Genomic DNA, 53,526 nt, shown 5'->3' on the forward strand with positions numbered 1-53,526 from the left:
CCTCAGTGGGGGGATTTTCACCCATTGAGGTGTCCGGGGTCATTAGACCAGCGCACCGCTTTGTTTTTCCGGCGATTTATCGCGGGGATGCCGTTGGGCTCGACTCGATATCGCGTCGTACAAACAAGGCGAACAACCATGGCCTCACAGGCATAGGTACGTTGCAACAAATGTGGGAGCGGCTGTTAGCCGCGATGCGCCGCGCGTGCGGCGCTCGATTTCAAGAACGCTGAAAGTCTGTCGGCAAGCACCTGCCAGCCCTGATGCAATTTCCAGCCAGCCCCATGCTCAAAAGACATGTAGCTACTCCTGCTCATCGCTGACAAAACCGCTACTGGACGGTGTAGGTAGCGTTGATCGATTTACTCGATTCACAAACCGGGTCCTTGACCGTAAGGGGTACTGAACCGCTGCCGGGCTTGTCACCGCCTTCAGACGAGATATGGCTGTCGGTACTCACGGGTTTGAACGGGTCTCCCCAGGCGAACTGGATCTTGCCGCTGGGTGTTTTCGATTCGCTGGCATCAAGGGTGATCATCTTGTTCGCCACGCTGCTCTTGACGTTGATGATGATTTCCTTGCGCCTGGCCGGACCGTGGAACCAGAGTGGATGGTTGGCCCTTACAGATTCTTCACCATAGAGATCAATGAAGTGTTGAATCTGTTTCTCCGTGGGTATGGTTGGAGCCTTGTCGCCATTTTTTTCATAGATCAAGTAATCGAACTCCGATTGGAAGCACGATTCTGGTGCTTTGGCATAAACGCTCGTGGCGCAGTAAGTCGACAGTATGATGCAGGCAGTCAGTGTCGAGAACTTGTTGATGTTCATGCTCAGTCCTTCCTATTCCGGGAGCCGATCGATGGTGGGCGGATCAGTATTGGTTGACCATCTGCACGCGGGTACTTTCAGTGATTCCGCACACCGGGTCACCTACATTTAGCGTTACATTGCTATAGGCACCTTTTGATACCCCGGGGTTGGTTGAGTACTCAGCGCTTGAGGAATACGTGGAAGAACCGCTGTTACTTGTCCAGGAAAAGGTCTTGCTACCGCTGGGTGTTGAGCTGCCGCTGGCATTCGCATGGATCATCTGGCCGGGGCCTGCCTGGGTCTGTTTGACACTGATGGAAATGGACTTTCTCTTGGCCGGTCCATGGTGGAAATAGCTTTCTGCCAATTCGTACTCTTCGTCTGACATCGGATTCCTTTCGTCACTGATTGGGTACGGAGGATATTCATCCCCGTATTTCAAATAGACTTCATGATCGATTTTCGATTTGAAACAGACTTCTGGCAGTGCCGCGTTGGCGATTGCAGGGAAGTTTGCCAGCATATACATGCACGCCACCCATGCTGAAATACCTGAGATTTTCATTTTTTGCGCTCCATTCATCCTTGGGGCCTGAACGAAAACGAAGCTGTTCTTTATTTACGCTAATGGCGATCCGGTGTTTGCACAACTGATAGAAATATCAGTGGCGAATATCGGGGATCTGGACTACCCAGAGAGATAAATCTCGAATCGTTATTTCGACCATTGAACTCATTCCTGCCCGGACTTTCATGGCGTGCGCTTCCTGGCAGGAACGAGTCTACCGACGCGAGATCAGAGGATCGGCGTACTTATCGTCGAAGTCCCCAAGGCTATTTGCAGGTAGGCCCTGCAGATCTTCAGTTCCAGAAGGGCGTCATCGAGCAGCTCCTGGTGTTTGAGGATGGGCTGCTGGGGCAGCCGCGAGGCGTTGCCGAGGGCTTTCTTGAGGTAGTCCGCAGCGTTGCGCACGGCCTGGTCATGGGTGACGCCGGGGTTGATGCAGAGAACGGGTGGTGGATCGGGGACGAGTTTCTTCATGGCTGACTCCAGGGGTAGAGAACGGGAGCTGCCATCGCCGCTGTCAAACGGGAGGGTGGCAGCTGTGCATGGGTTGACAGACCAAGGACCCCTGGAGCCCCGGCGCACCCGAAGGTGCCCACACGCACAGCTGCCATAAGCAACTGCGGCACAGGGGGATTCAGGGCGGTCTGTCAAAACCGGTCGTTGATTTGGCAACGACCGGCGAAGACTAGGCAGCGTTTCCCATGTACGCAACAGCTGGAAGGCCGGCGGAGTATGCTTGGGAAATTGCCTACAAGAAAGTCGGATATCGGTGAATTTTCGTTGCCTGTTGCGTCATTTTTCAGCACGCGAGAACTTCGCGATTTCGCCTAGTTGTCCTTGACCATGATGTGTTGGGGCTGGCTATTGCCGCAGACCTCATCGACCACCGTCAGGGAGATTTCCCGCGTGCTGCCAGCCGGAACGATCAGGGTCGCTTTGCGGGTCGCGAACCCCCTCCACAGGTAGGTGGCATGGCCGCTGGTCACTGTCGAAGCACTGGCATCGAGGGTAATCGGCTCGCCGGGAGCCGGTTGGCTTTGCTTGATATCCACGCTCACCGGCTTGAGCTTTTCCGCCCTCAGCGCTTCGAAGTAATGGTCGTTGTTCGGCGCAGCGTCGAATGTTTTCTTGGCGGCCACATAGGTTTTATGGGCTTCGTTGCTGATGAAGCAAAGTTCCGGAATTTCTCTTATCTGGGCTGCGTCGACCTGAGCACTCAGGCCAAACCATGCAGCCATGCAGAACACGCCGTGAACTGCTTTGTTGATGTTCATTTTGGGTTGTTCCCTGAAGCTACAACTGATGATGTCTACTTGACCTCCTGGAATCCCTCGCTTGCCGAGAATTCGCATACGGGATCCGTGACTCTTACCTCAACGAAAATGATGTTATCTGGGTAATAGGGGACCTCGACTTTGCCGCCCTGGTCCTTGATGGGTGTGTTGTGATCGGTCCATGAAAACTGGATTTTTCCACTAGGAGTGGTTGACTGATTGGCGTCAACCACCACCCGCGTGCCATTCCAATTCCGGGTGACTGTGGCAACAATGTTGATTGGTGCTCTCTTGGCGGGCCCGCTCTTCCAGGCTTTAAGCATTTTATCTACATTGGGTTTCACACCGTTACCTTTGTCATCTATCCAAGCATCAGGTACCTTGACGGGTTTTTCAAAACCATAAAGGAGATAAGTTTCATAATCCTGTTCTGTCTGAAAGCAGAATTTTGGTAGTGATTTCGGTGTTTCGGCATTTACACTTGCACCGTGATTTAAAACAGCGATAAAGCAAGCTGCTGCAACTGAAGTTCTCGTGATATTCATTTTCCAACACTCCAGGAATATGGCATGCGGAAGAAAACGAGCTGCCTGTTGCATTACGCTAATAGCGAATAGACATGCGCACAACTGACAGAACTATCAGTTGCAAACTCTCAAAACCTGAACTACCAAGCCTTCATTCCTCAAACTGTATGGGACACCCCTCCACCCCTTCCAGCTTTTGTAACTCCTCCACCACCTGCGGCCGTGCCCGGCGCAGGGTCAGCCCGCCCCCTGCCGCCGCAACCGCCGCGCCTCCTGATGCAGCATCTCCACCCCGGAGTAGTCGATGAAGTTGATCTGCCGCGCATCGATCACCACCTCCGCCGTCTGGCAGCGTTGCAGGCGCACCTGGAGGTAGTGGCTGGCGCCGAAGAAGATCGAGCCGCCGACCCGCAGCACGTCCGCGTCCCCTTCGCGCACCTGCTGCACCCTGCCGTTTGCTCCGGCGAGGGGGTAAAGGCAGAGATCGTTATTTAACGGTGTAAGTGGCGTTGGTCGATTTGCTGGTTTCGCAGACCGGATCCTTCACCATGATAGGCACCGATACTTTTGTGGGTTTGTTGTTGCCTTCGGATGAAATATGGCTATCAGTGCTCACGGGATCTGCCGGGTTACCCCAGGCGTACTCGATCTTTCCGCTGGGGGTCTTCGATTCGCTGGCATCGAGCGTAATCATGTTGTTGACCACGCTGCCGTTGACGGTGATGGTAATGTCTTTTCTTTGAGCAGGGCCGTGTTCACCAGCTTTTTTCATCTTTTCAAATTCATGTGGGCCATACCACGTTGAAAATGTACTATGCCCTTCTATACCAAACTTTTCTGGTGTGCCGTTACCATAGGTCAAGAAAATTTGATAATCATAATCTGTTTTAAAGCATTCTTTCGTCGGCGCGGCATAGGTATTATCGGAATTCTGAAAGATAGCGAAGCAGATAATAGCCATTAATAGTGGTTTTCTGATGTCCATTCTTCGACGCTCCAAAAAGAGTATATAGACCGAACGAAATCAGCCTGTGAAAACCACCCTAGAGGCAAATGTACGAGCACACAACTGACAGAAGTATCAGTTGCGAACAAGCAGAAATTGAACTACCAACGTGTCATTCCTCAAACCGAATCGGACACCGCTCCCCCCTTCCAGCGTCTGCAACTCCTCGACCACCTGCGGCCGTGCCCGACGCAGGGTCAGCCCTCCCCCCTGTCGGCGCAACCGCCGCGCCTCCTGATGCAGCATCTCCACCCCGGAGTAGTCGATGAAGTTGATCTGCCGCGCATCGATCACCACCTCCGCCGTCTGGCAGCGTTGCAGGCGTACCTGGAGGTAGTGGCTGGCGCCGAAGAGAAGATCGACCCGCCCACGCGTAGCACGTCGGCCTCGCCTTCCCGGCGTTCCCTCGCCGCTTGCTCCGGCGAGGGAACAACGGGGGCGCGTTATTTCACGGTGAAGGAGGCGAGGATCGATTTGGATATTCCGCAGACCGGGTCCGTGACCTTGAGGAATGCTGTTGATACTCCGATCTTCTTGTTGCTGACAGTGGTCGAAATACGACTTTCGGTACCCAAAGGGTTGTCCGGGTCACCCCAGGCAAACTGGATCTTTCCGCTGGGGGTCTTCGATTCACTGGCATCGATCGTAATATAGTCAACGGACTGGCTGTCCTTGACATTTATAACAATTTCACTTCGTTGGGCAGGACCATGCTCTTTCGCTTCCAGCAGCTTTTTATACTTGTTTATGTCATACAAGCTTACCAGTGCTTGATACATGATTTTACTATCTGGTCCTGGTGGCGCTTTGTCGCCATATTGCATGTAAATTTCATGGTCCAAGGCTGTTTTAAAACACGCTGCCGGCAGTGCTGCGTATGTGTACCCGGAATATTGGAAAAAGGTGAAGCAGCAAACTGCTATCAATCGTGATTTTCTGATATCCATTCTTCGAATCTCCAAAAATAGTATGGAGGCCGAACAACATTAGCCTGTGATAATTACCCTAGAGGCAAACTTCGGGGCCTACAACTGACAGAAATATCAGTTGCAAACTTTAAAAACCTGAACTACCAAACCCTCATTCCTCAAACCGAATCGGACACCGGTCCCCCCCTTCCAGCTTCTGCAACTCCTCGACCACCTGCGGCCGTGCCCGGCGCAGGGTCAACCCGCCCCCCTGCCGCCGCAACCGCCGCGCCTCCTGATGCAGCATCTCCACCCCGGAGTAGTCGATGAAGTTGATCTGCCGCGCATCGATCACCACCTCCGCCGCCTGGCAGCGTTGCAGGCGCACCTGGAGGTAGTGGCTGGCGCCGAAGAAGATCGAGCCGCCCACCCGCAGTACGTCCGCCTGCCCTTCCCGCACCTGCTGCACCCGCGGCTGCGAGGTGCGCTTGAGGTAGAAGAACAGCGAGGCCAGCACCCCGGCGTAGATGGCGGTTTGCAGTTCCAGCAGGAGGGTGGCGCAGAAGGTCAGGGTCATGACCACGAACTCCGGCCGGCTGACCCGGTACAGCGCGCGGATCGCCCGGTGGTCCACCAGGCCCCAGCAGATCAGCAGGATGCTGCCGGCCATGGCCGGGATCGGGATATGCGCGATCAGGTGTGCACCGGCGACGGCGAACAGCGCCACCCACAAGGCGGAGAACACCCCGGCGAGTGGCGATTGCGCCCCGGCGTCGTAGCTCAGTCCGGAGCGGGTGAACGAGCCCGACGAGAGATAGCCGGAGAACCAGGCGCCGACCATGTTCGACAGGCCCTGGGCGCGGATTTCCTGGTTGGCGTCGATCAACTGCTCGGAGCGGATCGACAGCGAGCGGGCAATCGACAGGCTGGTGACCAGGCCGAGCATGCCCACCGCCACGGCGCCGGGGAGCAGGCGCAGGATCAGTTCCAGGTCCCACAGTGGCAGCGGGCTTAGCGGTGGCAGCTTGCCGACGAAGGCGGGCACCAGGGCGACATGGCCGAACATCGAGGGCCAGAACAGTGTCAGCAAGGTGGCCCCCAGCAGACTTATCAACAGGGCGGGCCAGCGCGGACGCAGCAGCTTGATGGCGATGCCCGTGACCAGGGTGCCGAGGCCCAGCAGCAGCGACGCACCGTCCAGCTCGCCAGCGTGGGTCAGCAGGCTTTCCAGCGTTCTCAGGGCGGTGGCCTGGCTCTCCAGGTCCAGGCCCATCAGGCTCGGCAACTGGCCGAGGGCGATGACCACGGCGGCGCCACAGGTGAAGCCGATCACCACCGAGTGCGAGACGAAGTTGACCAGCGCGCCGAAGCGCAGCATGCCCAGCAGCCACTGGAATACGCCGCCGAGGAAAGTCAGCAGCAGGATCAGGGTGATGTAGTCGCCGCCGCCGGGTACCGCCATGGGGCTGACGGCGGCGTAGAGGACGATGGAGATGGCCGCGGTGGGCCCGCAGATCAGGTGCCAGGACGAGCCCCACAGGCAGGCGATCAGCACCGGCACGATGGCCGCGTACAGCCCGTACTCGGCCGGCAGGCCGGCGATCAGGGCGTAGGCGATGGATTGCGGCAGGGCCAGGATCGCGCCGCTGAGGCCCACCAGCAGGTCGCGGCGCAGGCTGCCGCGAGTCTGTTGGGGGAGCCAGCGCAGAAAGGGCAGGAGTCGGTCACGGTCGGGCCAGGCCATGGGGTCGCTCTATCTCCGGGGGTAGGCTGTCAGGGTGGCGGCTCCGGCTCGCGGCTGCAAGCCGGGGTGATTCAGAGTCTGGCCTTGACCGCCGCCAATGCATCGCCACCATCACGGGTCTTCACCCCTTGCAGCCAGCCGTCCAGAACGCCGGGGTTGGCGCGGATCCAGGCCTTGGCCGCGTCGTCGTAGCTGACCTTGTTATCCACAACGTCGGCCATGATGGTGTTTTCCATGTCCAGGGTGAAATTCAGGTTGGCCAGCAACTTCGCCGGGTTCGGGCAGGCCTGTGCATAACCCTTGCGGGTCAGGGTGTGGACGCTGCCGCTGCTGCCGAACCACTGCTCGCCGCCGGTGAGGTAGCGCATCTTCAACTGCACGTTCATCGGGTGCGGGGTCCAGCCGAGGAACACGATCGGCTTGTCGCGCTTCACCGCCCGCTGCACCTGGGCCAGCATCGCCTGCTCGCTGGATTCCACCAGCTTCCAGCCGCCGAGGTTGAAGTCGTTCTTGTCGATGATCGACTGCAACGACAGGTTGGCCGGGGCGCCCGAGCCGATGCCGTAGATCTTCTTGTCGAACTCGCCGGCGCGCTTTTGCAGGTCGGCGAAGTCCTTGATTCCCGACTCCCACACGTACTCCGGTACGGCCAGGGTGAACTCGGTGCCCTGAAGATTGCGCGCCAGGCTGTCGACTTCGCCGCTGGCGACGAACTTGTCGTGGAAGCCCTGCTGCGCCGGCATCCAGTTGCCGAGGAAGGCGTCCACCAGGCCGTCCTTGAGGCCGCCGTAGATGATCGGTACGGCCAGCGCGTCGACCTTGGTCTGGTAGCCCGCGCCTTCCAGCAGGAAGCGCGCGACGGCATTGGTGGCGGCGATATCGCTCCAGCCGGGGTCGGCCATTTTCACCGTGTCGCACTTGCTGTCGTCGGCCTGCACGGCGCCGACAACGAGGGTAAATACAACAGCGGCAACGCTTGTGGATAACCCTTTCATGCTCCGTCCTCGGATGGTTAACGGCCTGGTTGTGGATAACGTGCCTTGCGTTCGAGATCGTCGAGATCGATGTGGTTGCGCATGTATTGCTGGCTGGCATCGACCAGGGGCTGGTGGTCCCAGCTCTTCAGCTTGCCGGTCGCCAATGCCCCGGCGACGAAGCGGCGGCGGCGCTGGCTGGCCAGGACCTGCTCGCGCAACTGCGGGATGTTCCAGCGCTGGCGGGCTTCCCTGAGCAAGGCTGCCACGCGGTCGGCATGGGCTGGCTGGCCTGCCAGGTTGTCCAGCTCGCGCGGGTCGTCCGCGACGTTGTAGAGCAGGCAGGGATCGTCCTCGCTGTAGATGAATTTCCACGGGCCGCGGCGAATCATCATCAATGGGCTGATGGTGCCTTCGGCCATGTATTCGCCGATCACTTCGTCGTGGCCGCCCTCGCCTTTCAGGTGGCCGAGCAGCGAGCGACCGTCCAGTGGCAGGCCGTCTTCCAGGGTGCCGCCGGCCAGTTCCACCAGGGTCGGCAGCAGGTCGCAGGTGGATACCGACGCGGCGACCCGGCCCGGCGCGAATTGCCCCGGCGCATGCACCAGCAGCGGCACCCGGGCGGCCATCTCGAACCAGTGCATCTTGTACCAGAGGCCGCGCTCGCCAAGCATGTCGCCGTGGTCACCGGAGAACACGATCAGGGTGTCCTTGGCCAGGTCGGTTTCTTCGAGGGTCTGCAGCAGCTTGCCAATGTTGGCGTCGATGTAGCTGCACGCGCCGAAGTAGGCACGGCGGGCATCGCGGACCTTATCCACAGGCAGCGGCTTGCCCCACAGGTCGTAGACCTTGAGCAGGCGCTGGGAGTGCGGGTCCAGCTCGTCCTGGGCGAACGGCACATGGGGCATGGGGATGGCGTCGTCGCTGTACAGGTCCCAGAACGCCTTGGGGATGGTGTACGGGTCGTGGGGGTGGGTCATCGACACGGTCAGGCAGAACGGCCGCCCGTCATCCTCGCGGACATGGTCGTAGAGGTACTGCCGGGCCTTGAACACCACTTCCTCGTCGAAATCCAGCTGGTTGGTACGCACGCAAGGCCCGGCCTGCAGCACCGAGGACATGTTGTGGTACCAGCTCGGGCGCTCGTCGGGGGCGTCCCAGTTCACCGCCCAGCCGTAGTCGGCCGGGTAGATATCGCTGGTCAGGCGCTCTTCGTAGCCGTGCAACTGGTCCGGGCCGCAGAAGTGCATCTTGCCCGACAGCGCCGTGCGGTAGCCGAGGCGGCGCAGGTAGTGGGCGTAGGTGGGGATGTCGGCAGGAAAGTCGGCGGCATTGTCGTAGGCGCCGATCTTGCTCGGCAACTGGCCGCTGACCAGGGTAAAGCGCGACGGCGCACACAGCGGGCTGTTGCAGTAGGCCGAATCGAACACCACGCCCTCGGCGGCCAGGCGGCTCAGATGGGGCATCTTGATCGGCGAAGGGCTGTGGATCGGCAGCAAGGGCGCGGCCATCTGGTCGGCCATGATGAACAGGATGTTCTGGGGTTTCATAAGGTCACGGCATTCCATCGTCAGGCGTTATGGGAAGCAGCTGGGAATCAGCTTGCGACTGTGCATAACTTGGGTAAAGCCCATGCCGGGCAATGACTAGGATTAGCTGAGCTTATGTTTGATGCCTTGGGCGGGATGTCGCTGGACGTGTTGCGGGTATTCGAGGTGGCCGCGCGCTTGCGCAGCTTTACCGCGGCGGCGGTGGAACTGGGCACCACCCAGCCGGCGGTGAGCCAGCAGGTCAAGCGCCTGGAGGAGCAGCTCGGCGCGCGCCTGTTCGACCGGATTTATCGCGGAATAGAGCTGACCGAGGCCGGTGTACTGCTGTACGAGCAAGTACACATGGCCATGCTCGATCTGGACGAGGGCGTGGCCCGGGTCGCCGGTCGCGACCAGCATGAAGTGTTGCGGGTGGCCACCGACTTTGCCTTCGCCGCGTACTGGCTGATGCCGCGCTTGCAGCGTTTTCACCAGGCCAATCCGCGGGTCGATGTGAGCCTGGTCACCAGCGAGCGCAGCCACGCGATGCTGCGCCCGGACATCGATGTGGCGGTGCTGTTCGGAGATGGGCGCTTCCGCCAGGGCGAGAGTATGTGGCTGTTCGACGAGGAGGTTTTTCCGGTATGCAGCCCGCGTTTGCTGGACGCCAAGGACCTGCCGCTGGCGCCGGAGGCCTTGCTCAAACTGCCGTTGCTGCACCTGCGCGGCGAGTCGGCGAGTCGCTGGTTCGACTGGAATGGCGTGTTCCGCGCGCTGGAATTGCCTGGCCCGCCCAGCCCCGGGCCGCTGCGCTTCGACAACTACACCCTGCTGATCCAGGCCGCGATCGCCGGCCAGGGTGTGGCGATCGGTTGGCGCTACCTGGTCGACGCCCTGCTCGATCAAGGCCTGCTGGCACGCCCGCTTGAGGCATCGATTCGTTCTGAAAAGGGATACTACGTAGTACGTCCCCCACGTAAAAGGCGTAGTACGCTGGTCGAGCGATTCGTTGAATGGCTGGGTGAAGAGCAATCCCGGCAACCGGTATAGTCCGGTGCCATCGGTTCGCCGCAATCAGGAGACAGTGTGGAAAGGATCAAGGGCTATCACGCCCACATTTACTACGACGCCAGCACCTTCGAGCAGGCGCGGGAGCTGTGCGAGGAGACGGTCAAGCTGTTTCCGGTAACCATGGGGCGCATGCATCGGCAGCCGGTGGGGCCGCATCCGGACTGGAGCTGCCAGCTGGCTTTTGCGCCGGAACTGGTGGGGGTGGTGTTGCCGTGGCTGGCGCTGTATCGGCGGGGGTTGGTGGTGTTCCTGCATCCGCTGACCGGGGATGAGCTGGCGGACCACCGCGATCATGCGATCTGGATGGGGGCTGTCAGGCCGTTGGACCTGTCGATATTCGAGTGAATTTTCCGGGCTGTGAATAACCCTGTGGGAGCTGGCTTGCCAGCGATTGCAATGGTGAATTCACCAAAGTCATCGCTGGCAAGCCAGCTCCCACAGGGTCGGTGGCGCTCTTAAGATTTGCGCGCAGCCCGCACGCCCTCGGCCAGTGCCGAGCACAGCGCCAGAACGTTATCCACAGCCTGCTCCGGGTTGGCCGCAGTGGCGATCTTGTCCACAAGCGCCGAACCCACCACCACGCCATCCGCCAGCCGTGCGATCGCCGCAGCCTGCTCCGGCGTACGGATGCCGAAGCCGACGCTGATCGGCAAATCGGTATGCCGACGCAGACGGGCCACCGCTTCGGTGACATGCTCGGTAGTCGCCGAACCGGCACCGGTCACGCCGGCCACCGACACGTAGTAGACGAACCCGGAACTGCGCTCCAAAACCCGCGGCAGGCGCGCGTCGTCGGTGGTCGGGGTGGTCAGGCGGATGAAGTCGATGCCCGCGGCCTGGGCCGGGGTCGCCAGCTCGGCGTCGTGCTCCGGTGGCAGGTCGACGATGATCAGGCCATCGACACCGGCTTCCTTGGCCTCGGCCACGAACTGCTCGACGCCAAAGCGGTGGATCGGGTTGTAGTAGCCCATCAGCACGATCGGCGTGGTCTGGTTATCCACACGGAACTCGCGAACCATCTGCAGGGTTTTCGCCAGGGTCTGGCCGGCATGCAGGGCACGCAGGGTGGCCAGCTGGATGGCCACGCCATCAGCCATCGGATCGGTGAACGGCATGCCCAGCTCGATCACGTCGGCACCGGCCGCCGGCAGGCCCTTGAGGATCTTCAGCGAAGCGTCGTAACCCGGGTCGCCGGCGGTGACGAAGGTCACCAGGGCCGCGCGGCCTTCCTGCTTCAGCTCGGAAAAACGTTGTTCGAGACGGCTCATGCCTGCTTCTCCTGCGCGGCCATATGGCTCATTACGGTTTGCATGTCTTTGTCGCCGCGGCCGGACAGGCAGATCACCATCAGGTGGTCCTTGGGCAGCTTCGGCGCGCGCTTGATGGCTTCGGCCAGGGCGTGCGAACTCTCCAGCGCCGGGATGATGCCTTCAAGGCGGCAGCAGGCGTGGAAGGCGTCGAGGGCTTCGTCGTCGGTGATGCTGACGTACTCGACGCGCTTGATCTCGTGCAGCCAGGCGTGCTCGGGGCCGATGCCGGGGTAGTCGAGGCCGGCGGAAATCGAGTGGGCGTCGGTGATCTGGCCGTCGTCGTCCTGCAGCAGGTAGGTGCGGTTGCCGTGCAGTACGCCCGGGACCCCGCCGTTGAGGCTGGCGGCGTGCTTGTCGGTGTCGACGCCATGGCCACCGGCCTCGACGCCGATGATCTGCACGCTGGCGTCATCGAGGAAGTCGTGGAACAGGCCCATGGCGTTGGAACCGCCGCCGACGCAGGCGACCAGGCTGTCCGGCAGGCGGCCTTCCTTCTCGTGCAGCTGGGCGCGGGTTTCCTTGCCGATGATCGACTGGAAGTCGCGGACCATCGCCGGGTACGGGTGCGGGCCGGCCACGGTGCCGATCAGGTAGAAGGTGTCGTCGACGTTGGTCACCCAGTCGCGCAGCGCTTCGTTCATCGCGTCCTTGAGGGTGCCGGTGCCGGCGGTGACCGGGACGATCTCGGCGCCCAGCAGCTTCATGCGGAACACGTTGGCCTGCTGGCGCTCGATGTCGGTGGCGCCCATGTAGATCACGCAGGGCAGGCCGAAGCGCGCAGCGACGGTGGCGGTGGCCACGCCGTGCATGCCGGCGCCGGTTTCGGCGATCAGGCGTTTCTTGCCCATGCGCTTGGCCAGCAGGACCTGGCCGATGCAGTTGTTCACCTTGTGCGCGCCGGTGTGGTTGAGCTCTTCACGCTTGAAGAAGATCTTCGCGCCGCCAAGGTGCTCGGTCAGGCGTTCGGCGAAGTACAGCGGGTTCGGGCGGCCGATGTAGTCGCGCTGGAAGTAGGCCAGTTGTTCGAGGAATTCCGGGTCGGCCTTGGCCGCCTCGTATTCGCGGGCCAGGTCGAGCACCAGCGGCATCAGGGTTTCCGCCACGTAGCGGCCGCCGAAGGCGCCGAACAGGCCGTTGGCGTCGGGGCCGCTGCGAAGGTTGTTCTGGGTCATGGGTCGCTCCGTAGGGAAGGATTGGGCTGACAATGGTCCTACTCTAACCACGACAGGCCCGACTGAAAACCGATAAGATCGCCGCAACCTGTCAGGAAAACTCACACGTCATGAGCCGTGAACTGCCACCGTTGAATGCCCTTCGTGCCTTCGAGGCCACCGCCCGTCTGGGCAGCGTCAGCCAGGCCGCCGAGCAACTGCACGTGACCCACGGTGCGGTCAGCCGGCAGTTGAAGGTGCTGGAGGAACATCTCGGGGTGAGCCTGTTCGTCAAGGACGGGCGCGGACTCAAACTCACAGATGCCGGCCAGCGCCTGCGTGAGGTCAGTGGCGAGGCCTTCGAGCGCCTGCGGGTGGTCTGCGCCGAGTTGAGCCAGAGCGGTGCCGATGCGCCGTTCGTCCTCGGTTGCTCGGGCAGCTTGCTGGCGCGCTGGTTCATTCCCCGGCTGGGGCGCTTGAAGGCCGACTTGCCGGACCTGAACCTGCACCTGTCCGCCGGAGAGGGCGATCTCGACCCGCGTCGACCGGGGCTGGATGCGTTGCTGGTGTTCGCCGAGCCGCCGTGGCCGGCCGACATGCAGGTACATGAGCTGGCACGGGAATGCGTGGGGCCGGTTCTGAGCCCGCACTTCGCCGGCTTCGAGCGTCTGCGCCAGGCCCCGGCCAATGCCTTGCTCGGCGAACCGGTGCTGCACACCACCTCGCGGCCCCAGGCCTGGCCGGACTGGGCGCGGCAACAGGGTCTCGACCCCGGCGCATTACGCTACGGCCAGGCGTTCGAGCATCTGTATTACCTGCTGGAGGCGGCGATGGCCGGGCTGGGCGTGGCGATCGCGCCGCAGCCGCTGGTGGCCGATGACCTGCGCGCCGGGCGCCTGGCCGCGCCCTGGGGCTTCAGCCAGACACAGGCGTCATTGGTACTGTGGGTGCCGCGACGCGCCGCCGACGGGCGCGCCGAGCGATTGGCGGGGTGGTTGCGCGCGGAGCTGGCGCAACAGGGCGATCAGTCGCCGCGCTTGCACATCAGGTAGGCGGCCAGCAGGCCCAGCGCGCCGATGGCGACGCCGGCGGTGGTCCAGGGGTGTTGCTGGGCATAGTCGCGGGTGGCCAGGCCGGTTTCCCGGGTGCGGGTTTTCACTTCTTCGTAGGCGTCACCGATCAGGTCGCGGGAATGGCGCAGGGCATTCTCGGCGTTGCTGCGCAGGCTCTTCAGGGTCTTGCGCGACTCGTCGGAGGCGTCGTCCTTCAAGCTTTCCAGGGATTTCAGCAGGCTTTCGATTTCCGCTTCCATGCTTTGCAGCGAGGCTTTGCGCAGCGAGCTATTGGCCATGGTGATTCTCCTTCAGGGTTGAGTGAGGTCTGTAGGTTCCGACTGCGGCGTGTCTGGAAAGTGCGATCGAACGTTTCGCTGCGGTTGCCCCTCAGAGGTAAAACCGCCCGGCGCTGCTAGGCTCTACCCGCACCCTCTCAAGGAGAACAGCGAATGTCCGATCATCACACCTACAAGAAGATCGAGCTTGTCGGCTCGTCCCCCACCAGCATCGAGGACGCCATCAACAATGCCCTGGCCGAAGCCGGCAAGAGCATCAAGCACCTGGAATGGTTCGAAGTGGTGGATACCCGCGGGCATATCCGCGACAACAAGGCGGCGCATTTCCAGGTGACCCTGAAGGTCGGGTTCCGCATCGCCAACAGTTGAAACGAATAAACGGTTTCATGGGCAAGGCTCCGGGGGGACCGGGGCCTTTCTCGTTTTTGATCCAACAAGGAGAGCGATCGATGAAACACATGATTCTGGCAGCCGCCCTGATGAGCCTGGCCGGCACCGCACTGGCGGCGGGCCTGCCCTGTGAAACGCTGAAGAGCGAGATTGCGGCGAAGCTGGATGCCAAGGGGGTGAAGAATTACTCGCTGGAGATCGTCAGTAAGGGGGCGGGCGGGAACGTGGTGGGCACCTGTGAGGGCGGGACCAAGGAAATCGTCTACAAGCGCGGGTGATCTTGCAGGCCTCATCGCTGCGGTGCGGCGGTCCGACAAGCCAGCTCCCACAGGTATGGCATGCACCGGACCTTGTGGGAGCTGGCTTGCTAGCGATTAGGGACTAACTGCCCAGCACCGTCTGCGCCATCAACTCATACGACCGCACCCGGTCGGCATGCTCATACAGGTCCGAGGTGAAGATCAGCTCATCCGCCCCGGTCTGCTCCAGCAACACCTCCAGCTTGGCCTTCACTTTCTGCGGGCTGCCGATCATCGCCAGACCAAGGAAATCCCCCACCGCTTCGCGTTCATGCGGCAGCCACAGGCCGTTCATGCTTTCCACTGGCGGCTTTTGCATCAGGCTCTGCCCGCGCATCAGGGCAAGGATGCGCTGGTACACCGAGGTCGCCAGGTACTCGGCCTGCTCATCGGTATCGGCCACCACCATCGGCACCCCGAGCATCACGTAGGGTTGGTCGAGCACCGCCGACGGCTTGAAGTGATTGCGATAGACGCGGATCGCCTCATGCATGAAGCGCGGCGCGAAGTGCGAGGCGAAGGCATAGGGCAGGCCCAGTTGGCCAGCCAGTTGCGCGCTGAACAGGCTGGAGCCGAGCAGCCAGATCGGCACCTGGGTGCCGTGACCAGGTACAGCGATCACTTTTTGCTCAGGCGTGCGCGGGCCGAGGTAGCGCATCAGTTCCAGCACGTCGTCGGGGAAGTCGTCGGAACTGCCGGAGCGCTCGCGGCGCAGGGCGCGGGCGGTCATCTGGTCGGAACCGGGCGCGCGGCCGAGGCCCAGTTCGATACGGCCCGGGTACAGGCTGGCCAGGGTGCCGAATTGCTCGGCGATGACCAGCGGCGCATGGTTGGGCAGCATCACCCCGCCGGAGCCGAGAAGGATGCTGGAAGTGCCGCCGGCCAGGTAGGCGAGCAGCACCGAAGTGGCGGAACTGGCGATACCGTCCATGTTGTGGTGCTCGGCCACCCAGAAACGGTGATAGCCGAAGCGTTCGACGTTCTGTGCCAGGTCCAGGGAATTGCGCAGGGCTTGTGCCGGGCCGCCGTCCTGGCGCACCGGCACCAGGTCGAGGGTGGAAATCTTGATGTCAGCGAGTCGCTTCATGGGTTCTCCAGGGCAAAAGAAAACCGCCGGAATGGGCAGCCTTTGCTACGTTGGTGGGGGCAGTTGTCAGGGAATCAATACCCGAGGTGGCAAACGGGCTGAACTTGCCCGCACGCTGGACCTCTGAACTCAGTAACGGCGCCGTCCGCGCCGACAACCCGAGGAGGCATCATGAAGAAGACTGCATCGGCTCACTGGCAAGGTGGTTTGAAGGACGGCAAGGGCACCATCAGCACTGAAAGTGGTGCGCTCAAGCAGATCCCCTATGGCTTCAACACCCGCTTCGAGGGCACCCCGGGCAGCAACCCGGAAGAACTGATCGGCGCGGCCCATGCCGGCTGCTTCTCCATGGCCCTGTCGATGATCCTGGGTGAGGCCGGCTTCAAGGCGGACAGCATCGACACCACCGCCGAAGTCACCCTCGACAAGCAGCCCGACGGCTTCGCCATCACCGCCGTGCACCTGATCCTCAAGGCCAAGGTGCCGGGCGCCAGCGAAGCGCAGTTCCTGGAATTGGCGAACAAGGCCAAGGCCGGTTGTCCGGTATCGAAAGTGCTGAACGCGAAGATCAGCCTGGACGCCACCTTGCAGGCGTGATCGGTTGGTAGCAGAACCATGGCATGCTGGCGCCGGTCCAACATGAGGTTGGCACCCGCATTCTTGCCACGAGGAACTGCCCATGATCCGTATCGCAATCGCCGTCCTGGCCTCGCTGCTGGCCTTCAATGCTTCCGCCGCGATCAAGTCGTGCGATGAGCTGAAGGCCGAGATCGAGGCCAAGATCCAGGCCCGCGGGGTGACGTCCTACACCCTGGAAATCGTGCCCAACAGCGAAGTCCACGACCAGAACATGGTCGTGGGCAGCTGTGAGGGCGGCACCAAGAAGATCATCTACCAGCGCAACGACCGCTGATTCACGGTATGCAGAAGATCGCCTTTTCTTCCGCAAGCACCTGGCGCTGCGCGTTGTAGAGCGTGGCGTTGGGCTGCGCCGCGATGGCCCGGGCTTCCAGGCGATAGCGCTGGCCAGCCTGGAAGCCGTCGTACTCGACGGTCAGGTAGCAGGTGCGATCCACGGGGTCGGTGCCGAAGGTGCCGGTGTTCACTTCGTAGTCGAAGCGCACCACCAGTTCGTGCTTGCCCGGGGTGACCTGGAAGAAGCGACCGTCCTTCAGGCGCTGGCCATCAAGGCGTTCCGCCATGACCAGTCTGCCGGGTGTGATGGTGTAGAAGTCGACCCACGCCTGTTTCTGGTCGACGGGGGGCATGGGGCTGGCGCAGGCCCCCAGGGTACTGAAAGCGAGCAACATCGCTGGCTGTCGCATGATGGTCTCCGCGGGCAGGCGATATAAAGAACAAGCATAGCGCCATTAGTGGCCATCAGGTGCGCTGACAGCCCGCCGGTAAGCCGCGTCCGACCACCTTGCTTTGCTCGTCATAGAGCTTGGCCCAGGGGCGGAAGCCGATGCTGCCGGTCTCCAGGCGATAGCGCTGGCCGGCGCTGAAGTCGTTGAATTTCAGATTGAGCTGGCAATCGCGCCACAGCGGTTCGCTGACCGGGCCGATATTGCTCGGGTCCACGGCAAACAGGTAGCGCACGGTGAGCTGGTGATTGCCGGGGCTGACCTGGAAGTAGCGCTTGTCGGCCCAGGCGCGATCGTCCACTTCCACCGCGTGCAGGGTCTGGTCATGGCCGGGGGCGAGGTCGACCCAGGCCTGGGCCGGATCCGGGTCGGGCAGGCCGGCACAGCCGGCGAGCGCCAGCAGGGTGCTGGCAGCGAGCATCGTTCGCATGGCAAAACTCCGGGCGGGCAGGATAGTCTTGAGGCGATCCGGGCTTGAGCGAGACCACCCCACGCATGATTCGAATTCTTCTTCTGCTGCGCTCAAGCTCCGGGCAACTCGACCGCGTTTTGCGCCGGTTGGTTCCCCTGCTGGCGCTCGGGCTGCTGAACGGTTGCAGCAGCGTCGGCTACTACGGGCAACTCGCCAGCGGGCAATTGCAGCTATTGCGGGCGCGGGAGCCGGTGGCCGAGGTGATCGCCAATCCCGCCACCGCTCCCGCGCTGCGCCAGCATTTGCAGCAGTCGCAGCGGGCGCGGGTGTTCGCCAGCGAGCAGCTGAAACTGCCGGACAACCGCAGCTACCGGGTATATGCCGATGTCGGCCGGCCCTACGTGGTGTGGAACGTGTTCGCCACGCCGGAGTTTTCCCTCGATCCCAAGACCCACTGCTTCCCCATCGCCGGCTGCGTCGCCTATCGCGGTTACTACAGCCAAAGCGCCGCGCGCGGGGCGGCGGCGCTGCAGAAGCTGGCGGGCGAGGATGTGTATATCGGCGGGGTCGAGGCGTATTCGACCCTGGGCTGGTTCGATGACCCGATCCTCAATTCCATGGTCGGCTGGGGCGACGAGCGCCTGGCCACGGTGATCTTCCACGAGCTGGCGCACCAGCGCTTCTATGTGCAGGACGACACCGCGTTCAACGAATCCTTCGCCACCTTCGTCGAGCAGGAAGGCACCCGGCAATGGCGCGCCGCCCGGGGTTTGCCGGCGCAGATGGCGGATAGCGGCAAGCGGCGCGACCAGTTCGTGGCGCTGGTGCTGGCCTGCCGGGAGCGGCTCAAGGCGCTGTACGCCCAGCCGTTGGCGGCGGATGCGATGCGCGCGGCCAAGCAGGCCGAGTTCGAGCGCCTGCGCCGGGAGTACCGGCAACTGCGCGACAGTGAATGGGGCGGTGTGGGGCGTTTCGATGCCTGGATCAACGCGCCGATGAACAACGCCAAGCTGCTGCCGTTCGGGCTGTATGACCAGTGGGTGCCGGCGTTTGCGGCGTTGTTTGCCGAGGTGGGTGGGGATTGGGAGAGGTTTTATCGGCGGGTCGAGGAGGTGGGGTCGCTGCCGATCCAGGAGCGGCAGCGAGTCTTGAAAAGCATCGCCGGCAACGCCGGCTCCCACAGGTATCCCGTGCACCGCTGAACCCTTGTGGGAGCCGGCATTGCCGGCGATGAGGCCCTCAAGAGCGCTGGAAGGCTCGATGCATTTCCGCCAGCGTCTCGAAATGCCAGGCCGGCTGTTCCGCCTCCAGCTCCTCCCGACTGCCAAACCCATACCCCACCGCTACCGCCTCCAGCCCGTTGCTGCGCGCGCCGATCAGGTCGTGCTTGCGGTCGCCGATCATCAGGGTCTGCGCCGGATCCAGTCCTTCCTCGGCCAGCAGGTGCCCGATCAGCTCGACCTTGTTGGTCCGCGTGCCGTCCAGCTCGCTGCCGTAGATCACCTTGAAGTGCCGGGCAAAATCGAAATGCCGGGCGATCTCGCGGGCGAATACCCAGGGCTTGGAAGTGGCGATATACAGCGTGCGGCCCTGCCCTTGCAGCTCGCCGAGCAATTCACTGACGCCGTCGAACACGCGGTTTTCATACAGCCCGGTAACCTTGAAGCGCTCGCGGTAGAAATTCACCGCTTCCCAGGCCTTGGCCTCGTCGAAGGCGTAGAACTGCATGAACGCCTGCAACAGCGGCGGGCCGATGAAGTGTTCCAGGCAGGTCAGGTCGGGTTCGTCGATGCCGAGCTTGGCCAAGGCGTACTGGATCGAGCGGGTGATGCCTTCGCGCGGGTCGGTCAAGGTGCCGTCGAGGTCGAAGAGGATGTTCTGCTGGTGCATGGCGGTCTCGCTGAAAAAAGGGGGCGTCACTCGGGACGGTCGTAGCCTTCGGCCAGGTGCTGGTCCTTGAGGCGGACATAGTTGGCCGCACTGTAGGGGAAGAACGCGCGTTCCTTGTCGGTCAATGGCCGGGCCTGTTTCACCGGGCTGCCGACATAGAGAAAGCCGCTTTCCAGGCGCTTGCCCGGCGGCACCAGGCTGCCGGCGCCGATGATCACTTCGTCTTCGACGATGGCGCCGTCCATGATCGTGCTGCCCATGCCCACCAGGATGCGGTTGCCGAGGGTGCAGCCATGCAACATGACCTTGTGGCCGATGGTCACGTCGTCGCCGATCAGCAGCGGAAAACCGTCGGGGTTGAACGGGCCTGCGTGGGTGATGTGCAGCACGCTGCCGTCCTGCACGCTGGTGCGCGCGCCGATGCGGATGCGGTGCATGTCGCCGCGGATCACGGTCAGCGGCCAGACCGAGCTGTCGTCGCCGATCTCGACATCGCCGATGACCACCGCACTGCGGTCGACGAAGGCGCGTTCGCCGAGCCTTGGCGTGTGTTGCTGGAAGGTGCGGATAGCCATGGATAGCGTTCCTCTCTTGGGCTAATTAGCTGCGGTCGGCGCCGATTGTAATTAAGATGGCCCGGTGTTTCTTCTGCCAAGGTGTCTAACCGTGAGTGCGAACAACCCGCTTCTGCAGTCCTATGACCTGCCGCCCTTCTCGGCTATCCGCGCCGAGCATGTGCTGCCGGCGATCGAACAGATCCTGGCCGACAACCGCAATGCCATTGCCGAAATTCTCAAGACCCAGGGCCAGAACCCGAGCTGGGCCGGGCTGGTGCTGGCCATGGACGAGCTCAACGACCGCCTCGGCGCGGCCTGGAGCCCGGTCAGCCACCTCAACGCCGTGTGCAACAGCGCCGAACTGCGCGAAGCCTACGAGGCCTGCCTGCCGGCCCTGAGCGCCTACGCCACCGAACTGGGGCAGAACCGCGAGCTGTTCCAGGCCTGGGAGGCGCTGGCCGCCAGCCCAGAGGCCGCCGGCTTCGACGTGGCGCAAAAGACCATCATCGAACACGCCCTGCGTGACTTCCGCCTGTCGGGCATCGACCTGCCGCCGGAACAGCAGAAGCGTTACGCCGAAGTGCAGAGCAAGCTCTCCGAGCTGGGCAGCCGTTTCTCCAACCAGCTGCTCGATGCCACCCAGGCCTGGACCAAGCACGTCACCGACGAAGCCGCCCTCGCCGGCCTGACCGACTCGGCCAAGGCGCAGATGGCCGCCGCCGCCCAGGCCAAGGGCCTCGACGGCTGGCTGATCAGCCTGGAATTCCCCAGCTACTACGCGGTGATGACCTACGCCAACGACCGCGCCCTGCGCGAAGAGATCTACGCCGCCTATTGCACCCGTGCCTCCGACCAGGGCCCGAATGCCGGCCAGTTCGACAACGGCCCGGTGATGCACGAAATTCTCGACCTGCGCCAGGAACTGGCCGGTCTGCTCGGCTTCGCCAACTTCGCCGAGCTGAGCCTGGCGACCAAGATGGCCGAGTCCAGCGACCAGGTGCTGAGCTTCCTGCGTGACCTGGCCAAGCGCAGCAAGCCGTTCGCCGCCCAGGACCTGGAACAGCTCAAGGCCTACGCCGCCGAACAGGGCTGCGCCGACCTGAGCAGCTGGGACAGCGGTTACTACGGCGAGAAGCTGCGCGAGCAGCGCTACAGCGTTTCCCAGGAAACCCTGCGTGCCTACTTCCCGATCGACAAGGTGCTGTCCGGCCTGTTCGCCATCGTCCAGCGCCTGTACGGCATCGAGATCGCCGAGCAGAAAGGCTTCGACACCTGGCACCCGGACGTGCGCCTGTTCGAGATCAAGGAAAACGGCCAGCACGTCGGCCGCTTCTTCTTCGACCTCTACGCCCGCGCCAACAAGCGTGGCGGTGCCTGGATGGACGGCGCCCGCGACCGCCGTCGCACTGCCGAAGGTGCGTTGCAGAGCCCGGTGGCCAACCTGGTGTGCAACTTCACCCCGGCTGCTCCCGGCAAGCCGGCGCTGCTGACCCACGATGAAGTGACCACCCTGTTCCACGAGTTTGGTCATGGCCTGCACCACCTGCTGACCCGCATCGAGCATGCTGGTGTCTCCGGCATCAACGGCGTGGCCTGGGACGCAGTGGAACTGCCGAGCCAGTTCATGGAGAACTGGTGCTGGGAGCCGGAAGGCCTGGCGCTGATCTCCGGTCACTACGAAAGCGGCGAGCCGCTGCCCAAGGACCTGCTGGACAAGATGCTGGCGGCGAAGAACTTCCAGTCCGGCCTGATGATGGTGCGCCAGCTGGAGTTCTCCCTGTTCGACTTCGAACTGCACGCCACCCATGGCGACGGCCGCAGCGTGCTGGAAGTGCTCGAAGGCGTGCGCGACGAGGTCTCGGTCATGCGTCCGCCGGCCTACAACCGCTTCCCCAACAGCTTCGCGCACATCTTTGCCGGTGGTTACGCCGCTGGTTACTACAGCTACAAGTGGGCTGAAGTGCTGTCCGCCGATGCCTTCTCGCGCTTCGAGGAAGAAGGCGTGCTCAACGCCGACACCGGCCGCGCCTTCCGTGAGGCGATCCTGGCGCGTGGTGGATCGCAGGCGCCGATGCTGCTGTTCGTCGACTTCCGCGGTCGCGAGCCGTCCATCGACGCCCTGCTGCGCCACAGCGGCCTGAGCGAGGACCTGGCGGCATGACCACGACCAAGAAACGCTTTATCGCCGGGGCGGTCTGCCCGGCGTGCAGCGAGCCGGACAAGCTGATGATGTGGAGCGTGGACGGCACGCCCCATCGCGAGTGCGTCGCCTGCGGCTTCACCGACACCCTCAATGAGCAGGGGCTGTCGGTGCCGAAGGAGCTGGGTACGCGGGTCAACCAGGACGAGCCGAAAGCGCCGAAACCTTCGGTGCAGACGGTGCAGTTCTTCCCTAATCCGAAGTTGAAGAAGCCTTCGGAGTGAGGTTCAGGCCGTCCGGTGATCCACACCGGGCGGCCTGCCAGTTTCTCAAGTGTTCATCCGCCACAAGCTGATATCGCGCAGCGCCACCGGCGTCTCTTCCACTTGAACTCCAAAGCTTCTGTGCAGCGCCTGTCGTGTGCTGTTGTCGATGTTCTGGAAGGACAGGCTCATCGGTGTATTCCCCTCTCCGCGTCGAATGACGAACTTGAAGGCCCATTTGTTCCACTGTTGGTTCGAGAACAGTATCAGCGGAATGATCTGGCCTCCTTCGCTGGTCGGAAAGCTCAGGGTTCCGGCGGATACGGTGCGTTTGTCCACGGGGTTGCCCTGGGCGTCCGTGGCGCGGTGCCAGACACTGATGAAGTACATCCCCGGACCCGCCTCCACGCTTTGCCTGATCGACTGTTCCGCTGGGGCCGAAAGCTGCACCAGGCAGTTCTTGCCTTGTTCATAGGCCACGATGTTGTAGTTGGCCGGATCGTCGACCGCCCAGCCATGCAGATCGCCACTCGCGAAGTCGCCGTTTACCAACAGTTGTTGATCGGTGCTGTTCATCTCAACGATTTCCCTGATGAGAGAAGGAAGGAACGTCGCTTGCGAGCGTCCCTCCTGAGCGTGCTCTGCACAACTGGCAGAAATATCAGGTACGCCGACCGGCTGGCCGGAAAGGGTGGAAGGAGCGGGGAAAGCTGATACTGTATATATAAACAGTATCGAGGCGAGCAGCATGGTCACTCCAACTCCGGTTCGCGGCCGCGGCACCGCGCACAACCCGCACAACCGCTTCGCCCCTAATCGCTCGGTGGCCGAGGACGACGGCTGGTATCAGGAAGTGCCCATGACCCAGGGCACCGAGGTACGCATCGAAACCGCCAAGACCATCATCACCCGCAACAACTCGCCGGACCTGCCCTTCGACCGTTCAATCAACCCCTACCGTGGTTGCGAGCATGGCTGCATCTACTGCTATGCGCGGCCGAGCCATGCCTACTGGGACCTGTCGCCGGGTCTCGACTTCGAAACCAAGCTGATCGCCAAGACCAACGCCGCCGCCGTGCTGGAGCAGCAACTGTCGAAGCCGGGCTATGTCTGCGCGCCGATCAACCTTGGTTCCAACACCGACCCCTACCAACCCATCGAGCGCGAGCAGCAGTTGACCCGGCGCCTGCTGGAGGTGCTGCTGCGCTACCGTCACCCGGTGACCATCGTCACCAAGGGCTCGCTGATCCTGCGTGACCTCGACCTGCTCAGCGAGCTGGCCAAACAGCGCCTGGTGTCGGTGATGATCAGCCTGACCACCCTCGACGACGAGCTCAAGCGCACCCTCGAACCCCGCGCCGCTGCGCCCAAGGCGCGCCTGCGGGCGATCCGGGTGATGCGCGGGGCGGGGATTCCGGTGGGGGTGTTGTGTTCGCCGATGATTCCGATGATCAACGACAGCGAACTGGAGCGCCTGCTCGAAGCCGCCAGCGAGGCAGGCGCATTGAGCGCGGCCTACATGCTGCTGCGCCTGCCGCTGGAAGTGGCGCCGCTGTTCGAGCAGTGGTTGCACGACCACTACCCGCAACGCGCCGCCCATGTTCTCAGCCTGGTTCGCCAGAGCCGTGGCGGCGAGCTGTACGACAGCCGTTTCGGCGCACGGATGCGCGGTGAAGGGGTGTTCGCCGATCTGCTGGCGCAGCGCTTCGACCGGGCCATCCGCCGCTACGGGCTCGATCGCCGGGGTGGCTATGCGCTGGATTGCTCGGCCTTTTGTCCGCCCGGCGGTCAGTTGTCTTTGTTGTAAAAACAATAATGGCCATTGGCGATTAATGCTTTTTTGATATTATGGAGATCCCGCCAAAATCTTCTGGAACGCCCGTTCTAGAGCCTTCTCAATTCAGTTTCAGTTAAGTTTCGACAAGTAGCGTAGGAATTCAGGCAGCCAAAAATGTGATTTGTTGACTACATCTGTAATCCAAGTGACGTAAGCCTGTCTGAATCCAACCCGGTAAAATGGACTTACCTCGAACCTGTCAAAGAGGATGCATCATGTCGAACAAGGAACCCTCTCCGACCGGCCCGGCAGTTACCGAAGCCGAGACTGCCGATGGCGCCCTGAAACACATCGTCGATGGCTTTCTGCGTTTCCATCACGAAGTCTTCCCCGAACAGCAGGAGCTGTTCAAGAAACTGGCCACGGCACAGACGCCACGGGCCATGTTCATTACCTGCGCCGACTCGCGGATCGTTCCCGAACTGATCACCCAGAGCTCCCCTGGCGACCTGTTCGTCACCCGTAACGTGGGTAACGTGGTTCCGCCCTACGGGCAGATGAACGGCGGCGTATCGACGGCGATCGAGTACGCGGTAATGGCGCTGGGCGTGCACCACATCATCATCTGCGGCCACTCCGACTGTGGCGCGATGCGCGCGGTACTCAACCCGCACACCCTGGAGAAGATGCCGACGGTCAAGGCCTGGCTGCGCCACGCCGAAGTGGCCCGCACCGTGGTCGAGGACAACTGCCAGTGCGGCAGCGAGCACGAGAACATGCAGGTCCTGACCCGCGAAAACGTCATCGCCCAACTGCATCACCTGCGCACCCACCCATCGGTGGCTTCGCGCCTGGCGGCTGGCCAGTTGTATATCCACGGCTGGATCTACGACATCGAAACCAGCGAAATCTCCGCCTACGACGCCGCAAGCGACGCCTTCCTGCCGCTGACCCGCGGCGAGCCGATTCCAAGCGCTACCCCGAAAGGCCGTTTCTAAGCCTTTTTCGCGACACCTGAACAACCGCTGACGCAACCCACCACACGGCCGCTTCCCGCGGCCCTGTGGACGGGCGTCGGCTGCCTTTGAAAACGTTTTGATGCCTTGCTGCTGCGTTGGCGGCCTTCGGCTGCCTGCGATTCGGGCAGCGCGCCAACGTCTGCGTGGATGCGGCCGAGGAACGGGCCGGGAAGAACAGGAGAACAGGATGAACATGACGCACTTCAAAGCGGCGCTGCCGCGGGATTTACTGGCTTCGGTGGTGGTGTTCCTGGTGGCGCTGCCGCTGTGCATGGGGATCGCCATCGCTTCCGGCATGCCGCCGGCCAAGGGCCTGATCACCGGCATCGTCGGTGGTCTGCTGGTGGGCTGGCTGGCCGGCTCGCCCTTGCAGGTCAGCGGCCCGGCGGCGGGCCTGGCGGTGCTGGTCTTCGAGCTGGTGCGCCAGCACGGCATGGCCATGCTCGGGCCGATCCTGCTGCTGGCGGGATTGCTGCAATTGCTGGCCGGGCGCTTTCGCCTCGGCTGCTGGTTCCGGGTCACGGCGCCGGCGGTGGTGTACGGCATGCTCGCCGGTATCGGCGTGTTGATCGTGCTGTCCCAGGTGCATGTGATGTTCGACAGTGCACCGCTGCCCTCGGGCCTGGAAAACCTGCTGGGCTTCCCCGCCGTGGTCGGTGAAGCGCTGCCACTGGAGGACGCCGGCAACGGTTGGCAGGCCGGCGCGCTGGGCCTCGGCACCATCGCCGTGATGTGGGCCTGGGAACGCTGGAAGCCGCAGCGCCTGCGCTTCGTGCCCGGTGCCTTGCTGGGTGTGACGGCCATGACCTTGCTGAGCATCGGCCTGGCCTTGCCGGTGAACCGGGTCGAGGTGCCGGCCAACCTGACCGAGGCCATCGACTGGCTCAAGCCTGCCGACCTGATGGCCCTGGCCGACCCGACCCTGCTGGTCGCTGCCTTCGCCCTGGCCTTTATCGCCAGCGCCGAAACCCTGCTCTCGGCGGCGGCGGTGGACCGCATGCACAGCGGCCAGCGCTCGGATTTCGACCGTGAACTCTCGGCGCAAGGCGTCGGCAACATGATCTGCGGCGTGCTCGGTGCCCTGCCGATGACCGGGGTGATCGTGCGCAGCTCGGCCAACGTCCAGGCCGGGGCGAAGACGCGCATGTCGGCGATCTTCCATGGCCTGTGGCTGCTGGCCTTCGTGGTTCTGCTGGGCAGCGTGCTGCAGCAGATTCCGGTGGCGAGCCTGGCCGGCGTGCTGGTGTTCACCGGGGTCAAGCTGGTCGACCTGAAGGCGTTTCGCGGGCTGGGCCGTTATGGGCGCATGCCGATGTTCGTCTACGCCGCGACGGCGCTGGCGATCGTCTTCACCGACCTGCTTACCGGCGTGCTGCTGGGCTTTGCCCTGACTCTGGTGAAGCTGGCGCTGAAGGCGGCGCGGCTGAAGATCAACGTCAGCAGCCTGGCTCGCAAGGGTCATATGGAACTGCGCCTGAGCGGTGCGGCGACCTTCCTCAAGGTGCCGGCGCTGACCCAGGCCCTGGACGGCATTCCGCCGGGCACCACCCTGCATGTGCCACTGGCCAACCTGAGCTACATCGACCATGCCTGCCTTGAGTTGCTGGAGGACTGGGGCCGGGCCAATGCGGCGAATGGCTCGCGCCTGGTGATCGAGTCGCGGCGCTTGAAGCGGCGGGTCGAGGGCCGGGTGCGGACCACGGCGGGACTGGGCGCCTGAGGCGATCCTGACGACCGACGGCACCGACCTGCGCTTCGCGCGGATTGCAGGCGGTGCCATCACTCACCTACTATCAAGAATCAATACCATTTGCATCCTTCCCGCGCGGACCTTCCATGCCTTCCCCTGCCCAGACCCTTTACGTTCGACACTCTCCCTGGCTGCTGCTGTTCCTGCGCCGCCGCCTGGGCAATGGCTGGGATGCCGCGGACCTGTTGCATGACACCTTCCTGCGGGTACTGCGTCGGCCGGTCGAGTTCGACAGCCAGACCGGCGAGCGCTCGTACCTGGCCACCATCGCCAAGGGCCTGTGCATCGATCACTGGCGCCGTGCCCAGTTGGAGAAAGCTTGGCGCGAGAGCCTCGCGGCACAGCCCGAAGCAACCCAGCCGTCTGCCGAGCACACCGCGCTGCTGATCGAAACCCTGGTGGAAGTCGATGCCATGCTGGCGCGCCTGCCGGCCAAGGTGCGCGAGGCGTTTCTCATGGCCCAGGTCGAAGGCATCACCTATGGGGTGATTGCCGAACGGCTGGAGGTCAGCGAGCGCATGGTCAAGAAATACATGGCCCAGGCATTCCTCCATTGCGCCGTGCTCGAAGCCGAGCTCGACGGCTTGCTGGTGGAGTAAGGCGATGCGCGCAGCCCAGGAAAAACTCAGCCATGCCAGCCTCGAACACGCCGCCCAGTGGTACGTGCGCTTGCTCGAAGAAGGCGACCAGCATGGCGTTCGCGAGCAGTGGCAATCCTGGTTCGACCAGCACGCCGAGCACCAGGCGGCCTGGCGCTACATGGAGCGGGTCGGCGAGCGTTTCGCGCCGCTGCGCAGCGAAGGTGAACGCGCTGGCCGGCTGCTGCGCGAGCGCGGCCCGGCACGTCTGGGCCGACGGCAGACGGTGAAGTCGCTGCTGGTGCTGGCGATGGGTTCGATGGCCGGTCTCGGCGGCTGGCAGGTGGCGTCGCGCAATGGCTGGACCGCCGATCTGCACACCGGCACCGGCGAGAACCGCGAAGTCGCCTTGGCCGATGGCAGCACCCTGTGGCTGGGGGCGCAGACGGCGGTCGATACCCGCTTCGATGCGCGCCAGCGCCTGCTCGACCTGCGTTTTGGTGAAGTGCTGCTGCAATCGACGGTGCAGGATCGTCGACCATTGCTCATGGAAACCGGCGCCGGGCTGTTGCAGGTGGCGGCGACGCCGCTGCGCATTGCACTGCGCTATGCCGAAGGCAAGGCGCGGCTCAACGTGTATCAGGGCCAGGTGGAGTTGTTCACCCGCACTGGCACCCGTGCGCTGATCGAGGCTGGCCAGCGCGTCGACTTCACCGCCCTTGCCGTCTCGCCAGCAGCACCGGCCCAGGTTGCCGGTGAGTCCTGGGTACGCAAGCGCCTCAGCGCCGAAGCCATGCCCCTCGCCGATCTGATCGAGGCGCTGGGCCGCTATCGCCCCGGCCATCTTGGCCTGCACCCGCAACTGGCCGGCCTGGCGGTGATGGGCACTTTCCCCCTCGACGACACCGACCACGCCCTGCGTTTGCTGGAAGCGGCGCTGCCGGTGCGGGTCAAGCGCATGACCGACTGGTGGGTGACGGTCGAGCCTGCCTGAAATTTTTTTCGGCGGGCGGTTCCCCTTTTCGCCAGTGGTCCGGTTCAACAGCAGAACCCTCTCATTGACCCCATGAACACAACAGGGACTGCCATGTCGTCGCCCCGCTCCTGCGTGTTGGCCCTCGTGCCGATGACCTTCCTCAGCTTCGCCCCCTTGGCCCTGCTGCCCGCTGCCGTCCAGGCCGCGCAGGCCAGCGCCCGCCTGCAGACCTTCCATGTCGCGGCAGGCAGCTTGAGCAGCGTGCTCAACGATTTCAGCAGCCAGGCCGGGATCTACCTGGCGGGCAGCGACAACCTGGCCGCCGGCAAGCGCAGCGCCGGGCTCGATGGCGAGTACAGCGTCGAGCAGGCGCTGGCGTTGCTACTGACCGGCTCGGGCCTGGTCGCCGTGCCCCAGGGCGCGGGTGGTTATGTGCTGCAGCCGGCGGCGCAAGGCGATGCCATGCAACTGGACGCCACGCTGATCAACAGCCAGGGGCTGGCCAGTGCTAACGGCCAGGACGACAAGGGCTACCGCGCCACCCATTCGGCGGCGGCGAGCAAGACCAGCACCGCGCTGGCCGACACGCCGCGCTCGGTTTCGGTGGTCACCCGCCAGCGCATGGAAGACCAGAAGTCCCAGAGCCTGACCGACGTTCTCGGCTATGTGCCGGGTATCTTCGCCCCGCCGTTCGCTGCCGGTGACGGCCAGGCCGGCGACCTGTTCTTCATTCGCGGTTTCAACGCCACCGACTATGGCTACGGCCTGCTGCGCGATGGCCTGCGGGTCCAGGGCAACCGCTACGACACCACCAGCGAGCCGTACGGCCTGGAGCGTGTCGAGGTGTTCCGCGGGCCGACCTCGATTCTCTACGGCGAAAACGCCCCGGGCGGCGTGGTCAACATGGTCAGCAAGCGCCCCACCGCGCAGTCGCGTGGCGAGGTGCAGCTCAGCTACGGCTCCAACGAACGCCGCCAGTTGGGTATCGACGTGTCCGGGCCGCTGGCGGACAACGCCAATGTGCTCGGCCGTCTGGTGCTGCTCGGACGCAAGTCGGGGACCCAGGTCGATCACCAGCCGGATGACCGGTTGTACATCGCGCCGTCCCTGACCCTGAACCTCGACGAGCGCAACGACCTGACCCTGCTGGCGTCCTACCAGCGCGACCGCACTCTGATGGAGCTGGGCTATCCGGCCGCCGGCACGCTGCTGAACAACCCCAACGGCAAGATCAGCAAGCACGCCCTGCTGGGCAATCCGGACTGGGACAACTTCGAGCGCGAGGTGTGGACCCTGGGCTACGAGTTCCACCATCAGTTCAACGACGACTGGCAGTACCGGCAGAACTCGCGCTACATGCAGTCGCGCATCGACCGCCAGGAAATCTGGCCGGGCAGCCTGAACAACGGCGGTTTCGGCACCACGGTGACCAACACCGCCTATGACCGCTACAACAAGTCGATCGCCTACTCGCTGGACAACCAGGTCGAAGGTCACTTCAACCTCGGTGCCCTGGAGAACACCCTGCTGGTCGGTGCCAGCCTCGATCGCACCTCGTTCAACCAGGACTGGAACGCCGGCTTCGGCGGCACGGTGAATGTGTTCAACCCGGTCTATACCGGTGATCCGGTGACCTCGACGCGGGTTCAGGACGCACTGCTGGAACAGACCATGTACGGCTTCTACAGCCAGATCCAGACGCGCCTGGACAACTGGGTGATGCTCCTCGGCGGGCGCTACGACCGGGTCAACAGCGAGTACCGTAACCGTCGTGGCACCCTCAATGCCGCGGCCGACCTCGACTACTGGGATGGCCAGTTCACCTGGCAGACCGGCCTGATGTACCAGTTCGACAATGGTGTCTCGCCCTACGTCAGTTACTCCACCGCCTACAACCCGACCCAGCAGGTGTCGAGCGCTTCCGGCCCGCTGGATCCGACCCTCAGCGAGCAGTACGAAGTGGGGGTGAAGTTCGAGCCGAGCGGCTGGAACACCCTGATCAGCGCCTCGGTCTACGACCTGCGCAAGAAGGACGACTCGCTGTACGACAGCGCCACCGGCGATTACCGCAATGTCGGCCGCAGTCGGGCCAAGGGCGTCGAGCTGGAGCTGAACAGCGATATCACCGACAACGTCAACGTCACGGCGGCCTACACCTACACCGACTCGAAGGTGACCAAGGATGTGGCCGGATCGTTGCTGGAAGGCCATCAGGTCACCGGCGTGCCGCGCAACCAGGCGTCGGTCTGGGGCACCTACCGCTTCCTCGACGGACAGCTCAAGGGGCTGAAAGTGGGCGCGGGCGTGCGCCATTTCGACAGCACCTTCGCGTACACCAGCCCGTCGCTGTACGGCAAGCTGGATACCGGCGATGTGACTCTGGTGGATGCCACCGTGGGTTATCAGCTGAATGCGCATTGGTCGGCGGAAGTGAATGCGCGCAACCTGTTCGACCAGGAGTACGTGGCCGGTTGCAACAATGCCGGGCGGTGCTATTGGGGGGAGGAGCGGACGCTTCTCGGGACGGTCAGTTACAACTGGTGAAGCCTATCGCTGGCAAGCCAGCTCCCACAGGTCTTGTGTCTGGCCTGGGTCCTGAGGCTGGCCCGGAACCCTGTGGGAGCCGGCTTGCCGGCGATGAGGCCATCAGCCAATCAGGCAGTCTGTTCCTGGCTCAGTTCCAGCCCCACGCCCAGTTGGCGGGACAGGCAAGGCCAGCGTTTCCAGGCAGCTCCGGTGGCGGGGCTGCTGAGTTTCTCGCGATAAATCTCCACCGACTCCAGGGCGAAGCTCTCATCGTCGAGCATGTTGTCCAGCGAGTGATGCACCACCTCGTCGAGCTGGTTGGCGAATTCTTCGCCGATCAGCTGGTGGGCGATCAGGTTGGCAACCGTGGTGTCCAGGGGGATCAGCGGTTGCTGGAAATGCTTGATGTACAGGTCGTTGACTTCTTCCACCAGGCGGTGGGCCAGGTACGCTTCGTCCAGCAGACAGTCCAGGCCGACATGGCCGTCCATGATCTGCGGCGGGCTGATGAAATAGTGCTCGGCGATTTTCAGCACCGGTTTGATCTGCGATTCGATCCCCGCTTCGCGGGCAACGGCATTGGCGGCTTCCAGCAGCTCGGGCACCTGATCGATGTAAGCGTTGACGAAACGATTCAACGCACCCTGGGCATCTTGCTCGGGCAGTTGGATCAGCGGATGAAGGTGTGGCAATTGCACAGCAAGTTGTTGTTTGAGTTGGCCGGTTCGGGCCTCGTGTTCTTGTGCTTTGGTGATCTGCTCGCGCAATGCGGCAATGTTCATGACAACTCCAGGGACAGCCAGTGACAAACGGAAACCACTAAATTAGTCCTATTTTGCTATTCGCTAAGATCCATTTCTCATAAGTCTTATGTCGTTTTACTCGCTTGCGTTATATCAATGTGCCATCAGCCTTATAAGTCAATGTCTTACACGCATTTGCGCTGATCGCTTAGTCGTCTGAAGGCCTTTTCCGCCGCGTCGTTGCGCGCTTTCGACCCCTGTCTATACTCCGGTTTGAGTGAAATCTGGCTGATGAGGCCCGCCTGAAGTGCAGCGGGGGGCCGTCGTCAAAGTCCGCAGTCTTGACGCCGTGCCCCCTGCCGTAGGCCCCGCCTCCGGGATAACAAGAACGATAAGGGGAACCCGCAATGAAGCGACATCCACATGTCTGGATGGGGCTGCTGCTGTGGTCGTTGATCGCTCCGGCGCAGGCCGCCTGGACCGTGAACATGGCCCCGGGGGCGACCGAAGTCAGCAACGCCGTGTTCGACCTGCACATGACCATCTTCTGGATCTGCGTGGTGATCGGCCTCGTGGTATTCGGCGCGATGTTCTGGTCGATGATCGTCCACCGCCGCTCCACCGGCCAGCAGCCGGCGCACTTCCACGAGCACACCTGGGTGGAAATCCTCTGGACCGTGGTGCCCTTCCTGATCCTTGTGGTCATGGCCATCCCGGCGACCAAGACCCTGATCGATATCTACGATGCCAGCGAGTCGGACGTGGATATCCAGGTCACCGGCTACCAGTGGAAATGGCATTACAAGTACCTGGGCCAGGACGTCGAATTCTTCAGCAACCTGGCCACGCCCGCCGAACAGATCCACGGCAAGGCGCCCAAGGACGAGCATTACCTGCTTGAAGTCGACCAGCCGCTGGTGCTGCCGGTGGGCGCCAAGGTGCGCTTCCTGGTCACCGCTGCCGACGTCATCCATTCCTGGTGGGTGCCGGCCTTCGCGGTCAAGCGCGACGCCATCCCCGGCTTCGTCAACGAGGCCTGGACCCGCATCGAGAAACCCGGCATCTACCGCGGCCAGTGCACCGAGCTGTGCGGCAAGGACCACGGCTTCATGCCGGTGGTGGTCGAGGTCAAGTCCAAGGAGGACTACGCGGCCTGGCTCGACGAGCGCAAGGCCGAGGCGGCCAAGCTCAAGGAGCTGACCAGCAAGGAATGGACCCTGCAGGAACTGGTGGAGCGTGGCGACAAGGTCTACCACACCACCTGCGTCGCCTGTCACCAGGCGGAAGGCCAGGGCCTGCCGCCGATGTTCCCGGCGCTGAAGGGCTCGAAGATCGCCACCGGGCCCAAGGAAGATCACCTGAGCATCGTGTTCCACGGCAAGCCTGGCACCGCCATGGCCGCTTTCGGCAAGCAGCTCTCGGAAGTCGACATCGCTGCGGTCGTCACCTATGAACGCAACGCCTGGGGCAACAACAAGGGCGACATGGTCACGCCGAAAGACGTGCTGGCGATCAAACAGGCGGAAAGCAAATGAGCCGGTTTTCAGGAGACAGGACATGAGCACAGTGATCGACGACCACGGTCATGCCGGGCATGACCACGCCCATGGCCCGGCCAAGGGCCTGATGCGCTGGGTACTGACGACCAACCACAAGGACATCGGCTCGATGTACCTGTGGTTCGCCTTCTGCGCCTTCCTGCTGGGCGGCTCGTTCGCCATGGTGATCCGCGCCGAGCTGTTCCAGCCCGGCCTGCAGATCGTCCAGCCGGAATTCTTCAACCAGATGACCACCATGCACGGCCTGGTGATGGTGTTCGGCGCGGTGATGCCGGCCTTCGTCGGCCTGGCCAACTGGATGATCCCGCTGATGATCGGCGCGCCGGACATGGCCCTGCCGCGGATGAACAACTTCAGCTTCTGGCTGCTGCCGGCGGCCTTCGCGCTGTTGGTGTCGACCCTGTTCATGCCCGGTGGGGGGCCGAACTTCGGCTGGACGTTCTATGCGCCGCTATCCACCACCTACGCCCCGGAAAGCGTGACCTTCTTCATCTTCGCCATCCACCTCATGGGCATCAGTTCGATCATGGGGGCGATCAACGTCATCGCCACCATCCTCAACCTGCGCGCCCCCGGCATGACCCTGATGAAGATGCCGCTGTTCGTCTGGACCTGGCTGATCACCGCGTTCCTGCTGATCGCGGTGATGCCGGTGCTGGCCGGGGTGGTGACCATGATGCTGATGGATATCCACTTCGGCACCAGCTTCTTCAGCGCCGCCGGTGGCGGTGACCCGGTGCTGTTCCAGCACGTGTTCTGGTTCTTCGGCCATCCCGAGGTGTACATCATGATCCTGCCCGCCTTCGGTGCGGTCAGCTCGATCATCCCGGCGTTCTCGCGCAAGCCGCTGTTCGGCTACACCTCGATGGTCTACGCCACCGGGGCGATCGCCTTCCTGTCGTTCATCGTCTGGGCCCACCACATGTTCGTGGTCGGCATCCCGGTGGTGGGCGAGCTGTTCTTCATGTACGCCACCATGCTGATCGCCGTGCCCACCGGGGTGAAGGTGTTCAACTGGGTGAGCACCATGTGGGAGGGCTCGCTGACCTTCGAGACGCCGATGCTGTTCGCCGTGGCCTTCGTCATCCTGTTCACCATCGGCGGTTTCTCCGGGTTGATGCTGGCGATCGCTCCGGCGGACTTCCAGTACCACGACACCTATTTCGTGGTCGCCCACTTCCACTATGTGCTGGTGCCCGGGGCGATCTTCGGCATCTTCGCCTCGGCCTACTACTGGTTGCCCAAGTGGACCGGGCACATGTACGACGAAACCCTCGGCAAGCTGCATTTCTGGCTGTCTTTCGTCGGCATGAACCTGGCGTTCTTCCCGATGCACTTCGTCGGCCTGGCCGGCATGCCGCGGCGGATCCCGGACTACAACCTGCAGTTCGCCGATTTCAACATGATCAGCTCCATCGGCGCCTTCATGTTCGGCACCACGCAGTTGCTGTTCCTGTTCATCGTCATCAAGTGCATCCGCGGCGGTACGCCTGCGCCGGCCAAGCCGTGGGATGGCGCCGATGGCCTGGAGTGGACGATTCCGTCGCCTGCGCCGTACCACACCTTCCAGACGCCACCGGAAGTGAAATAAAGGAGGGCCGCGGTGATGAGCGAGGGCATCTCGATCAAGCGCCTGGTCAGCCGCCTGCTGTTGCTGGCGGTGGTGATGTTCGCCTTCGGCTTCGCCCTGGTGCCGATCTACGACGTGATGTGCCGGGCGTTCGGCATCAACGGCAAGACCGGCGGCCAGTACGAGGGGACGCAGGTGGTGGATCCGGCGCGTTCGGTGAAGGTGCAGTTTCTCTCGACCAACGCCATCGACATGGTCTGGGACTTCTATTCCACCGCCGACCAGATCGACGTCAATCCGGGGGCGGTGAACCAGATGATCTTCGTCGCCCACAACCCCACCGACAAACCCATGACCGCCCAGGCCATCCCGAGCATCTCGCCGGCCGAGGCGGCGGCGTACTTCCACAAGACCGAATGCTTCTGCTTCAGCCAGCAGGTGCTGCAGCCGGGTGAGCGCATCGAAATGCCGGTGCGCTTCATCGTCGACCGCGACCTGCCCAAGGATGTGAAACACCTGACCCTTGCCTACACGCTGTTCGATATCACCGCTCGCCAGCCGCCGGTGGCCCATGTGGCTGCCACCAACCCGCAGAGCGCCCGATAAGGAGAACAATTCATGGCCTCTCACGATCACTACTACGTACCGGCGCAAAGCAAGTGGCCGATCATCGCCACCATCGGCATGTTCATCACGGTGTTCGGCCTCGGCACCTGGTTCAACGACCTCAAGGCCGGGCGCGACTCCCACGGGCCGCTGATCTTCTTCGTCGGCGCGCTGTTCCTGGCCTACATGCTGTTCGGCTGGTTCGGCGCGGTGATCAAGGAAAGCCACGCCGGTCTGTACAGCCCGCAGATGGACCGCTCGTTCCGCTGGGGCATGTCGTGGTTCATCTTTTCCGAGGTGATGTTCTTCATCGCCTTCTTCGGTGCGCTGTTCTACGTGCGTCACCTGGCCGGGCCGTGGCTTGGCGGCGAAGGGGCGAAAGGCGTGGCGCACATGCTCTGGCCGAACTTCGAGTTCACCTGGCCGCTGCTGCATACGCCGGATCCGAAGCTGTTCCCGCCGCCCAAGGAAGTGATCGACCCTTGGCACCTGCCGCTGATCAACACCATCCTGCTGGTCAGCTCCAGCGTGACCATCACCATCGCCCACCATGCCCTGCGCAAGGACCATCGCGGCCCGCTGAAATTCTGGCTGGCGCTGACCGTGGCGCTGGGCATCGCCTTCCTCATCCTGCAGGCCTACGAGTACCACGAGGCCTACACCCAGCTGGGGCTGACCCTGGGTTCGGGGATCTACGGCGCGACTTTCTTCATGCTCACCGGCTTCCACGGTGCCCACGTGACCATGGGCACCCTGATTCTCTTTGTGATGCTGATGCGGATTCTGAAGGGCCACTTCAACCCGGAAAAGCACTTCGGCTTCGAGGCGGCCAGCTGGTACTGGCACTTCGTCGATGTGGTCTGGGTCGGGCTGTTTATCTTCGTCTACGTGCTGTAGCGGGAGGGATTACCAGGGCGCGTGGGAGACCAGCTGGCCGCTGAGAAAACCCCAGGTGATCAGGCCCAGGGTCACGGCGGCCAGGCAGACGCGAACGGTCAGGGCCTTGAGCAGGCGGGTGGAGTGCCCGTCGTCCTTGACCAGGAACACCAGGCCGCTGAACAGGCTGGCGATGGTAGCCAGCAACATCACAACGATCGCGGCTTTGAGCATGGCGACATCTCCGGGGGACGTGATGCATTTCAGTATAGCGACAGCCCCCGCGGGGGCCCGATGAGAGCCTTTCGCCCCGGCCTGGTGCCGACCCTGGTGGTGCTGGCGCTGCTGCCGGTGCTGGTCGGCCTGGGGTTCTGGCAGCTCGGCCGAGCCGAGCAGAAGCGCGCGCTGCTCAATGTGTATGCCGAGCGCGAAGTCGAGACGCCGCTGGCGGCCGGGCAATTGCTGGCGGAGCAGGCCGATCCGGCCTATCGCCGTGTCCATCTGCGCGGTCATTTCGACGTCCAGCACAGCCTGCTGCTGGACAGCCGCATGCGCGACGGCCAGGCCGGGGTCGAACTGCTGCAACCCTTCCTCGATGAGCCCAGCGGGCACTGGTGGCTGGTCAATCGCGGCTGGCTGCCGTGGCCGGACCGGCGGGTGCCGGTGAGCTTCGACACGCCTGCGTCCAGCCTGGACCTGATCGCCTGGGTCTATATCGCCCCCGGCGCCAGCTTCCTGTTGCGCGCCGATGCGCCGGATGGCGACTTCCCGCGGCTGCTCAACACGGCCGAACCGGCGCACCTCTGGCAACAACTGGCCCGCGACGGCTACGACCACGAACTGCGCCTGGAACCGGGCCCGGCCAGCTACCGGGTGGACTGGCCGCTGGTGCCCCTCGGCCCGGAAAAACACCTGGGCTACGCCGTGCAATGGTTCGCCCTGGCGACGGCCCTGATCGCGCTTTACCTCTACTTCGGTTGGCATCGACACAATAAAAAGGAGAAAGACCATGGGAGCCACCACAGGTCCACTCGACATGTCTGACGGCAAGGCGCCGCGCGGTCGCGCCAAGGGGCGGCTGCAACTGATCCTGATTCTGCTGGTGGTGATCGGGCCGATGCTGCTCGCCACCGGCATGTACAAGCTGAAGTTCTGGGTGCCGGAGGGGCGCAGCTACCACGGCGAGATGATCGGCGATGGCCGCAGCCTCGCCGATCTTGGCGTGCCGACCGACGGGGAGCGCTGGCAATTGCTGGTCAGCGCGCCGAAGGACTGCGCCGTGGATTGCCAGCAACTGGTGTACCTGGCCCGGCAGATCAATATCGGCCTGGGCCGCGACGCCAGCCGCGCCGGTCATGCGCTGGCCAGTGTCGAGCCGGTGACTGGCGAGTATCTGGCCAGGCTGGAAAGCGAATACCCGCAGCTTCAGCGCTATCCGCTGGACGCCACCCGCTACGGTGCGGTCGCGCCGAATCGCAGCGAGGCGCAGCTGTGGATCGTCGACCCCCACGGCAATCTGGTGCTGCGCTATGACGCGCGGGTCAAGGGCAAGGATGTGCTCAACGACCTGCGCCACCTGCTCAAACTGTCCAATATCGGCTAGGAGCCCGCCATGACCCGTCCCGGATATCGCCTCGCCGTATTCGCCACCGGACTGGCGTTGCTGGTGGTGCTGCTCGGCGCCTACACCCGCCTGACCCACGCCGGCCTCGGCTGCCCCGACTGGCCGGGCTGCTACGGCTTTATCAGCGTGCCCAAGACCGAGGCGCAACTGGCCCATGCCGAGCTGCATTTCCCGGATTCGCCGGTGGAGGCGCACAAGGGCCGCAACGAGATGGTCCACCGCTATTTCGCCGGGACCCTGGGCCTGGTGATCGCCATGCTCGCAGTGCAGGCGCTGCGCCGCCACGGTCGCGACGGGCAGCCCTATCGCCTGCCGCTGCTGGTGTTGGGCGTGGTGTTCATGCAGGCGGCCTTCGGCATGTGGACGGTGACCTTGCAGCTCTGGCCGCAGGTGGTCACGGCCCATCTATTAGGCGGGTTCGCCACCTTGAGCCTGTTGTTTCTGCTGAGCCTGCGATTATCCCGCGCCTATATGCCGCTGCCCGGCCTGCCGCGCCGGGTGCGGCGGCTGGCGGCGGTGGCGCTGATGCTGGTGATCGGGCAGATCGCCCTGGGCGGCTGGGTCAGCGCCAACTATGCGGCGGTGGCCTGCATCGACTTGCCGACCTGCCATGGTGAATGGTGGCCGCAAGCGGACTTCGCCAACGGCTTCCACCTGACCCAGCATATCGGCCCCAACTACCTTGGCGGCCAGCTCGACAGCGAGGCGCGTACCGCCATCCATATCACTCACCGCCTCGGCGCCCTGATCGTGACCTGCGTGCTGCTGGCCCTGGCCTGGCAACTGCACCGGGTCGGCTTGCGACGCCTGGCGAAACTGGTGGTCGCGGCGCTGTTGGTGCAGGTCAGCCTGGGCATCAGCAATGTGCTGTTCCACCTGCCGCTGGCGGTGGCCGTGGCCCATAACGCCGGGGGCGCCGGGTTGTTGCTGACCATGGTCCTGGTCAACTACCGCACCCGCCTGGCCATGCAGCCGCGGGCGCGCCGGGTCAGCATCGGCTGGCGCCTTACCCCGCTGCGCCTGGCCGGTGACGTTCATTATCTGGGAGACAATCCATGGCAGCGCTTCTGAGTCAAAGCCAGGCCCGCGCCGGCTGGCGTGACTACCTGGAACTGACCAAGCCCAAGGTGGTGGTGCTGATGCTGATCACCTCGCTGGTCGGCATGTTCCTCGCCACCCGTGCCGGCGTGCCCTGGACCATCCTGCTGTTCGGCAACCTTGGTATAGGCCTGTGTGCCGGGGCGGCGGCGGCGGTCAACCATGTGGTGGACCGGCGTATCGATGCGCTGATGGCTCGTACCCACAAGCGTCCGCTGGCGGAAGGCCGGGTCGCGCCGGTGCCGGCGCTGCTGTTCGCCCTGCTGCTGGCGCTGCTGGGTATGGCCATGCTGCTGACCTTCACCAACCCCCTCACTGCCTGGCTGACCCTGGCCTCGCTGCTCGGCTACGCGGTGGTCTACACAGGTTTTCTCAAGCGCGCCACGCCGCAGAACATCGTGATCGGCGGCCTGGCCGGTGCGGCGCCGCCGCTGCTGGGCTGGGTCGCGGTCAGCGGTCACCTGAGTGCCGAGCCGTTGCTGCTGGTGCTGATCATCTTCGCCTGGACCCCGCCGCACTTCTGGGCCCTGGCCATCCATCGCAAGGCCGAGTACGCCAAGGCGGATATCCCGATGCTGCCGGTGACCCACGGCGAGCATTACACCAAGGTGCACATCCTGCTCTACACCTGCGTATTGCTTGCGGTGAGCCTGTTGCCGTTTGCCATTCACATGAGTGGGCCGCTCTATCTGGCCTGCGCGGTGCTGCTGGGGCTGCGCTTCCTGCAGTGGGCCTGGGTGTTGTACCGTGGCGTTCGACCGCACGCCGCGATCAAGACCTTCAAGTACTCTGTCTGGTACCTGTTCCTGCTCTTTATCGCCCTGCTCCTGGACCACTACCTGTTGCTGAATCTATGACCCGAACCCAGAAAACCGTCTTTATCCTCGTCGCCCTGGTCGCATTGATTCTCGGGCTTACCATCAACAAGGTGCTCAACGGCCGTGGCCAGGGCAACCCGACCGAGCTGATCGATGCCGGCATCATCCTCCTGCCGCAGAGCCGTGCGGTGCCCGAGCTGGAAATGAACGACGAGAACGGCCAGCCGGTGCGGGTCGATCAGTTGAAGGGCAAGTGGTCGCTGGTGTTCTTCGGCTACACCTTCTGCCCGGACATCTGCCCGACCACCCTCGCGCAATTGCGCCAGGTGAAGAGCGAGCTGCCGAAAGAGGCGGTGGAGCGCATGCAGGTGGTGCTGGTCAGCGTTGACCCGAACCGCGACACGCCGGCGCAGCTCAAGCAGTACCTGGGGTATTTCGACAAGGATTTCCGCGGCCTGACCGGCTCGCTGGAGGCGACCCAGAAACTGGCCAATGCCCTGAGCATTCCGTTCATTCCGGCGGATACCAGCAAACCGGGGTACACCGTGGATCACAGCGGCAACCTGGCCTTGATCGGACCGGATGGGGCTCAGCGGGGGTTTGTGCGGGCGCCGTTCAACAACCAGAAGCTGGTGGCGCAATTGCCGGGGTTGGTGAAGCGGGACTAAGGCGGGGGATTTTGCTTTGCTCTTGAGGGCCTCATCGCCGGCAACGCCGGCTCCCACAGGTATCGAGGACACCCCGGAACCTTGTGGGAGCTGGCATTGCCAGCGATGAGGCCTTCAGCAGCGATAGAGAGCTATCAGAACGCTGGAATCACCGCGCCCTTGTACTTCTCGTTGATGAACTGCTTCACCTCTGGCGAGTGCAGGGCACCGACCAGTTTCTTCAGCGCATCCGAGTCCTTGTTGTCAGGACGGGCGACCAGGATGTTCACGTAAGGCGAATCATCACCTTCGATGAATAGCGCATCTGCCTTCGGGTTCAGCTTGGCTTCGATCGCGTAGTTGGTGTTGATCAGCGCCAGGTCGACCTGGGTCAGCACGCGCGGCAGGGTGGCGGCTTCCAGTTCGCGGATCTTCAGGCCTTTCGGGTTCTCGGCGATGTCCTTCGGCGTCGACAGGATGTTGGCCTTGTCCTTCAGGGTGATCAGGCCGGCCTTCTGCAGCAGCAACAGGGCGCGACCGCCGTTGGTGGCGTCGTTGGGGATGACCACGTTGGCGCCCGACGGGATCTCGGCCAGGGTCTTGAACTTGCTCGAATAGGCGCCCAGTGGCTCCAGGTGCACGCCGGCGATGCTCACCAGGTTGGTGCCCTTGCCCTTGTTGAACTCATCCAGGTACGGCTGGTGCTGGAAGAAGTTGGCGTCCAGGCGCTTCTCGGCAACCTGTACGTTGGGCTGGATGTAGTCGGTGAAGACCTTCACTTTCAGGTCCACGCCTTCCTTGGCCAGGGTCGGCTTGACGAATTCGAGGATCTCCGCGTGCGGCACCGCGGTGGCGGCGACGCTCAGGGTTTCTGCCGCATTGGCAGAGATGGCCGCGAAGGCGGCGACGGCAGCAAGCAGTTTTTTCATTCCATCACTCCTTGAGGGGACCGTCCGGCCCCCGCTGTGTCGGTCACGCCGACCCTTATTTACGGGAAAAATGTACGACCAGTTTGTCGCCGACGCTTTGCAGAACTTGAACCAGGATCAGCAACAGGACCACGGTGACGACCATCACGTCAGTTTGGAAACGCTGGTAGCCGAAGCGGATCGCCAGGTCGCCGAGACCGCCCGCGCCGACCACACCGGCCATGGCGGTGTAGGACACCAGGGTGATGGCGGTGACGGTGATGGCGGCGAAGATGCCCGGACGGGCTTCCGGCAGCAGGGCATTGATGATGATCTGGCGGGTGCTGGCGCCCATCGACTGGGTCGCCTCGATGATGCCGCGGTCCACCTCGCGCAGGGCGGTCTCGACCAGGCGGGCGAAGAACGGCGTGGCACCCACCACCAGCGGCGGAATGGCGCCGGCCACGCCCAGCGAGGTGCCGGTGATCAACACGGTGATCGGGATCATCACGATCAGCAGGATGATGAACGGCAGCGAACGCAGGATGTTGACGATCAGCGACAGCACCGCGTAGATGCCCTTCTGCTCGAACATCTGCCGCGGGCCGAACATGAACAGCAGCACGCCCAGCGGCAGGCCGAGCAGCACGGTGAAGAACAGCGAGCCGAACAGCATGATGAAGGTGTCGCCGGTGGCCAGCCAGATCTCGGACCAGTCGACGTTGGCGAAGAAATTCAGGGCGTCCATCAGCGCAGTACCTCCATATGAACGTCAGCCGCGGCGAAGCGGGCGAAGGCGGCGTCCATGTCGCCGCCGGTGACGGCCAGGGTCAGTTGCCCGTAGGGGGTGTCCTTGATGCGGTCGATGCGACCGGCCAGGATGCTGTAGTCGACGCCCGTCTCGCGGGCCACGGTGCCCAGCAGCGGCGCGTAGGTGGCGTCGCCCTGGAAGGTCAAGCGCACGATGCGGCCTGGGACATGGGCGAAGTCGTCGCGCTGTTCGGCTTCGTCGACCTGTTCGTCTTCCTGGACGAAACGCTTGGTGGTCGGGTGCTTCGGATGCAGGAACACCTCGGCCACCGGCCCTTGCTCGACGATCTGCCCGGCGTCCATCACCGCAACCTGGTCGCAGACCCGGCGGATCACGTCCATTTCATGGGTGATCAGGACGATGGTCAGGTTCAGCTCGCGGTTGATCTCCGCCAGCAGTTGCAGGACCGAGGCAGTGGTCTGCGGGTCGAGGGCGCTGGTGGCCTCGTCGCACAGCAGGATCTTCGGCCGGGTCGACAGGGCGCGGGCGATGCCGACGCGCTGCTTCTGCCCGCCGGACAGTTGCGCCGGGTACTTCTTCGCATGCTCGGACAGGCCGACGCGTTGCAGCAGTTCGGCGACCCGCGCGTCGATTTCCTTGCGCGACAGCTCGCCGGCCAGGGTCAGCGGCAGGCCGACGTTGTCGGCGACGGTCTTGGAGGCGAGCAGGTTGAAGTGCTGGAAGATCATCCCGACCTGCTGGCGGAAGCTGCGCAGCTGGCTGGCGTCGAAGGCGGTGACGTCTTCGCCGTCGACGATGATCTTGCCGCCGCTCGGGGCTTCGAGGCGGTTGATCAGGCGCAGCAGGGTGCTTTTGCCGGCACCGGAGTGGCCGATCAGGCCGAACACCTGGCCGTTGTCGATGCTCAGACTCGTGGGGTGCAGCGCGGGAATGTCCCTACCGGCGACGCGGTAGGTCTTGTGGACTTGTTGGAACTCGATCACGTAGCGAACCTTGTGGGGCGCATGGGAATGGGGTCAGCGGTTAGCCGGTCGCGCATTTTAGCCTGTTCGTTTAGAGGTTCTTAGCATTTATTTCGTAATCGACCAATGCAGCAGGCATAACGCGATCAGTGGTCGCGATCTCCGATTGAACGCCCGCAGCGCCCTCCCAGTCACTAACTCACAAGCCCTCGACGGGCGCCCGTGAAGACTGATGAGGACCGCAGACCATGCCCAGCAAGAAGAACGCGCCCCGGGAAAGCCAGCTCGCCGGGGTCGATACGCCGGATCGTGCCAACACCAATGCCAAGCTGCAAAGCCTGGAGAACGTGCGCAGCGACGCCACCGGCCAGGCCCTGCGCACCAACCAGGGGGTTAAGGTTGCCGACAACCAGAACAGCCTCAAGGCCGGTGCCCGCGGTCCGTCGCTGCTGGAAGACTTCATCATGCGCGAGAAGATCACGCATTTTGACCACGAGCGGATTCCGGAGCGCATCGTCCATGCCCGTGGCTGCGGGGCCCACGGTTACTTCCAGTCCTATGGCAAGCATGCCGAACTGACCAAGGCCGGCTTTCTCCAGGATCCGGAGAAGATCACCCCGGTGTTCGTGCGCTTCTCCACCGTGCAGGGGCCGCGCGGCTCGGGCGATACAGTGCGCGATGTGCGCGGTTTTGCGGTGAAGTTCTTCACCGATGAGGGCAACTTCGACCTGGTCGGTAACAACATGCCGGTGTTCTTCATCCAGGACGCGATCAAGTTTCCCGACTTCGTCCACGCGGTGAAACCCGAGCCGCACAACGAGATCCCCACTGGCGGCAGCGCCCACGATACGTTCTGGGACTTCGTTTCGCTGGTGCCGGAGTCGGCGCATATGGTGATCTGGGCCATGTCCGACCGGGCCATCCCGAAAAGCCTGCGGACCATGGAAGGCTTTGGCGTGCACACCTTCCGCCTGATCAATGCCGAGGGCGTGGCCAGCTTCGTCAAGTTTCACTGGAAGCCCAAGCAGGGCGTGCTATCGCTGCTGTGGGACGAAGCGCAGAAGCTGGCCGGCAAGGACACCGACTACCATCGCCGTGATCTGTGGGACGCCATCGAAACCGGCAACTACCCGGAATGGGAACTGGGCGTGCAGGTCATCCCGGAAGCCGACGAGCACAAGTTCGATTTCGACCTGCTCGATCCGACCAAGCTGATTCCCGAGGAGCTGGTACCGGTCACGCCGCTGGGCAAGATGGTGCTCAACCGTAATCCGGACAACTTCTTTGCCGAGGTCGAGCAGGTGGCTTTCTGTCCCGGGCATATCGTGCCGGGTATCGATTTCACCAACGACCCGCTGCTGCAGGGCCGGCTGTTTTCCTATACCGACACGCAGATCAGCCGCCTGGGCGGGCCGAACTTCCACGAGATCCCGATCAACCGGCCGATCGCGCCGAACCACAGCGGTCAGCGCGACGCCATGCACCGGGTCACCATCGACAAGGGCCGCGCGGCCTACGAGCCCAACTCCATCGATGGCGGCTGGCCGAAGGAAACCCCGCCGGCGGCGCGGGATGGCGGTTTCGAGTCGTACCAGGAGCGTATCGACGCGCACAAGATCCGCCAGCGCAGCGAGTCGTTCGGCGATCATTTTTCCCAGGCACGGCTGTTTTTCCACAGCATGAGCGCCCACGAGCAGGACCATATCGTCAACGCCTACAGCTTCGAGCTGGGTAAGGTCGAGCGCGAGCATATCCGGGTGCGTGAGGTGAACGAGATCCTCGCCAATATCGACCTGGAGCTGGCGGCGAAAGTGGCGGCCAAACTAGGTCTGCCGGCGCCCAAGGCCGGTACTGTCGAGGTGCCGAAGCTGTCGCTCAAGGCTTCGCCAGCGCTGAGCCAGATGAAGCATCCGGGCGAAGGCATCAAGGGGCGCAAGGTGGCGCTGCTGGTGGCGGATGGTGTCGATGCTGGATTACTCGACAAGCTGGTCAAGGCGCTGGAGGCCGAGAGCTTGCAGATCAAGGTGCTTGGCCCCAGCTCGGCGCCGGTGAAGACCTCGGGCGGCAAGACCCTGGCGGTGGACGCGTCGATGGAGGGGCTGTCGTCGGTGGCGTTCGATGCGGTCTGGGTGGCGGGTGGCAAGGGCGTGCTTGAGGCGCTGAAAGCGGATGGCGTGGCGGTGCACTTCGTGCTGGAAGCCTACAAGCATCTCAAGCCGCTGGGTGGTCATGGCGACGCGCAGGGCTGGTTCGACAGCCTGAATCTGAAGGCCGACAGTGGTTTGCTCAGCGGCAATGATGCGAAAGCCATCAAGGCCTTTATCAAGGCTATCGGCAAGCATCGGGTGTGGGAGCGGGAGGCGGCGGCGAAGGTGATTCCGGCCTGATGGTGTAAGTTCGGGCCTCATCGCCGGCAACGCCGGCTCCCACAGGGTTCTGCGGTGTAAGCGATCCTTGTGGGAGCCGGCGTTGCCGGCGATGAGGCCCTCAGCAACACCACATCAGCTATCGGTGCGCTTCGGGGTCAGCACCACCTGCGCCGGCTGGCTGCGGTGGATTTCATGGCGCTGTTGCAGGTCGAAGGACGGGTCGCGCTTGGTTACCCGCTTGCTCAGCAAGGTCGACAACCATGGGTAGTCGGCAGTACGCGGCACCTGGAAGACCACTTCGCACTGGTAATTCACTACGTCGCTGGCGATATCGTCGAGCTGGCGACGCAGCTTGCCGATATCGCGGATATCCAGGGCGATCACCGTGCTCGGCGCAGTGGGGTCGATCAGCCTGGCCTTGGGCTTGGCTTCCGCCGCTTTCAGTGCAGCTTCGGCCCGATCCAGCTCGGCCTTGCGCGCCTGGGCGATGGCGCCGTTGACCCCGCCGGTCAGCGCCGGAGCCTTGGGCATCAGCGCGCGGGCACGGGCCAGGGCGGTGGCTGCAGCGTTCACATCACCCTTTTGCAGGACGATCTGGCTGCGTTGCAGATAGGCCTCGGCCAATTGCCGCTGGTATTGCTCGAGGCGGCTGTCGTCCGGCGCTTGCGCCTGCAACGTGGCCAGCTGGTCCTCGGCGGTGGCCAGTTCATTGCTGGCGATGCTTTGCTGCAATTGCTGCCAGGCATCCGGTGCGGCAGGCACGGCGGGGCTTTCCACCGGCTTGCCTGCACAGGCGGTCAGAATCAGGGAAAACGCGGCAAGGAGCAGATAACGGGAGGCGAACGGCTTCATTCCTACGACTCTCTATTTGCGCGAAAAACGAGCAAGTCTACACCCAGTCCGTGGGCGGGAACATCATTCCTTGGCGGGTGCTCGCTGGATCATGAGGGCGGGCGCCACCGCGCAGGTGGCGCCCGGGATTCCGTTCAGCGCTTGGGCAGGGCCAAGCTCAGCAAGAATAGCACCGCCGCACAGACCACGATCGAAGGGCCGGCGGGGGTGTCCTTGAACCAGGACATGGCCAGGCCGCCGCACACCGCGACGACCCCGATAAGACTGGCACCGAGGGCCATTTGTTCCGGAGAGCGCGCATGTCTTTGCGCGGCGGCGGCAGGGATGATCAGCAGCGAGGTGATCAACAGCACGCCGACGATCTTCATGGCCACGGCGATGACGATGGCGATCAGCAGCATCAGCGCCAGGCGCAGGCCGGCGACCGGCAGGCCTTCGACCCGGGCCAGTTCCTCATGCACGGTGACCGCCAGCAGCGGCCGCCACAGGGCGACCATCAGCAACAGCACCGCGGCGCTGCCGCCGAGGATCCAGCCGAGGTCGCCGGGGCTGATCGCCAGCAGGTCGCCGAACAGGTAGCTCATCAGGTCGATGCGCACGTCGTGCATGAAGCTCAGGGCCACCAGTCCGAGGGACAGGGTGCTGGGGGCGAGAATGCCGAGCAGGGTGTCCGAGGCCAGCGGCTGGCGTTGTTGCAGGGTGACCAGCAGCAGCGCCAGCAACAGGCAGCCGACGGTGACCGCCAGCGCCGGGCTGATATCGAGCATGAAGCCCATGGCCACGCCGAGCAGTGCGGCATGGGACAGGGTGTCGCCGAAGTAGGCCATGCGCCGCCAGACCACGAAGGAGCCGAGAGGGCCGGCGACCACGGCCAGGGCCAGGCCTGCGAGCAGGGCGTAGAGCAGGAAATCAGCCATGCTTGCAGTTTTCTCCGTGCACATGCGGGGTGACCACCGAACCGTGCAGGTCGTGGCTGTGGTCGTGATGGTGGTGATAGATCGCCAGGCTCGGCGCGTTGTTGCCGAACAGCTCGACGAAAGCCGGGTCGCCGCTGACCTGCTCCGGGTGCCCCGAGCAGCAGACGTGGCGGTTGAGGCAGACCACCTGGTCGGTGGTGCTCATGACCAGGTGCAGGTCGTGGGAGACCATCAGCACGCCGCAATGGTGACGGTCGCGCAGGCGGGTGATCAGGCTGTAAAGCTCGGCCTGGCCGGCAACGTCAACGCCCTGTACCGGCTCGTCCAGCACCAGCAGCTCGGGTTCGCGCAGCAGGGCGCGGGCCAGCAGCACGCGTTGCATTTCGCCACCGGAGATGGTCTGGATCGGGCTGTCGATCACCTGTTCGGCGCCGACTTCTTCCAGGGCTGCGAGGGCGGCGGCGCGGTCAACACCCGGGACCAGGCGCAGGAAACGCAGCACCGAGAGCGGCAGGGTGGCATCTACCTGGAGCTTTTGCGGCATGTAGCCGATCCGCAGCTTCGGCTTGCGCCAGACGCTGCCGCTGCTTGGCTTGAGCAGGCCGAGGACGCTGCGCACCAGGGTGGTCTTGCCGGCGCCGTTGGGGCCGATCAGGGTGACGATCTGGCCCGGTTCGACGGTCAGGTCGATGCTGTCGAGGATGCTCTGCCCGCCGATGGTCACGGCCACCTGTTGCAGGCGGATCAAGGCGTTGCTCATCAGGCGCTCCGGCAACTGGCGCAGAGCCCGACCACTTCGACGGTCTGCGTTTCGACGCTGAAACCGACGTCCTTGGCGCTGGCGACGATGGCGTTGCTGATTGCGGTCTGCTCCAGCTCGATCGCCACGTGGCATTCGCGGCAGATCAGGAACTGGCCCTGGTGCGCGTGCTCGGGGTGGTTGCAGCCGATAAAGGCGTTGAGCGAGGCGATGCGGTGCACCAGGCTGTTTTCCAGGAGGAAGTCCAGTGCCCGATAAACGGTCGGTGGCGCGGCGCGGCGGCCATCCTGTTCGCTCAGCACGGCAAGGATGTCATAGGCGCCCAGGGGCTTGTGGCTTTGCCACACCAGCTCCAGCACGCGCCGGCGCAGGGCGGTCAGGCGCAGCCCCTGGCGGGCACACAGCGCGTCGGCTTCGGCCAGGGCGGTGTGGACGCAATGGGAGTGATCGTGAGGACGATTGGCCAGGGGAGTATTGGGCATGGGCGGCGACGGTTTTGGTGAGAGACGTTATTATGTTACCTGTCTTTGCCTCAACGAGCGCTCATCGTGTCCCGATTTTTTGCCCTTTTTGTCGCTTTTGCCTCAACCCTCGTCGTGCTCAGCCCGGCTCGGGCCGAGGTTCGGGTGCTGACCAGCATCCAGCCGTTGCAACTGATCGCAGCCGCCGTCCAGGACGGTGTCGGCAAGCCGGAGGTGCTGCTGCCACCGGGCGCTTCGCCGCACCATTACGCGCTGAGACCGTCGGATGTGCGGCGGGTGGCGGAGGTCGATCTGCTGTACTGGGTTGGCCCGGATATGGAAGGGTTCCTGCCTCGCGTGGTCAATGGTCGCGGCAAGCCCACGGTAGCGGTGCAGAGCCTGCCGGGCATGAGCCTGCGTCATTTCGGCGAGGACAGTCACTCCCATGAAGAGCACGCGGACGATGCCGATGAGCACGACCATGACCACCGGCCCGGCAGCCTTGATGCCCACCTGTGGCTGTCGACGGTCAATGCCCGGGTGATCGCCGCACGCATGGCCAGCGACCTGAGCGCTGCCGATCCGGCCAACGCCGTCCGCTACCAAAGTAACCTGAAAGCCTTCGAACAACGCCTGGATGCACTGGACCAGCGCTTGAAGCAGCGCTTGGCCGGGGTGGCGGGCAAGCCGTTCTTCGTGTTCCACGAGGCGTTCGATTATTTCGAGTCGGCTTATGGGGTGAAGCACGCTGGTGTGTTCAGCGTGGCGGCGGAGGTTCAGCCGGGTGCCCAGCATGTGGCGGCGATGCGCAAGCGGCTGCAGGAAGTTGGCAAGACCTGCGTGTTCAGCGAGCCGCCGCTGCGCCCGCGACTGGCCGAGACCCTGACTGCGGGCCTGCCGGTGAAGCTGGCGGAGCTGGATGCGCTGGGTGGGACGCTGCCGGTGACGGCTCAGGGGTATGAGCAGTTGCTGGATAACCTGGGCAATGGCTTGGCGGGGTGCCTGGAAAGTCTCTAAACCCCTGGGTACGACGCGGCCCCTGTGGGAGCGGGTTCACCGGGACGCCGGACCGCCGCGATTGCAATAGTGAATCCGCCATCGCAATCGCGGGTGAACCCGCTCCCACAGGGGCCGCGTGCTAATCACAAAGCGAACGGCAGCGCCAGATTCACCTCAAGCCGCGCCTTCAGGCGCACCTCGAACTCCGCCGGATCGTGAATCATCACGTCCATCCCGGCGAACGATTCCGCCGCGATCAGCCGCGACAGCCAGAAGCGCACGCACGCCACCCGCAACATCACCGGCCATTCTTCGGCTTCCGCCGCAGTGAACGGTCGCAGCGCCGCGTAGGCGCCGAGGAAGGCCCGGGCGCGCGGCAGGTCGATCTCTCCCGCCTCGTCACAACACCAATCGTTCAGGCTGATCGCCAGGTCATAGAGCATCGGCCCCGAGCAGGCGTTGTAGAAGTCGATCACGCCAGTCAGGTGAGTACCTTCGAACATGGCGTTGTCGCGGAACAGGTCGGCATGCACGTTGGCCCGGGGCAGGGCCATGATCCGTGCATGGTGGCTGCTGATTTCGTCCAGGCTGGCCTTGAGCAGCGCTTGCTGCCCGGCATTCAGCCGCGGCATCAGTTCGTTGCCTGCTTCCAGCATCCAGTCCAGGCCACGGTCGGTCTTGCGTTCCAGGGTGTGTTCGCGGGTCGCCAGGTGCAGGTGGGCCATGAACTCGGCGACTTGCACGCAATGCTGGGCGTTCGGTGCCTTGATGTGCTTGCCGGCCAGGCGCGGTTGCAGCAGCGCCGGCTTGCCGGCCAGTTCGCGCAGGGCCACGCCGTCGCTGGCGGGGATGGCATAGGGCACCGGCAGGTCGGCCTGGTGCAGCACTTCGAGCAGTTCGACGAAGAACGGCAGGTCCTGGATCGGCCCGCGCTCTACCAGTGTCAGCACGAACTCCCCCTGTTCGAGGCTGATGAAGAAGTTGCTGTTCTCGGTACCGGCGGCGATGCCCTGGAAGTCCAGCAGGCGGCCCAGTCCATAGGGGGCCAGGAAGGTTTCCAGCTGCGGCCGGGTCAGGGGGGTGAAGACAGACATGGTCAAAAACTGCTCATGCAGGCACGCCGTCGCGACGTGCCGGGTGGATGTTAAAGGTCCGCGTTACCACTCGAAGATTTTCCAGGAAGGAATCAGCATGTCGGGTTGGTCGGACCGGATGAAATTGGCTTCGGTACCATCGGCGCGCACCAGGAAGTACGGCTTGCCGTTCTTCGGGGTGATCTTGATCGCGTACAGGAAGCCGTTCTGACGGTATTCCTGGATGGTCTTGTCGCCTTCCGTGCGAATGGTGACTTCCGGCTCGGCAGACGGTGCGTCGTCCGCTGCCAGGGCTGCGACAGGCGTGCCGACCAGGAGGCCGAGCAACAACAGGCGATTGAGTGTACCCATGATAACCTTGTCCCTTTGTCGTCAATGTTCCGGACATTCTAGCGCCGGGCCCGTCGAAAAGGTTGATTCCGCTCATGAGCCAAACCCCCCTCGTCCTGGTGGACGGTTCTTCGTACCTCTACCGCGCGTTCCACGCTCTGCCGCCGCTGACCACGTCCAAGGGCATGCCGTCCGGTGCGGTCAAGGGTGTGCTGAACATGCTCAGAAGCCTGCGCAAGCAGTACCCGGACAGCCCGTTCGCCGTGGTCTTCGACGCCAAGGGCGGGACCTTCCGCGACGAGCTGTTCGCCGACTACAAGGCCAACCGTCCGAGCATGCCCGATGAAATGCGCGTGCAGATCGAACCCCTGCATGCCGCCGTGCGCGCCCTGGGCTTCCCGCTGCTGTGCGTCGAGGGCGTCGAGGCCGATGATGTGATCGGCACCCTGGCCCGCAGCAGCGCCGCCGCGGCGCGTCCGGTGGTGGTCTCCACCGGCGACAAGGACATGGCGCAGCTGGTGGACGAGCACGTTACGCTGGTCAACACCATGACCGGAACCGTGCTGGATATCGAAGGCGTAAAAGGGAAATTCGGTGTCGCTCCGGAACAGATCATCGACCTGCTGGCGCTGATGGGCGATACCGCCGACAACATTCCCGGGGTGAAGGGCGTTGGCGAGAAAACCGCCGTCGGCCTGCTGGTCGGGGTGAATGGTGGCCTCAAGGAGCTTTACGACAACCTCGAGCTGGTCCCGACCCTGCCGATCCGCGGCGCCAAGACCCTGCCGGCCAAGCTGCTGGAGAGCAAGGAAATGGCCTTCCTCTCCTATCAGTTGGCGACCATCAAGTGCGACGTCGAGCTGGAGGTCGGCCTCGACGACCTGCATCTGGGCGAGCCGGATCGCGACAAGCTGATGGAGATCTACACCCTGCTGGAGTTCAAGGGCTGGATCGACGAGCTGGAGCGCGAGGCGCGCCGTGCTGCGCAGCCTGCTCCGGCGGCGGCGCTGGAGCTGGTCGTGGCCACTGCCGGTAATGAGGCTGTGGTGTCCGAGGTCGAAGCGCCGGCGGAGCCGGTGTACGAAACCATCCTCGACCAGGCGCGTTTCGACGCCTGGCTGCAGAAGCTCAAGGACGCCCCACTGTTCGCCTTCGACACCGAGACCACCGGCCTCGATGCGCAGCAGGCGCAGCTGGTTGGCGTATCCTTCGCGGTGAAGGCCCACGAAGCGGCCTATGTCCCGTTGACCCACAGCTACCCGGATGCCCCGGTGCAACTGGACCGTGACCAGGTCCTGCTGGCCCTCAAGCCGTTGCTGGAAGACCCGGCCAAGCTCAAGGTCGGCCAGCACGCCAAGTACGATATGAACATCCTCGCCAACTGCGCGATCGGCGGCGACCCGGCCAACGGCATTACCGTTCGCGGCATTGCTTTCGACACCATGCTCGAATCCTATGTGCTCAACTCCACGGCGATCCGCCATGACATGGACAGCCTGGCGAAGAAGTACCTCGACTACGACACCGTGAAGTTCGAGGACATCGCCGGCAAGGGCGCCAAGCAGGTGACCTTCGACAAGATCCCGCTGGACAAGGCCGGCCCCTACGCCGCCGAAGATGCCGACGTGACCCTGCGCCTGCACCAGACCTTGTTCGCCCAATTGCAGGCGATCCCGTCGCTGGCCGGTGTGCTGACTGATATCGAGATGCCGCTGGTGCCGGTGCTGGCGCGCATCGAGCGTCAGGGCGCGCTGGTCGACCCGGACCTGCTGAAGCTGCAGAGCCAGGAACTGGGCGACAAGATGGTCGAGCTCGAGCGCGAGGCCATCGAGCTGGCCGGCGAGCCGTTCAATCTGGGATCGCCGCGTCAGCTGGGGGCGATCCTCTATGACAAGTTCGGCCTGCCGGTATTGAAGAAGACCGCCAAGGGCCAGCCGTCCACCGCCGAGGACGTCCTCGACGAACTGGCCGAGGAAGGCTATCCGCTGCCGCGGGTGCTGATGCAGTACCGCTCGCTGAGCAAGCTCAAGAGCACCTACACCGATCGTCTGCCGGAGCAGATCAACCCGCGTACCCAGCGTATTCACACGTCCTACGGTCAGGCGGTGGCGGCCACTGGTCGCCTGTCGTCCAGTGACCCGAACCTGCAGAACATCCCGGCGCGTACCGCCGAAGGCCGGCGTATCCGCCAGGCGTTCATCGCACCGAAGGGCTACAAGCTGCTGGCAGCGGACTACTCGCAGATCGAGCTGCGCATCATGGCCCACCTGTCCCGCGACGAAGGGCTGATGAACGCTTTCCGTGACGGC

59 protein-coding genes and 2 pseudogenes (1 of these 61 only partly in view) are annotated in these 53,526 nt (G+C 63.6%); 29 read left to right on the top strand and 32 right to left on the bottom strand.

What is annotated here, in order from left to right; all coding sequences use genetic code 11:
• The coding region (locus ACODSK_RS19355) for a hypothetical protein (RefSeq protein ID WP_489018313.1) at nucleotides 1-233 on the top strand (233 nt) is incomplete at its 5' end.
• 98 nt (nucleotides 234-331) lie between these two features.
• Here ACODSK_RS19355 and ACODSK_RS19360 read toward each other — a convergent pair.
• From ACODSK_RS19360 to betC, 12 genes and pseudogenes are all read right to left on the bottom strand, one after another.
• The gene (locus tag ACODSK_RS19360; RefSeq protein WP_489018314.1) at nucleotides 332-829 is read right to left on the bottom strand and encodes a hypothetical protein; all 498 of its coding nucleotides are present in this window, start codon (nucleotides 827-829) and stop codon (nucleotides 332-334) included.
• Between the two features lie 43 nt (nucleotides 830-872).
• On the bottom strand, nucleotides 873-1,376 hold the full coding sequence (locus ACODSK_RS19365) for a hypothetical protein (RefSeq protein ID WP_489018316.1): 504 nt from the start codon (nucleotides 1,374-1,376) through the stop codon (nucleotides 873-875).
• A 231-nt stretch (nucleotides 1,377-1,607) separates the two neighbouring features.
• Nucleotides 1,608-1,853, bottom strand: a complete 246-nt coding sequence (locus ACODSK_RS19370) for a hypothetical protein (RefSeq protein WP_489018317.1) — start codon at nucleotides 1,851-1,853, stop codon at nucleotides 1,608-1,610.
• Nucleotides 1,854-2,206: 353 nt separating this feature from the next.
• A complete protein-coding gene (locus tag ACODSK_RS19375; RefSeq protein WP_489018318.1) occupies nucleotides 2,207-2,653 on the bottom strand; it encodes a hypothetical protein in 447 nt (148 codons plus the stop codon).
• Nucleotides 2,654-2,688: 35 nt separating this feature from the next.
• Nucleotides 2,689-3,198 (bottom strand): hypothetical protein, encoded by a 510-nt coding sequence (locus tag ACODSK_RS19380; RefSeq protein ID WP_489018319.1) that lies wholly within the window; start codon nucleotides 3,196-3,198, stop codon nucleotides 2,689-2,691.
• Nucleotides 3,199-3,331: 133 nt separating this feature from the next.
• Nucleotides 3,332-3,630 (bottom strand): annotated as a pseudogene (locus ACODSK_RS19385) (STAS domain-containing protein); the annotation flags it as partial.
• Nucleotides 3,631-3,667: 37 nt separating this feature from the next.
• Nucleotides 3,668-4,165 (bottom strand): hypothetical protein, encoded by a 498-nt coding sequence (locus tag ACODSK_RS19390; protein ID WP_489018320.1) that lies wholly within the window; start codon nucleotides 4,163-4,165, stop codon nucleotides 3,668-3,670.
• A 133-nt stretch (nucleotides 4,166-4,298) separates the two neighbouring features.
• Nucleotides 4,299-4,593 (bottom strand): annotated as a pseudogene (locus ACODSK_RS19395) (STAS domain-containing protein); the annotation flags it as partial.
• 36 nt (nucleotides 4,594-4,629) lie between these two features.
• Nucleotides 4,630-5,133, bottom strand: a complete 504-nt coding sequence (locus ACODSK_RS19400) for a hypothetical protein (RefSeq protein ID WP_489018322.1) — start codon at nucleotides 5,131-5,133, stop codon at nucleotides 4,630-4,632.
• Nucleotides 5,134-5,266: 133 nt separating this feature from the next.
• Nucleotides 5,267-6,838, bottom strand: coding sequence for a SulP family inorganic anion transporter (locus ACODSK_RS19405; RefSeq protein WP_489018324.1), 1,572 nt, complete (start codon nucleotides 6,836-6,838; stop codon nucleotides 5,267-5,269).
• Between the two features lie 71 nt (nucleotides 6,839-6,909).
• The gene (choX, locus tag ACODSK_RS19410; RefSeq protein WP_489018326.1) at nucleotides 6,910-7,833 is read right to left on the bottom strand and encodes a choline ABC transporter substrate-binding protein; all 924 of its coding nucleotides are present in this window, start codon (nucleotides 7,831-7,833) and stop codon (nucleotides 6,910-6,912) included.
• Nucleotides 7,834-7,850: 17 nt separating this feature from the next.
• Nucleotides 7,851-9,362: a choline-sulfatase gene (betC, locus tag ACODSK_RS19415; protein WP_489018328.1), complete on the bottom strand. Its 1,512-nt coding sequence runs from the start codon at nucleotides 9,360-9,362 to the stop codon at nucleotides 7,851-7,853.
• A gap of 114 nt (nucleotides 9,363-9,476) precedes the next feature.
• On the opposite strand from betC, the gene ACODSK_RS19420 reads away from it, so the two are divergent.
• On the top strand, nucleotides 9,477-10,391 hold the full coding sequence (locus ACODSK_RS19420) for a choline sulfate utilization transcriptional regulator (protein ID WP_489018329.1): 915 nt from the start codon (nucleotides 9,477-9,479) through the stop codon (nucleotides 10,389-10,391).
• 36 nt (nucleotides 10,392-10,427) lie between these two features.
• Nucleotides 10,428-10,757, top strand: a complete 330-nt coding sequence (locus ACODSK_RS19425) for a DOPA 4,5-dioxygenase family protein (RefSeq protein WP_489018330.1) — start codon at nucleotides 10,428-10,430, stop codon at nucleotides 10,755-10,757.
• A gap of 110 nt (nucleotides 10,758-10,867) precedes the next feature.
• Here the strand turns inward: ACODSK_RS19425 and trpA are convergent, their stop codons facing one another.
• Both trpA and trpB read right to left on the bottom strand, forming a co-directional pair.
• The gene (trpA, locus tag ACODSK_RS19430; RefSeq protein ID WP_489018332.1) at nucleotides 10,868-11,680 is read right to left on the bottom strand and encodes a tryptophan synthase subunit alpha; all 813 of its coding nucleotides are present in this window, start codon (nucleotides 11,678-11,680) and stop codon (nucleotides 10,868-10,870) included.
• Nucleotides 11,677-12,894: a tryptophan synthase subunit beta gene (trpB, locus tag ACODSK_RS19435; protein WP_489018334.1), complete on the bottom strand. Its 1,218-nt coding sequence runs from the start codon at nucleotides 12,892-12,894 to the stop codon at nucleotides 11,677-11,679. Before trpB ends, trpA begins: the two co-directional genes overlap by 4 nt.
• A gap of 110 nt (nucleotides 12,895-13,004) precedes the next feature.
• Between trpB and ACODSK_RS19440 the strand changes: the two genes are divergently transcribed.
• Nucleotides 13,005-13,925 (top strand): LysR family transcriptional regulator, encoded by a 921-nt coding sequence (locus tag ACODSK_RS19440; protein ID WP_489018336.1) that lies wholly within the window; start codon nucleotides 13,005-13,007, stop codon nucleotides 13,923-13,925.
• Here ACODSK_RS19440 and ACODSK_RS19445 read toward each other — a convergent pair.
• On the bottom strand, nucleotides 13,898-14,224 hold the full coding sequence (locus ACODSK_RS19445; RefSeq protein WP_489018338.1) for an ElaB/YgaM/YqjD family protein: 327 nt from the start codon (nucleotides 14,222-14,224) through the stop codon (nucleotides 13,898-13,900). The two genes, ACODSK_RS19440 and ACODSK_RS19445, sit on opposite strands and share 28 nt — an antisense overlap.
• A 153-nt stretch (nucleotides 14,225-14,377) precedes the next feature.
• Between ACODSK_RS19445 and ACODSK_RS19450 the strand changes: the two genes are divergently transcribed.
• On the top strand, nucleotides 14,378-14,593 hold the full coding sequence (locus ACODSK_RS19450; RefSeq protein WP_042121737.1) for a dodecin: 216 nt from the start codon (nucleotides 14,378-14,380) through the stop codon (nucleotides 14,591-14,593).
• 80 nt (nucleotides 14,594-14,673) lie between these two features.
• On the top strand, nucleotides 14,674-14,892 hold the full coding sequence (locus ACODSK_RS19455; protein ID WP_489018340.1) for a DUF1161 domain-containing protein: 219 nt from the start codon (nucleotides 14,674-14,676) through the stop codon (nucleotides 14,890-14,892).
• Between the two features lie 103 nt (nucleotides 14,893-14,995).
• Here ACODSK_RS19455 and ACODSK_RS19460 read toward each other — a convergent pair whose 3' ends face one another.
• Entirely contained in the window at nucleotides 14,996-16,000 is a 1,005-nt protein-coding gene (locus ACODSK_RS19460; RefSeq protein WP_489018341.1) for an LLM class flavin-dependent oxidoreductase, read from the bottom strand.
• 171 nt (nucleotides 16,001-16,171) lie between these two features.
• Here ACODSK_RS19460 and ACODSK_RS19465 point away from each other — a divergent pair, with 171 nt between their 5' ends.
• Nucleotides 16,172-16,597 (top strand): OsmC family protein, encoded by a 426-nt coding sequence (locus tag ACODSK_RS19465; protein WP_489018343.1) that lies wholly within the window; start codon nucleotides 16,172-16,174, stop codon nucleotides 16,595-16,597.
• An 82-nt stretch (nucleotides 16,598-16,679) separates the two neighbouring features.
• Nucleotides 16,680-16,913 (top strand): DUF1161 domain-containing protein, encoded by a 234-nt coding sequence (locus ACODSK_RS19470; protein ID WP_489018345.1) that lies wholly within the window; start codon nucleotides 16,680-16,682, stop codon nucleotides 16,911-16,913.
• A 1-nt stretch (nucleotide 16,914) separates the two neighbouring features.
• Here the strand turns inward: ACODSK_RS19470 and ACODSK_RS19475 are convergent, their stop codons facing one another.
• Together ACODSK_RS19475 and ACODSK_RS19480 are read right to left on the bottom strand one after the other, a co-directional pair.
• On the bottom strand, nucleotides 16,915-17,325 hold the full coding sequence (locus tag ACODSK_RS19475; RefSeq protein ID WP_489018347.1) for a PA0061/PA0062 family lipoprotein: 411 nt from the start codon (nucleotides 17,323-17,325) through the stop codon (nucleotides 16,915-16,917).
• Between the two features lie 55 nt (nucleotides 17,326-17,380).
• Nucleotides 17,381-17,794, bottom strand: a complete 414-nt coding sequence (locus tag ACODSK_RS19480) for a PA0061/PA0062 family lipoprotein (RefSeq protein ID WP_489018349.1) — start codon at nucleotides 17,792-17,794, stop codon at nucleotides 17,381-17,383.
• 65 nt (nucleotides 17,795-17,859) lie between these two features.
• Here ACODSK_RS19480 and ACODSK_RS19485 point away from each other — a divergent pair, with 65 nt between their 5' ends.
• Nucleotides 17,860-18,978, top strand: coding sequence for an aminopeptidase (locus tag ACODSK_RS19485; protein WP_489018412.1), 1,119 nt, complete (start codon nucleotides 17,860-17,862; stop codon nucleotides 18,976-18,978).
• 37 nt (nucleotides 18,979-19,015) lie between these two features.
• On the opposite strand, the gene ACODSK_RS19490 is transcribed toward ACODSK_RS19485, so the two are convergent.
• Together ACODSK_RS19490 and ACODSK_RS19495 are read right to left on the bottom strand one after the other, a co-directional pair.
• Nucleotides 19,016-19,666 (bottom strand): HAD family hydrolase, encoded by a 651-nt coding sequence (locus ACODSK_RS19490; protein WP_489018414.1) that lies wholly within the window; start codon nucleotides 19,664-19,666, stop codon nucleotides 19,016-19,018.
• 26 nt (nucleotides 19,667-19,692) lie between these two features.
• Nucleotides 19,693-20,241: a gamma carbonic anhydrase family protein gene (locus ACODSK_RS19495; protein WP_489018350.1), complete on the bottom strand. Its 549-nt coding sequence runs from the start codon at nucleotides 20,239-20,241 to the stop codon at nucleotides 19,693-19,695.
• A 91-nt stretch (nucleotides 20,242-20,332) separates the two neighbouring features.
• Between ACODSK_RS19495 and prlC the strand changes: the two genes are divergently transcribed.
• Together prlC and ACODSK_RS19505 are read left to right on the top strand one after the other, a co-directional pair.
• The gene (gene prlC, locus ACODSK_RS19500; protein WP_489018352.1) at nucleotides 20,333-22,384 is read left to right on the top strand and encodes an oligopeptidase A; all 2,052 of its coding nucleotides are present in this window, start codon (nucleotides 20,333-20,335) and stop codon (nucleotides 22,382-22,384) included.
• Nucleotides 22,381-22,647 (top strand): YheV family putative zinc ribbon protein, encoded by a 267-nt coding sequence (locus ACODSK_RS19505; protein ID WP_489018354.1) that lies wholly within the window; start codon nucleotides 22,381-22,383, stop codon nucleotides 22,645-22,647. Before prlC ends, ACODSK_RS19505 begins: the two co-directional genes overlap by 4 nt.
• A 45-nt stretch (nucleotides 22,648-22,692) precedes the next feature.
• Here ACODSK_RS19505 and ACODSK_RS19510 read toward each other — a convergent pair whose 3' ends face one another.
• Nucleotides 22,693-23,382 carry a hypothetical protein gene (locus tag ACODSK_RS19510; protein WP_489018355.1) on the bottom strand — a complete coding sequence of 230 codons (690 nt, stop codon included), beginning with the start codon at nucleotides 23,380-23,382 and terminating at the stop codon, nucleotides 22,693-22,695.
• On the opposite strand from ACODSK_RS19510, the gene ACODSK_RS19515 reads away from it, so the two are divergent.
• From ACODSK_RS19515 to ACODSK_RS19540, 6 genes are all read left to right on the top strand, one after another.
• Nucleotides 23,375-24,433 (top strand): PA0069 family radical SAM protein, encoded by a 1,059-nt coding sequence (locus tag ACODSK_RS19515; protein WP_489018357.1) that lies wholly within the window; start codon nucleotides 23,375-23,377, stop codon nucleotides 24,431-24,433. The genes ACODSK_RS19510 and ACODSK_RS19515 overlap by 8 nt on opposite strands.
• A gap of 245 nt (nucleotides 24,434-24,678) precedes the next feature.
• Nucleotides 24,679-25,401 carry a carbonic anhydrase gene (locus ACODSK_RS19520; protein WP_489018358.1) on the top strand — a complete coding sequence of 241 codons (723 nt, stop codon included), beginning with the start codon at nucleotides 24,679-24,681 and terminating at the stop codon, nucleotides 25,399-25,401.
• A gap of 208 nt (nucleotides 25,402-25,609) precedes the next feature.
• Entirely contained in the window at nucleotides 25,610-27,142 is a 1,533-nt protein-coding gene (locus ACODSK_RS19525) for a SulP family inorganic anion transporter (protein ID WP_489018359.1), read from the top strand.
• Nucleotides 27,143-27,258: 116 nt separating this feature from the next.
• The gene (locus ACODSK_RS19530; protein WP_489018360.1) at nucleotides 27,259-27,771 is read left to right on the top strand and encodes a sigma-70 family RNA polymerase sigma factor; all 513 of its coding nucleotides are present in this window, start codon (nucleotides 27,259-27,261) and stop codon (nucleotides 27,769-27,771) included.
• 4 nt (nucleotides 27,772-27,775) lie between these two features.
• A complete protein-coding gene (locus ACODSK_RS19535; protein ID WP_489018361.1) occupies nucleotides 27,776-28,744 on the top strand; it encodes a FecR domain-containing protein in 969 nt (322 codons plus the stop codon).
• Nucleotides 28,745-28,837: 93 nt separating this feature from the next.
• Nucleotides 28,838-31,270, top strand: coding sequence for a TonB-dependent siderophore receptor (locus tag ACODSK_RS19540; RefSeq protein ID WP_489018363.1), 2,433 nt, complete (start codon nucleotides 28,838-28,840; stop codon nucleotides 31,268-31,270).
• Nucleotides 31,271-31,380: 110 nt separating this feature from the next.
• Here ACODSK_RS19540 and ACODSK_RS19545 read toward each other — a convergent pair whose 3' ends face one another.
• The gene (locus tag ACODSK_RS19545) at nucleotides 31,381-32,034 is read right to left on the bottom strand and encodes a hypothetical protein (protein WP_489018365.1); all 654 of its coding nucleotides are present in this window, start codon (nucleotides 32,032-32,034) and stop codon (nucleotides 31,381-31,383) included.
• A 368-nt stretch (nucleotides 32,035-32,402) separates the two neighbouring features.
• On the opposite strand from ACODSK_RS19545, the gene coxB reads away from it, so the two are divergent.
• The 4 genes from coxB to ACODSK_RS19565 are packed head-to-tail and all read left to right on the top strand — an operon-like array spanning nucleotide 32,403 to nucleotide 36,627.
• Nucleotides 32,403-33,530 carry a cytochrome c oxidase subunit II gene (gene coxB, locus ACODSK_RS19550; RefSeq protein ID WP_489018366.1) on the top strand — a complete coding sequence of 376 codons (1,128 nt, stop codon included), beginning with the start codon at nucleotides 32,403-32,405 and terminating at the stop codon, nucleotides 33,528-33,530.
• A gap of 22 nt (nucleotides 33,531-33,552) precedes the next feature.
• Entirely contained in the window at nucleotides 33,553-35,145 is a 1,593-nt protein-coding gene (ctaD, locus tag ACODSK_RS19555; RefSeq protein ID WP_489018368.1) for a cytochrome c oxidase subunit I, read from the top strand.
• Nucleotides 35,146-35,160: 15 nt separating this feature from the next.
• Nucleotides 35,161-35,730: a cytochrome c oxidase assembly protein gene (locus ACODSK_RS19560; RefSeq protein ID WP_489018370.1), complete on the top strand. Its 570-nt coding sequence runs from the start codon at nucleotides 35,161-35,163 to the stop codon at nucleotides 35,728-35,730.
• 12 nt (nucleotides 35,731-35,742) lie between these two features.
• Nucleotides 35,743-36,627: a cytochrome c oxidase subunit 3 gene (locus tag ACODSK_RS19565; RefSeq protein ID WP_489018371.1), complete on the top strand. Its 885-nt coding sequence runs from the start codon at nucleotides 35,743-35,745 to the stop codon at nucleotides 36,625-36,627.
• 9 nt (nucleotides 36,628-36,636) lie between these two features.
• Here ACODSK_RS19565 and ACODSK_RS19570 read toward each other — a convergent pair whose 3' ends face one another.
• The gene (locus ACODSK_RS19570; protein WP_489018372.1) at nucleotides 36,637-36,840 is read right to left on the bottom strand and encodes a twin transmembrane helix small protein; all 204 of its coding nucleotides are present in this window, start codon (nucleotides 36,838-36,840) and stop codon (nucleotides 36,637-36,639) included.
• Nucleotides 36,841-36,900: 60 nt separating this feature from the next.
• On the opposite strand from ACODSK_RS19570, the gene ACODSK_RS19575 reads away from it, so the two are divergent.
• Genes ACODSK_RS19575 through ACODSK_RS19595 form a run of 5 tightly spaced genes read left to right on the top strand, consistent with a single transcriptional unit; the run spans nucleotide 36,901 to nucleotide 40,814 of the window.
• Nucleotides 36,901-37,650, top strand: a complete 750-nt coding sequence (locus tag ACODSK_RS19575; protein ID WP_489018373.1) for an SURF1 family protein — start codon at nucleotides 36,901-36,903, stop codon at nucleotides 37,648-37,650.
• A complete protein-coding gene (locus ACODSK_RS19580) occupies nucleotides 37,616-38,209 on the top strand; it encodes a hypothetical protein (protein ID WP_489018375.1) in 594 nt (197 codons plus the stop codon). Before ACODSK_RS19575 ends, ACODSK_RS19580 begins: the two co-directional genes overlap by 35 nt.
• A 9-nt stretch (nucleotides 38,210-38,218) precedes the next feature.
• The gene (locus ACODSK_RS19585) at nucleotides 38,219-39,301 is read left to right on the top strand and encodes a COX15/CtaA family protein (protein WP_489018377.1); all 1,083 of its coding nucleotides are present in this window, start codon (nucleotides 38,219-38,221) and stop codon (nucleotides 39,299-39,301) included.
• Nucleotides 39,286-40,185, top strand: coding sequence for a heme o synthase (gene cyoE / locus ACODSK_RS19590; RefSeq protein WP_489018378.1), 900 nt, complete (start codon nucleotides 39,286-39,288; stop codon nucleotides 40,183-40,185). Before ACODSK_RS19585 ends, cyoE begins: the two co-directional genes overlap by 16 nt.
• Nucleotides 40,182-40,814, top strand: coding sequence for an SCO family protein (locus tag ACODSK_RS19595; protein WP_489018380.1), 633 nt, complete (start codon nucleotides 40,182-40,184; stop codon nucleotides 40,812-40,814). Before cyoE ends, ACODSK_RS19595 begins: the two co-directional genes overlap by 4 nt.
• A gap of 134 nt (nucleotides 40,815-40,948) precedes the next feature.
• Here the strand turns inward: ACODSK_RS19595 and ACODSK_RS19600 are convergent, their stop codons facing one another.
• Genes ACODSK_RS19600 through ACODSK_RS19610 form a run of 3 tightly spaced genes read right to left on the bottom strand, consistent with a single transcriptional unit; the run spans nucleotide 40,949 to nucleotide 43,456 of the window.
• Nucleotides 40,949-41,722: a MetQ/NlpA family ABC transporter substrate-binding protein gene (locus tag ACODSK_RS19600; protein ID WP_489018382.1), complete on the bottom strand. Its 774-nt coding sequence runs from the start codon at nucleotides 41,720-41,722 to the stop codon at nucleotides 40,949-40,951.
• Nucleotides 41,723-41,777: 55 nt separating this feature from the next.
• Nucleotides 41,778-42,449: a methionine ABC transporter permease gene (locus ACODSK_RS19605; RefSeq protein ID WP_489018384.1), complete on the bottom strand. Its 672-nt coding sequence runs from the start codon at nucleotides 42,447-42,449 to the stop codon at nucleotides 41,778-41,780.
• Nucleotides 42,449-43,456 carry a methionine ABC transporter ATP-binding protein gene (locus ACODSK_RS19610; RefSeq protein WP_489018386.1) on the bottom strand — a complete coding sequence of 336 codons (1,008 nt, stop codon included), beginning with the start codon at nucleotides 43,454-43,456 and terminating at the stop codon, nucleotides 42,449-42,451. The genes ACODSK_RS19605 and ACODSK_RS19610 overlap by 1 nt, the downstream gene beginning before the upstream one ends.
• Nucleotides 43,457-43,683: 227 nt before the next feature.
• Here ACODSK_RS19610 and katE point away from each other — a divergent pair, with 227 nt between their 5' ends.
• A complete protein-coding gene (katE, locus tag ACODSK_RS19615) occupies nucleotides 43,684-45,822 on the top strand; it encodes a catalase HPII (protein ID WP_489018388.1) in 2,139 nt (712 codons plus the stop codon).
• 114 nt (nucleotides 45,823-45,936) lie between these two features.
• Here katE and ACODSK_RS19620 read toward each other — a convergent pair whose 3' ends face one another.
• The 4 genes from ACODSK_RS19620 to zur form a co-directional block, all read right to left on the bottom strand.
• Nucleotides 45,937-46,656, bottom strand: coding sequence for a PA5502 family lipoprotein (locus ACODSK_RS19620; RefSeq protein ID WP_489018390.1), 720 nt, complete (start codon nucleotides 46,654-46,656; stop codon nucleotides 45,937-45,939).
• Between the two features lie 134 nt (nucleotides 46,657-46,790).
• On the bottom strand, nucleotides 46,791-47,573 hold the full coding sequence (gene znuB, locus ACODSK_RS19625; RefSeq protein WP_489018391.1) for a zinc ABC transporter permease subunit ZnuB: 783 nt from the start codon (nucleotides 47,571-47,573) through the stop codon (nucleotides 46,791-46,793).
• Nucleotides 47,566-48,333, bottom strand: coding sequence for a zinc ABC transporter ATP-binding protein ZnuC (gene znuC, locus ACODSK_RS19630; RefSeq protein ID WP_489018393.1), 768 nt, complete (start codon nucleotides 48,331-48,333; stop codon nucleotides 47,566-47,568). Before znuC ends, znuB begins: the two co-directional genes overlap by 8 nt.
• On the bottom strand, nucleotides 48,333-48,815 hold the full coding sequence (gene zur / locus ACODSK_RS19635; RefSeq protein WP_489018395.1) for a zinc uptake transcriptional repressor Zur: 483 nt from the start codon (nucleotides 48,813-48,815) through the stop codon (nucleotides 48,333-48,335). Before zur ends, znuC begins: the two co-directional genes overlap by 1 nt.
• A 66-nt stretch (nucleotides 48,816-48,881) precedes the next feature.
• Between zur and ACODSK_RS19640 the strand changes: the two genes are divergently transcribed.
• Nucleotides 48,882-49,811, top strand: coding sequence for a zinc ABC transporter substrate-binding protein (locus ACODSK_RS19640; protein ID WP_489018397.1), 930 nt, complete (start codon nucleotides 48,882-48,884; stop codon nucleotides 49,809-49,811).
• Nucleotides 49,812-49,936: 125 nt separating this feature from the next.
• Here the strand turns inward: ACODSK_RS19640 and ACODSK_RS19645 are convergent, their stop codons facing one another.
• Both ACODSK_RS19645 and ACODSK_RS19650 read right to left on the bottom strand, forming a co-directional pair.
• The gene (locus ACODSK_RS19645; protein WP_489018398.1) at nucleotides 49,937-50,887 is read right to left on the bottom strand and encodes a homoserine kinase; all 951 of its coding nucleotides are present in this window, start codon (nucleotides 50,885-50,887) and stop codon (nucleotides 49,937-49,939) included.
• Nucleotides 50,888-50,950: 63 nt separating this feature from the next.
• Nucleotides 50,951-51,238: a DUF2782 domain-containing protein gene (locus ACODSK_RS19650; RefSeq protein ID WP_489018399.1), complete on the bottom strand. Its 288-nt coding sequence runs from the start codon at nucleotides 51,236-51,238 to the stop codon at nucleotides 50,951-50,953.
• 74 nt (nucleotides 51,239-51,312) lie between these two features.
• Between ACODSK_RS19650 and polA the strand changes: the two genes are divergently transcribed.
• Nucleotides 51,313-53,526 carry the 5' portion of a DNA polymerase I gene (gene polA, locus ACODSK_RS19655; protein ID WP_489018400.1) on the top strand. Its footprint extends 597 nt past the window's final position, so 2,214 of the gene's 2,811 nt are visible here — the first part of the coding sequence; it begins with the start codon at nucleotides 51,313-51,315; its stop codon lies off the right edge, out of view.

This window comes from Pseudomonas sp. FG98, assembly GCF_057808595.1.

What these genes read in the sequence shown, in the direction of transcription:
- ACODSK_RS19390 (WP_489018320.1), bottom strand. Translation starts at nt 4,165, where the DNA reads ATGGACATCAGAAAACCACTATTAATGGCTATTATCTGCTTCGCTATC.
- katE (WP_489018388.1), top strand. Translation starts at nt 43,684, where the DNA reads ATGCCCAGCAAGAAGAACGCGCCCCGGGAAAGCCAGCTCGCCGGGGTC.
- betC (WP_489018328.1), bottom strand. Translation starts at nt 9,362, where the DNA reads ATGAAACCCCAGAACATCCTGTTCATCATGGCCGACCAGATGGCCGCG.
- znuC (WP_489018393.1), bottom strand. Translation starts at nt 48,333, where the DNA reads ATGAGCAACGCCTTGATCCGCCTGCAACAGGTGGCCGTGACCATCGGC.
- ACODSK_RS19485 (WP_489018412.1), top strand. Translation starts at nt 17,860, where the DNA reads ATGATTCGAATTCTTCTTCTGCTGCGCTCAAGCTCCGGGCAACTCGAC.
- ACODSK_RS19455 (WP_489018340.1), top strand. Translation starts at nt 14,674, where the DNA reads ATGAAACACATGATTCTGGCAGCCGCCCTGATGAGCCTGGCCGGCACC.
- ACODSK_RS19465 (WP_489018343.1), top strand. Translation starts at nt 16,172, where the DNA reads ATGAAGAAGACTGCATCGGCTCACTGGCAAGGTGGTTTGAAGGACGGC.
- ACODSK_RS19450 (WP_042121737.1), top strand. Translation starts at nt 14,378, where the DNA reads ATGTCCGATCATCACACCTACAAGAAGATCGAGCTTGTCGGCTCGTCC.
- ACODSK_RS19470 (WP_489018345.1), top strand. Translation starts at nt 16,680, where the DNA reads ATGATCCGTATCGCAATCGCCGTCCTGGCCTCGCTGCTGGCCTTCAAT.
- ACODSK_RS19560 (WP_489018370.1), top strand. Translation starts at nt 35,161, where the DNA reads ATGAGCGAGGGCATCTCGATCAAGCGCCTGGTCAGCCGCCTGCTGTTG.
- ctaD (WP_489018368.1), top strand. Translation starts at nt 33,553, where the DNA reads ATGAGCACAGTGATCGACGACCACGGTCATGCCGGGCATGACCACGCC.
- ACODSK_RS19535 (WP_489018361.1), top strand. Translation starts at nt 27,776, where the DNA reads ATGCGCGCAGCCCAGGAAAAACTCAGCCATGCCAGCCTCGAACACGCC.
- zur (WP_489018395.1), bottom strand. Translation starts at nt 48,815, where the DNA reads ATGCCCAATACTCCCCTGGCCAATCGTCCTCACGATCACTCCCATTGC.
- ACODSK_RS19405 (WP_489018324.1), bottom strand. Translation starts at nt 6,838, where the DNA reads ATGGCCTGGCCCGACCGTGACCGACTCCTGCCCTTTCTGCGCTGGCTC.
- ACODSK_RS19525 (WP_489018359.1), top strand. Translation starts at nt 25,610, where the DNA reads ATGAACATGACGCACTTCAAAGCGGCGCTGCCGCGGGATTTACTGGCT.
- ACODSK_RS19380 (WP_489018319.1), bottom strand. Translation starts at nt 3,198, where the DNA reads ATGAATATCACGAGAACTTCAGTTGCAGCAGCTTGCTTTATCGCTGTT.
- ACODSK_RS19575 (WP_489018373.1), top strand. Translation starts at nt 36,901, where the DNA reads ATGAGAGCCTTTCGCCCCGGCCTGGTGCCGACCCTGGTGGTGCTGGCG.
- ACODSK_RS19365 (WP_489018316.1), bottom strand. Translation starts at nt 1,376, where the DNA reads ATGAAAATCTCAGGTATTTCAGCATGGGTGGCGTGCATGTATATGCTG.
- ACODSK_RS19460 (WP_489018341.1), bottom strand. Translation starts at nt 16,000, where the DNA reads ATGAAGCGACTCGCTGACATCAAGATTTCCACCCTCGACCTGGTGCCG.
- ACODSK_RS19520 (WP_489018358.1), top strand. Translation starts at nt 24,679, where the DNA reads ATGTCGAACAAGGAACCCTCTCCGACCGGCCCGGCAGTTACCGAAGCC.
- ACODSK_RS19650 (WP_489018399.1), bottom strand. Translation starts at nt 51,238, where the DNA reads ATGGGTACACTCAATCGCCTGTTGTTGCTCGGCCTCCTGGTCGGCACG.
- ACODSK_RS19585 (WP_489018377.1), top strand. Translation starts at nt 38,219, where the DNA reads ATGACCCGTCCCGGATATCGCCTCGCCGTATTCGCCACCGGACTGGCG.
- ACODSK_RS19480 (WP_489018349.1), bottom strand. Translation starts at nt 17,794, where the DNA reads ATGCGAACGATGCTCGCTGCCAGCACCCTGCTGGCGCTCGCCGGCTGT.
- ACODSK_RS19445 (WP_489018338.1), bottom strand. Translation starts at nt 14,224, where the DNA reads ATGGCCAATAGCTCGCTGCGCAAAGCCTCGCTGCAAAGCATGGAAGCG.
- ACODSK_RS19620 (WP_489018390.1), bottom strand. Translation starts at nt 46,656, where the DNA reads ATGAAGCCGTTCGCCTCCCGTTATCTGCTCCTTGCCGCGTTTTCCCTG.
- trpA (WP_489018332.1), bottom strand. Translation starts at nt 11,680, where the DNA reads ATGAGCCGTCTCGAACAACGTTTTTCCGAGCTGAAGCAGGAAGGCCGC.
- ACODSK_RS19440 (WP_489018336.1), top strand. Translation starts at nt 13,005, where the DNA reads ATGAGCCGTGAACTGCCACCGTTGAATGCCCTTCGTGCCTTCGAGGCC.
- ACODSK_RS19645 (WP_489018398.1), bottom strand. Translation starts at nt 50,887, where the DNA reads ATGTCTGTCTTCACCCCCCTGACCCGGCCGCAGCTGGAAACCTTCCTG.
- ACODSK_RS19565 (WP_489018371.1), top strand. Translation starts at nt 35,743, where the DNA reads ATGGCCTCTCACGATCACTACTACGTACCGGCGCAAAGCAAGTGGCCG.
- ACODSK_RS19420 (WP_489018329.1), top strand. Translation starts at nt 9,477, where the DNA reads ATGTTTGATGCCTTGGGCGGGATGTCGCTGGACGTGTTGCGGGTATTC.
- znuB (WP_489018391.1), bottom strand. Translation starts at nt 47,573, where the DNA reads ATGGCTGATTTCCTGCTCTACGCCCTGCTCGCAGGCCTGGCCCTGGCC.
- ACODSK_RS19540 (WP_489018363.1), top strand. Translation starts at nt 28,838, where the DNA reads ATGTCGTCGCCCCGCTCCTGCGTGTTGGCCCTCGTGCCGATGACCTTC.
- ACODSK_RS19580 (WP_489018375.1), top strand. Translation starts at nt 37,616, where the DNA reads ATGGGAGCCACCACAGGTCCACTCGACATGTCTGACGGCAAGGCGCCG.
- ACODSK_RS19600 (WP_489018382.1), bottom strand. Translation starts at nt 41,722, where the DNA reads ATGAAAAAACTGCTTGCTGCCGTCGCCGCCTTCGCGGCCATCTCTGCC.
- ACODSK_RS19530 (WP_489018360.1), top strand. Translation starts at nt 27,259, where the DNA reads ATGCCTTCCCCTGCCCAGACCCTTTACGTTCGACACTCTCCCTGGCTG.
- choX (WP_489018326.1), bottom strand. Translation starts at nt 7,833, where the DNA reads ATGAAAGGGTTATCCACAAGCGTTGCCGCTGTTGTATTTACCCTCGTT.
- trpB (WP_489018334.1), bottom strand. Translation starts at nt 12,894, where the DNA reads ATGACCCAGAACAACCTTCGCAGCGGCCCCGACGCCAACGGCCTGTTC.
- ACODSK_RS19400 (WP_489018322.1), bottom strand. Translation starts at nt 5,133, where the DNA reads ATGGATATCAGAAAATCACGATTGATAGCAGTTTGCTGCTTCACCTTT.
- ACODSK_RS19375 (WP_489018318.1), bottom strand. Translation starts at nt 2,653, where the DNA reads ATGAACATCAACAAAGCAGTTCACGGCGTGTTCTGCATGGCTGCATGG.
- ACODSK_RS19475 (WP_489018347.1), bottom strand. Translation starts at nt 17,325, where the DNA reads ATGCGACAGCCAGCGATGTTGCTCGCTTTCAGTACCCTGGGGGCCTGC.
- ACODSK_RS19545 (WP_489018365.1), bottom strand. Translation starts at nt 32,034, where the DNA reads ATGAACATTGCCGCATTGCGCGAGCAGATCACCAAAGCACAAGAACAC.
- ACODSK_RS19360 (WP_489018314.1), bottom strand. Translation starts at nt 829, where the DNA reads ATGAACATCAACAAGTTCTCGACACTGACTGCCTGCATCATACTGTCG.
- ACODSK_RS19570 (WP_489018372.1), bottom strand. Translation starts at nt 36,840, where the DNA reads ATGCTCAAAGCCGCGATCGTTGTGATGTTGCTGGCTACCATCGCCAGC.
- ACODSK_RS19605 (WP_489018384.1), bottom strand. Translation starts at nt 42,449, where the DNA reads ATGGACGCCCTGAATTTCTTCGCCAACGTCGACTGGTCCGAGATCTGG.
- ACODSK_RS19370 (WP_489018317.1), bottom strand. Translation starts at nt 1,853, where the DNA reads ATGAAGAAACTCGTCCCCGATCCACCACCCGTTCTCTGCATCAACCCC.
- ACODSK_RS19515 (WP_489018357.1), top strand. Translation starts at nt 23,375, where the DNA reads ATGGTCACTCCAACTCCGGTTCGCGGCCGCGGCACCGCGCACAACCCG.
- ACODSK_RS19595 (WP_489018380.1), top strand. Translation starts at nt 40,182, where the DNA reads ATGACCCGAACCCAGAAAACCGTCTTTATCCTCGTCGCCCTGGTCGCA.
- ACODSK_RS19490 (WP_489018414.1), bottom strand. Translation starts at nt 19,666, where the DNA reads ATGCACCAGCAGAACATCCTCTTCGACCTCGACGGCACCTTGACCGAC.
- ACODSK_RS19495 (WP_489018350.1), bottom strand. Translation starts at nt 20,241, where the DNA reads ATGGCTATCCGCACCTTCCAGCAACACACGCCAAGGCTCGGCGAACGC.
- cyoE (WP_489018378.1), top strand. Translation starts at nt 39,286, where the DNA reads ATGGCAGCGCTTCTGAGTCAAAGCCAGGCCCGCGCCGGCTGGCGTGAC.
- coxB (WP_489018366.1), top strand. Translation starts at nt 32,403, where the DNA reads ATGAAGCGACATCCACATGTCTGGATGGGGCTGCTGCTGTGGTCGTTG.
- ACODSK_RS19505 (WP_489018354.1), top strand. Translation starts at nt 22,381, where the DNA reads ATGACCACGACCAAGAAACGCTTTATCGCCGGGGCGGTCTGCCCGGCG.